At 72.0% G+C, this 57671-nt stretch carries 50 protein-coding genes and 1 pseudogene (2 of these 51 cut by a window edge); 32 read left to right on the forward strand and 19 right to left on the reverse strand.

Annotated features, from left to right (window positions below):
• The 4 genes from MB828_RS43075 to MB828_RS43090 all read right to left on the reverse strand — a co-directional run.
• Positions 1-803, reverse strand: the 5' portion of a protein-coding gene (locus tag MB828_RS43075; RefSeq protein ID WP_301652902.1) for an aldo/keto reductase. The gene continues 190 nt to the left of window position 1, outside the view; only the first 803 of its 993 coding nucleotides appear in the window; its start codon is at positions 801-803; the stop codon falls past the left edge of the window.
• Positions 804-898: 95 nt separating this feature from the next.
• On the reverse strand, positions 899-1672 hold the full coding sequence (locus tag MB828_RS43080) for a TIGR03084 family metal-binding protein (protein ID WP_301652903.1): 774 nt from the start codon (positions 1670-1672) through the stop codon (positions 899-901).
• A gap of 101 nt (positions 1673-1773) precedes the next feature.
• Positions 1774-2361: a Uma2 family endonuclease gene (locus MB828_RS43085; protein ID WP_301652904.1), complete on the reverse strand. Its 588-nt coding sequence runs from the start codon at positions 2359-2361 to the stop codon at positions 1774-1776.
• Positions 2362-2449: 88 nt separating this feature from the next.
• The gene (locus tag MB828_RS43090; RefSeq protein WP_301652905.1) at positions 2450-3133 is read right to left on the reverse strand and encodes a GDSL-type esterase/lipase family protein; all 684 of its coding nucleotides are present in this window, start codon (positions 3131-3133) and stop codon (positions 2450-2452) included.
• Positions 3134-3259: 126 nt separating this feature from the next.
• On the opposite strand from MB828_RS43090, the gene MB828_RS43095 reads away from it, so the two are divergent.
• The 3 genes from MB828_RS43095 to gcvH all read left to right on the forward strand — a co-directional run bounded on the left by MB828_RS43095 (position 3260) and on the right by gcvH (position 6433).
• Entirely contained in the window at positions 3260-4252 is a 993-nt protein-coding gene (locus MB828_RS43095) for a WD40 repeat domain-containing protein (protein ID WP_301652906.1), read from the forward strand.
• A 141-nt stretch (positions 4253-4393) separates the two neighbouring features.
• Positions 4394-5914: a cellulase family glycosylhydrolase gene (locus MB828_RS43100; RefSeq protein WP_301652907.1), complete on the forward strand. Its 1521-nt coding sequence runs from the start codon at positions 4394-4396 to the stop codon at positions 5912-5914.
• Between the two features lie 135 nt (positions 5915-6049).
• Positions 6050-6433: a glycine cleavage system protein GcvH gene (gcvH, locus tag MB828_RS43105; RefSeq protein ID WP_301652908.1), complete on the forward strand. Its 384-nt coding sequence runs from the start codon at positions 6050-6052 to the stop codon at positions 6431-6433.
• An 82-nt stretch (positions 6434-6515) separates the two neighbouring features.
• On the opposite strand, the gene MB828_RS43110 is transcribed toward gcvH, so the two are convergent.
• Both MB828_RS43110 and serC read right to left on the reverse strand, forming a co-directional pair.
• Positions 6516-6998: a hypothetical protein gene (locus MB828_RS43110; RefSeq protein WP_301652909.1), complete on the reverse strand. Its 483-nt coding sequence runs from the start codon at positions 6996-6998 to the stop codon at positions 6516-6518.
• A 171-nt stretch (positions 6999-7169) separates the two neighbouring features.
• The gene (serC, locus tag MB828_RS43115; RefSeq protein WP_301652910.1) at positions 7170-8288 is read right to left on the reverse strand and encodes a phosphoserine transaminase; all 1119 of its coding nucleotides are present in this window, start codon (positions 8286-8288) and stop codon (positions 7170-7172) included.
• Between the two features lie 156 nt (positions 8289-8444).
• On the opposite strand from serC, the gene MB828_RS43120 reads away from it, so the two are divergent.
• From MB828_RS43120 to MB828_RS43140, 5 genes are all read left to right on the forward strand, one after another.
• Positions 8445-11414, forward strand: a complete 2970-nt coding sequence (locus tag MB828_RS43120; protein WP_301652911.1) for an FAD-binding and (Fe-S)-binding domain-containing protein — start codon at positions 8445-8447, stop codon at positions 11412-11414.
• A 135-nt stretch (positions 11415-11549) separates the two neighbouring features.
• Positions 11550-12716, forward strand: coding sequence for a lipid II:glycine glycyltransferase FemX (locus MB828_RS43125; RefSeq protein WP_301652912.1), 1167 nt, complete (start codon positions 11550-11552; stop codon positions 12714-12716).
• 250 nt (positions 12717-12966) lie between these two features.
• A complete protein-coding gene (locus MB828_RS43130) occupies positions 12967-13098 on the forward strand; it encodes a hypothetical protein (protein ID WP_276207590.1) in 132 nt (43 codons plus the stop codon).
• 94 nt (positions 13099-13192) lie between these two features.
• Positions 13193-15430 carry an ABC transporter ATP-binding protein gene (locus MB828_RS43135; protein ID WP_301652913.1) on the forward strand — a complete coding sequence of 746 codons (2238 nt, stop codon included), beginning with the start codon at positions 13193-13195 and terminating at the stop codon, positions 15428-15430.
• Positions 15431-15574: 144 nt separating this feature from the next.
• The gene (locus MB828_RS43140) at positions 15575-16654 is read left to right on the forward strand and encodes an EamA family transporter (protein WP_301652914.1); all 1080 of its coding nucleotides are present in this window, start codon (positions 15575-15577) and stop codon (positions 16652-16654) included.
• Here the strand turns inward: MB828_RS43140 and MB828_RS43145 are convergent.
• Together MB828_RS43145 and MB828_RS43150 are read right to left on the reverse strand one after the other, a co-directional pair.
• Positions 16624-17379, reverse strand: coding sequence for a TIGR03943 family putative permease subunit (locus tag MB828_RS43145; RefSeq protein ID WP_301652915.1), 756 nt, complete (start codon positions 17377-17379; stop codon positions 16624-16626). The two genes, MB828_RS43140 and MB828_RS43145, sit on opposite strands and share 31 nt — an antisense overlap.
• Positions 17376-18485, reverse strand: a complete 1110-nt coding sequence (locus MB828_RS43150; protein ID WP_301652916.1) for a permease — start codon at positions 18483-18485, stop codon at positions 17376-17378. Before MB828_RS43150 ends, MB828_RS43145 begins: the two co-directional genes overlap by 4 nt.
• Before the next feature lie 202 nt (positions 18486-18687).
• Between MB828_RS43150 and MB828_RS43155 the strand changes: the two genes are divergently transcribed.
• Genes MB828_RS43155 through MB828_RS43190 form a run of 8 tightly spaced genes read left to right on the forward strand, consistent with a single transcriptional unit; the run spans position 18688 to position 28926 of the window.
• Positions 18688-19572 (forward strand): TIGR03084 family metal-binding protein, encoded by an 885-nt coding sequence (locus tag MB828_RS43155; RefSeq protein ID WP_301652917.1) that lies wholly within the window; start codon positions 18688-18690, stop codon positions 19570-19572.
• Positions 19573-19622: 50 nt separating this feature from the next.
• Positions 19623-21257 (forward strand): acyclic terpene utilization AtuA family protein, encoded by a 1635-nt coding sequence (locus tag MB828_RS43160; protein ID WP_430381519.1) that lies wholly within the window; start codon positions 19623-19625, stop codon positions 21255-21257.
• Positions 21254-22852, forward strand: coding sequence for an acyl-CoA carboxylase subunit beta (locus MB828_RS43165; RefSeq protein ID WP_133026626.1), 1599 nt, complete (start codon positions 21254-21256; stop codon positions 22850-22852). The genes MB828_RS43160 and MB828_RS43165 overlap by 4 nt, the downstream gene beginning before the upstream one ends.
• An 8-nt stretch (positions 22853-22860) precedes the next feature.
• Positions 22861-24705 carry an acetyl/propionyl/methylcrotonyl-CoA carboxylase subunit alpha gene (locus MB828_RS43170; RefSeq protein WP_301652919.1) on the forward strand — a complete coding sequence of 615 codons (1845 nt, stop codon included), beginning with the start codon at positions 22861-22863 and terminating at the stop codon, positions 24703-24705.
• A gap of 55 nt (positions 24706-24760) precedes the next feature.
• Entirely contained in the window at positions 24761-25927 is a 1167-nt protein-coding gene (locus MB828_RS43175; protein ID WP_301652920.1) for an acyl-CoA dehydrogenase family protein, read from the forward strand.
• A 58-nt stretch (positions 25928-25985) separates the two neighbouring features.
• Positions 25986-27581 (forward strand): 4-coumarate--CoA ligase family protein, encoded by a 1596-nt coding sequence (locus MB828_RS43180; RefSeq protein ID WP_301652921.1) that lies wholly within the window; start codon positions 25986-25988, stop codon positions 27579-27581.
• Positions 27578-28312 (forward strand): enoyl-CoA hydratase family protein, encoded by a 735-nt coding sequence (locus MB828_RS43185; RefSeq protein WP_301652922.1) that lies wholly within the window; start codon positions 27578-27580, stop codon positions 28310-28312. Before MB828_RS43180 ends, MB828_RS43185 begins: the two co-directional genes overlap by 4 nt.
• Positions 28300-28926, forward strand: coding sequence for a TetR/AcrR family transcriptional regulator (locus tag MB828_RS43190; protein WP_301652923.1), 627 nt, complete (start codon positions 28300-28302; stop codon positions 28924-28926). The genes MB828_RS43185 and MB828_RS43190 overlap by 13 nt, the downstream gene beginning before the upstream one ends.
• Before the next feature lie 97 nt (positions 28927-29023).
• Here MB828_RS43190 and MB828_RS43195 read toward each other — a convergent pair whose 3' ends face one another.
• The gene (locus MB828_RS43195; RefSeq protein ID WP_301652924.1) at positions 29024-30124 is read right to left on the reverse strand and encodes a citrate synthase 2; all 1101 of its coding nucleotides are present in this window, start codon (positions 30122-30124) and stop codon (positions 29024-29026) included.
• 128 nt (positions 30125-30252) lie between these two features.
• Between MB828_RS43195 and pdxH the strand changes: the two genes are divergently transcribed.
• Positions 30253-30945: a pyridoxamine 5'-phosphate oxidase gene (gene pdxH / locus MB828_RS43200; protein ID WP_430381514.1), complete on the forward strand. Its 693-nt coding sequence runs from the start codon at positions 30253-30255 to the stop codon at positions 30943-30945.
• Positions 30946-31212: 267 nt separating this feature from the next.
• On the opposite strand, the gene iscB is transcribed toward pdxH, so the two are convergent.
• A complete protein-coding gene (gene iscB, locus MB828_RS43205; RefSeq protein ID WP_301652925.1) occupies positions 31213-32871 on the reverse strand; it encodes an RNA-guided endonuclease IscB in 1659 nt (552 codons plus the stop codon).
• Between the two features lie 276 nt (positions 32872-33147).
• On the opposite strand from iscB, the gene MB828_RS43210 reads away from it, so the two are divergent.
• The gene (locus MB828_RS43210; RefSeq protein ID WP_301652926.1) at positions 33148-33603 is read left to right on the forward strand and encodes a GNAT family N-acetyltransferase; all 456 of its coding nucleotides are present in this window, start codon (positions 33148-33150) and stop codon (positions 33601-33603) included.
• Positions 33604-33732: 129 nt separating this feature from the next.
• Positions 33733-35148 carry a PAS domain-containing protein gene (locus MB828_RS43215; protein ID WP_301652927.1) on the forward strand — a complete coding sequence of 472 codons (1416 nt, stop codon included), beginning with the start codon at positions 33733-33735 and terminating at the stop codon, positions 35146-35148.
• A gap of 58 nt (positions 35149-35206) precedes the next feature.
• Here the strand turns inward: MB828_RS43215 and MB828_RS43220 are convergent, their stop codons facing one another.
• The gene (locus MB828_RS43220) at positions 35207-35962 is read right to left on the reverse strand and encodes an SIS domain-containing protein (protein WP_301652928.1); all 756 of its coding nucleotides are present in this window, start codon (positions 35960-35962) and stop codon (positions 35207-35209) included.
• A 404-nt stretch (positions 35963-36366) separates the two neighbouring features.
• On the opposite strand from MB828_RS43220, the gene MB828_RS43225 reads away from it, so the two are divergent.
• Both MB828_RS43225 and MB828_RS43230 read left to right on the forward strand, forming a co-directional pair.
• Positions 36367-37059 (forward strand): metal-dependent transcriptional regulator, encoded by a 693-nt coding sequence (locus MB828_RS43225; RefSeq protein ID WP_046734036.1) that lies wholly within the window; start codon positions 36367-36369, stop codon positions 37057-37059.
• 503 nt (positions 37060-37562) lie between these two features.
• Positions 37563-38426: an alpha/beta fold hydrolase gene (locus tag MB828_RS43230; protein ID WP_301652929.1), complete on the forward strand. Its 864-nt coding sequence runs from the start codon at positions 37563-37565 to the stop codon at positions 38424-38426.
• A gap of 121 nt (positions 38427-38547) precedes the next feature.
• On the opposite strand, the gene MB828_RS43235 is transcribed toward MB828_RS43230, so the two are convergent.
• The 3 genes from MB828_RS43235 to MB828_RS43245 all read right to left on the reverse strand — a co-directional run bounded on the left by MB828_RS43235 (position 38548) and on the right by MB828_RS43245 (position 41685).
• Positions 38548-40140: a transporter gene (locus MB828_RS43235; RefSeq protein WP_301652930.1), complete on the reverse strand. Its 1593-nt coding sequence runs from the start codon at positions 40138-40140 to the stop codon at positions 38548-38550.
• The gene (locus tag MB828_RS43240) at positions 40137-40907 is read right to left on the reverse strand and encodes an ABC transporter ATP-binding protein (protein ID WP_046734033.1); all 771 of its coding nucleotides are present in this window, start codon (positions 40905-40907) and stop codon (positions 40137-40139) included. Before MB828_RS43240 ends, MB828_RS43235 begins: the two co-directional genes overlap by 4 nt.
• A gap of 115 nt (positions 40908-41022) precedes the next feature.
• The gene (locus tag MB828_RS43245) at positions 41023-41685 is read right to left on the reverse strand and encodes a bifunctional DNA primase/polymerase (protein ID WP_107483307.1); all 663 of its coding nucleotides are present in this window, start codon (positions 41683-41685) and stop codon (positions 41023-41025) included.
• Positions 41686-41960: 275 nt separating this feature from the next.
• Between MB828_RS43245 and MB828_RS43250 the strand changes: the two genes are divergently transcribed.
• A complete protein-coding gene (locus MB828_RS43250; RefSeq protein WP_133026613.1) occupies positions 41961-43346 on the forward strand; it encodes a transcriptional regulator in 1386 nt (461 codons plus the stop codon).
• A gap of 201 nt (positions 43347-43547) precedes the next feature.
• Entirely contained in the window at positions 43548-45164 is a 1617-nt protein-coding gene (locus MB828_RS43255; RefSeq protein WP_301652931.1) for a hypothetical protein, read from the forward strand.
• Positions 45165-45193: 29 nt separating this feature from the next.
• Here the strand turns inward: MB828_RS43255 and MB828_RS43260 are convergent, their stop codons facing one another.
• Positions 45194-46498, reverse strand: coding sequence for an ABC transporter substrate-binding protein (locus MB828_RS43260; protein WP_301652932.1), 1305 nt, complete (start codon positions 46496-46498; stop codon positions 45194-45196).
• Between the two features lie 117 nt (positions 46499-46615).
• Here MB828_RS43260 and MB828_RS43265 point away from each other — a divergent pair, with 117 nt between their 5' ends.
• Together MB828_RS43265 and purU are read left to right on the forward strand one after the other, a co-directional pair.
• The gene (locus tag MB828_RS43265; protein WP_071659522.1) at positions 46616-47116 is read left to right on the forward strand and encodes an SCO4402 family protein; all 501 of its coding nucleotides are present in this window, start codon (positions 46616-46618) and stop codon (positions 47114-47116) included.
• Between the two features lie 71 nt (positions 47117-47187).
• Complete coding sequence (gene purU, locus MB828_RS43270; protein WP_133026609.1) at positions 47188-48072, forward strand: formyltetrahydrofolate deformylase; 885 nt, start codon at positions 47188-47190, stop codon at positions 48070-48072.
• Between the two features lie 213 nt (positions 48073-48285).
• Here purU and MB828_RS43275 read toward each other — a convergent pair whose 3' ends face one another.
• Positions 48286-49506, reverse strand: coding sequence for a maleylpyruvate isomerase N-terminal domain-containing protein (locus MB828_RS43275; RefSeq protein WP_301652933.1), 1221 nt, complete (start codon positions 49504-49506; stop codon positions 48286-48288).
• A gap of 33 nt (positions 49507-49539) precedes the next feature.
• Between MB828_RS43275 and MB828_RS43280 the strand changes: the two genes are divergently transcribed.
• Positions 49540-49923 carry a hypothetical protein gene (locus tag MB828_RS43280; protein WP_301652934.1) on the forward strand — a complete coding sequence of 128 codons (384 nt, stop codon included), beginning with the start codon at positions 49540-49542 and terminating at the stop codon, positions 49921-49923.
• 14 nt (positions 49924-49937) lie between these two features.
• Here MB828_RS43280 and MB828_RS43285 read toward each other — a convergent pair.
• Positions 49938-50407 (reverse strand): annotated as a pseudogene (locus tag MB828_RS43285) (sigma factor).
• Positions 50408-50783: 376 nt separating this feature from the next.
• Here MB828_RS43285 and MB828_RS43290 point away from each other — a divergent pair.
• Positions 50784-51158, forward strand: a complete 375-nt coding sequence (locus MB828_RS43290) for an STAS domain-containing protein (protein ID WP_046734026.1) — start codon at positions 50784-50786, stop codon at positions 51156-51158.
• A 166-nt stretch (positions 51159-51324) separates the two neighbouring features.
• Positions 51325-51837 carry an EF-hand domain-containing protein gene (locus MB828_RS43295; RefSeq protein ID WP_301652935.1) on the forward strand — a complete coding sequence of 171 codons (513 nt, stop codon included), beginning with the start codon at positions 51325-51327 and terminating at the stop codon, positions 51835-51837.
• Here MB828_RS43295 and MB828_RS43300 read toward each other — a convergent pair.
• Positions 51821-53356, reverse strand: coding sequence for a class I adenylate-forming enzyme family protein (locus tag MB828_RS43300; RefSeq protein ID WP_301652936.1), 1536 nt, complete (start codon positions 53354-53356; stop codon positions 51821-51823). The two genes, MB828_RS43295 and MB828_RS43300, sit on opposite strands and share 17 nt — an antisense overlap.
• Before the next feature lie 127 nt (positions 53357-53483).
• Here MB828_RS43300 and MB828_RS43305 point away from each other — a divergent pair, with 127 nt between their 5' ends.
• From MB828_RS43305 to MB828_RS43320, 4 genes are all read left to right on the forward strand, one after another.
• Complete coding sequence (locus tag MB828_RS43305; protein ID WP_301652937.1) at positions 53484-54614, forward strand: acyl-CoA dehydrogenase family protein; 1131 nt, start codon at positions 53484-53486, stop codon at positions 54612-54614.
• Between the two features lie 6 nt (positions 54615-54620).
• The gene (locus MB828_RS43310; protein ID WP_301652938.1) at positions 54621-55490 is read left to right on the forward strand and encodes an acyl-CoA dehydrogenase family protein; all 870 of its coding nucleotides are present in this window, start codon (positions 54621-54623) and stop codon (positions 55488-55490) included.
• Positions 55491-55886: 396 nt separating this feature from the next.
• Positions 55887-56024 carry a hypothetical protein gene (locus MB828_RS43315; protein ID WP_165941616.1) on the forward strand — a complete coding sequence of 46 codons (138 nt, stop codon included), beginning with the start codon at positions 55887-55889 and terminating at the stop codon, positions 56022-56024.
• An 18-nt stretch (positions 56025-56042) separates the two neighbouring features.
• On the forward strand, positions 56043-56519 hold the full coding sequence (locus MB828_RS43320; RefSeq protein WP_301653029.1) for an ATP-binding protein: 477 nt from the start codon (positions 56043-56045) through the stop codon (positions 56517-56519).
• Between the two features lie 306 nt (positions 56520-56825).
• Here MB828_RS43320 and MB828_RS43325 read toward each other — a convergent pair whose 3' ends face one another.
• On the reverse strand, positions 56826-57671 hold the 3' portion of the coding sequence (locus tag MB828_RS43325; RefSeq protein WP_301652939.1) for a cyclase family protein. It continues 90 nt past the right edge of the window; the window shows 846 of its 936 coding nt (coding positions 91-936); the start codon falls outside the window, past its right edge; the stop codon is at positions 56826-56828.

Below are 57671 nucleotides of genomic sequence, written 5' to 3' on the forward strand. Positions count from 1 at the left end.
GGCTCCACCCCGTGCTTGTCGAGCAGGTCCTCGTAGGCCTGCACCTGGGCGCGCAGGGAGGTGTTGGCGAGGGCGTCGGCGGCCCGGCCACCGGCCCGGCGCCCGCCCTCCACCTCCTTCTTGATCACGCCGCCGAGCAGTCCGCCGTGCAGCGGCGACCACGGGATCACCCCGAGCCCGTAGTCCTGCGCGGCCGGGACGACCTCCATCTCGGCGCGCCGTTCGGCGAGGTTGTAGAGGCACTGCTCGCTGACCAGGCCGATGGTCCCGCCGCGCCGGGCGGCGATCTCGTTGGCCTGGGCGATCTTGTACCCGGGGAAGTTGGACGACCCCACGTACAGGATCTTGCCCTGCTGCACCAGCACGTCGACGGCCTGCCAGATCTCCTCGAAGGGGGTCCGGCGGTCGACGTGGTGGAACTGGTAGACGTCGATGTGGTCGGTCTGGAGCCGCTTGAGGCTCGCGTCCACGGCGCGCCGGATGTTCAGCGCGGAGAGCTTGTCGTGGTTGGGCCAGGCGTCGCCGTCGGCGGCCATGTTGCCGTACACCTTGGTGGCGAGGACCACCTTGTCGCGGTGCGCGGGGCTCTTGGCGAACCAGTTGCCGATGATGGACTCGGTACGGCCCTTGTTCTCACCCCAGCCGTACACGTTGGCGGTGTCGAAGAAGTTGATGCCCGCGTCCAGCGCCGCGTCCATGATCGCGTGGCTGTCGGCCTCGTCGGTCTGCGGGCCGAAGTTCATGGTGCCGAGGACGAGTCGGCTGACCTTGAGTCCGGTACGTCCGAGCTGCGTGTACTTCATGGTCACCCAGCCAACGGCGTGGAGTGCGCTCTAGGCAAGGACCTGTGGAAAAGAGGGACCCCGACGCTCAGGGACCGCCGGTGCGCTCAGCGCGCTCAGAGGAAGACGCGGGCGACTTCCAGCCACTTCCGCGCGTCCTCGCCGACCGCCGTCAGGCCGGTCCCGGCCAGCGGCCTGCGCCGGGTGACGAGGAGGCAGAAGTCGAGGGCGTCGCCCCGGACCCGTTGCGCCGCCCGCTCCGGACCCCAGGCCCAGAGCCCGCCGTCGGGACCGGCCAGCTCGACCCGGAAAGGCTCCGCGGGTGGGGTCGACCGGGCGGCCTGGAAGGACAGTTCCCGGCCGATCACGCCCAGGGCGGCCACCTGCCTGAGGTGCTCCGTCGGACGGCGCGACACCCCCAGCGCGTCGAAGACGTCCTGTCCGTGGGCCCACACCTCCATCAGCCGGAGCGGTGCCATGAGGGTCGCGGTCAACTCCGAGCCGTACCAGGGGAATGCGTGGTCCAGGGGCGCCTCCCGGAGCGCTGCCACCACCTCGGTCCGGCCGGCCCGCCACTGTTCCAGCAGCACCGGCCGCGGCCTCGCCGCTCCCTCGGCGGCTTCGAGATCGGCGTACCCGCCGCCCCCGGCCTCGGCGCGCTTCAGCACGGCGTCGAAGGCCTCCGGCGTCCGCAGGGCGGTCATGACGTTCGCGTCGGCCGCGGCGAGATGCGCGATCTGGTGGGCGACCGTCCACCCCGCGGCCGGTGTCGGGACGGTCCAGTCGGCGTGCGCCGAGACCAGCGCGTCGAGCTCGGCCCCCTCGGCCACCAGGCCGGCCAGCGCGAGGTCACGGTCCAGCACAGAGGTGTCGAGCCCGTAGTCCAGCATCCGGTACCACCTTCACACGCGTCGACGGCAGCCCCGGCCGACGGGGCCGGGCCGCCCACGACCCTAACCGAGGGACCCTGCCAACTGCCGTGCGCGAAGGGCTAGTCGGTGGGGAACTCGGCGGTGCTCAGGGTGAGGCCGACAACGGTTCCCGTGAGGTCGACCTCAGTCCCGAACGCGACCCGTGTCTCGGTCGTGTAGTCCTCGCCCTTGGGGTGGGTGTAGACGTGACAGCGGCGTTGGTAGGGGTCGGCGATCAGGTAGACGGGGACCTCGGCCGTGGCGTAGGCGGCCTTCTTGGCGCCGTAGTCGTTCGCCGCCGTGCCCTTGGAGATGACCTCGGCCACGAACTCGACGCCCTGGTGACGCCAGAGCCCGCTGTCCGTCTTGGCGGCGTCCTCGGCCATCAACGTCACGTCCGACGCGAACCCGTTGAGGTGCCCCGGGTAGTCGATACGGACGTCGGACTTGACGCGCTTCCGGGGGTACTTGGTCCGTAGTTGCTCGACGATGTCCAGGATGATCTCCCAGCGGGTGTCCCGCTGTGGCGACATGAAGACGGTCCCCTCGACGATCTCGACCTTGTATCCCTCGAAGGCGGGCATCTTCTCGATCTGCTCGAACAGCTCGTCGAGCGTGATCTCGTCGTCGCTCTTGGCCATCGCGACCCTGTCTTCGAGGACGGTCATCCTGGCGCTCCTCCCCGGCCGCCCTCCGCACGAGTGCGGCCGCGCGGTTCAACGATACGCACGGTGACCGGGCGACGGCGGTTTTCGGTCAGTCCGTTCCCGCCTCGTACGGCTGTCCCACGCCCCACCCCTGCCACATCGCCTCCGCGAACGCCCCCGCGATCCGGTGCTCCCCGCTCGCGTTCGGGTGCGTGCCGTCGTAGGTGTCCGTGTCGATGTCGTACGACTCCGGGGGCGAGGCCAGCAGCAGGGGCGACCGGGGCTGGTCCAGGTCGGCGACCGCCTTGCCGAGCAGCATGTTGAACCGGTCGACCTGGGCGGCGAACGCCTCGTCCGAGGCGGCCCTGATGTTCGGGGTCACCGGCAGTATCACCATGCGGATCCGCGGGTCCGCCGCCCGCGCCGCCGCCACGAAGGACTCCACGTTCGCCGCCGTCTGCTCGGCGTTCGTGTAGAAGCCCAGGTCGATCAGGCCGAGGGAGACCAGCAGGACGTCGGCACGGTGGGCCCGCACCGCGTCCCCGATCAGCGGGACCATGTGCTGCCAGCCCTCGCCCCAGCCGGCCAGGTGGGCCCGGGGGAAGTCGGGATCGGCGTAGGCGTACGAGGTCGGGGCCTCGGCCACCTTGTCGTACAGCGTCTCGCGCGGGCCGACCAGCGTGAACGGACCGCCGTACGTGGCGCACAGGTGCCGCCACAGCCGGTACCGCCAGGTGTGTTCGCCCGCGCTGCCGATGGTCATCGAGTCCCCGACGGGCATGAACCTGAGCATCCGCTCATGATGGACGATCACGGGGAGGGGAGGGGCCGGGGAGAGGTGTGAGGCCCACCACGTGTCCCGGGGGCGTCCCCGCCGTCCCCGGTGATCGAATCCGCCGCGGGATGGCAGGCTTGGGCCATGCGCCGACGACCGCTCGCCCTCCTCGCCGGGCTCCTGCTCACGGGTGCCCTCGCCATCGCGCCCGCCGCCGCCGCGGACGGGGCCGGTGACCAGGGGTTCACGATCAAGGACCCGCGTGTCACCGAGTCCAGCGGTCTCGCCGCGTCCCGGCTCCACCCCGGCGTCTACTGGACGCACAACGACAGCGGTGACGGCCCGTACATCTACGCCGTCGACAGCGCCACCGGGAAGACCGTCGCGAGGATCACGCTCAAGGGGGTCGGCACACCCCGGGACGTCGAGGCCATCTCCATCGGCCCCGACAACCAGATCTACGTGGGCGACATCGGCGACAACCTCGACGGCAGCTGGCCGTACGTCTGGATCTACAAGCTGCCCGAGCCGAAGAAGCTCGTCGACCAGACCGTGCGGGCCACGCAGTACGTCGTCAAGTACGCGAACGGCGCCCGCAACGCCGAGTCGCTCGCCGTCCACCCGAAGACCGGGCGCGTCTACATCATCGACAAGAAGGAGGACGGCGGGCACCTCTACGAGGGTCCGGCCACCCTCTCCGCCTCGGGCACGAACGTCTTCAGGCCCGTCGCCACCGTCGACCTCTGGGCCACCGACGCCGCCTTCTCGCCCGACGGCCGGCAGCTCGCCGTCCGCGGCTACTTCGGCGGGATCTACTACGACTGGAACGGCGGGGCGATCAAGCGGAAGGGGCGGCTGGACGTGCCGCTCCAGAAGCAGGGCGAGTCGGTCACCTACTCACCCGACGGGACCAGGCTGATGTACGGGAGCGAGGGCGCCGACAGCCCGGTACAGGCCGAGGCCGCGCCCGGCGGGTCCGACAAGTCGTCCTCCGGCAACGGGACTTCGGGGAACGGCGACGACAGCGGCAGCCCGGCGTCCGGCGGAGTGAAGCTCGGCGCCCTGGCCGTCGGCGCCGTCGCCCTCGCCTTCTTCGCCCTGCGACGCCTGCGCCGCCCCTCGGGCCCCCGCCCCTGACACCCCCGGTCTGCCGTACGTCTTGACGTGACGGTGGTGTGTCAGTTTCCTGGGAGGTGCGCGGTGTATGGGAGCGCTCCCATGCCGTTCCGGGCCGTGCTCCCGAGCGAGACTCCGTGAGACTCCGAGAGGAACGGGCCCATGTTCCGCTTACGCAGCCTGCGCAGGGCGCTGTGTGCCGCAGCCGCCGCGCTCCTCCTGCCCCTGGCCGGTGCGGTGACCTCCGCGCACGCGGCGACCGCCCCGGGGGCGGGGTACTGGCACACCAGCGGCCGGCAGATCCTGGACGCGGCCGGGCAGCCGGTCCGGATCGCCGGGATCAACTGGTTCGGCTTCGAGACCGCCAACTACGTGGCGCACGGCCTCTGGTCGCGCGACTACAAGAGCATGATCGACCAGATGAGGTCGCTGGGGTACAACACCATCCGGCTGCCCTACAGCGACGACATCTTCAGGAGCTCGACCGTCCCCAACAGCATCGACTTCAGCAACGGCAAGAACGCCGACCTCCAGGGCCTGAACTCGCTCCAGATCATGGACAGGATCGTGGCGTACGCCGGCCAGGACGGCCTCAAGGTCATCCTCGACCGGCACCGCCCGGACGCCGGCGGCCAGTCGGCGCTCTGGTACACGTCGGCGGTCCCCGAGTCGACGTGGATCGCCGACCTGAAGGCACTCGCGGCGCGGTACGCGTCCGACCCGACCGTCATCGGCATCGACCTCCACAACGAGCCGCACGATCCGGCCTGCTGGGGCTGCGGTGACGTCTCCGTCGACTGGCGGCTGGCCGCCCAGCGGGCCGGGAACGCCGTCCTCTCCGTCAACCCGGAGCTGCTGGTCTTCGTCGAGGGCGTGCAGACGTTCAACGGGGTGTCGGGCTGGTGGGGCGGCAACCTGATGGGTGTCGCGCGATATCCGGTGCAGCTCGACGTGGCGAACCGGGTGGTGTACTCGGCCCACGACTACGCCACCAGCGTGGCCCAGCAGAGCTGGTTCAGCGATCCGTCGTTCCCGGCCAACATGCCCGGCGTGTGGGACTCGTACTGGGGCTACATCTTCAAGCAGGACATCGCCCCGGTGTGGGTGGGCGAGTTCGGTACCACGCTCGCCTCCACCGTGGACCAGAAGTGGCTGGCCGCGCTGGTGAGTTACCTGCGTCCGACCTCGACGTACGGGGCCGACTCCTTCCAGTGGACCTTCTGGTCGTGGAACCCGAACTCCGGTGACACGGGCGGGATCCTGAAGGACGACTGGGCGACCGTGGACACCGTGAAGGACGGGTACCTGGCGAGCGTCAAGGCGCCGCTGTTCCCGGGCACCGGCGGCGGGAGCGGCGGGGGAGGTGGCGGCGGGGGCACGTCCGCCTCCTGCGCGGCCTCCTATGCCGTCACCAGCGACTGGGGGAGCGGCTTCAACGCCGCCGTCACGGTCGTCAACACCGGTACCACGGCGATCGGTTCGTGGCGCGTGAGCTGGACGTGGAGCGGGGCGCAGCAGGTGACGAACATGTGGAACGCGTCGTACACGCAGAGCGGCGGGACGGTCACCGCCGTGAACGCCGCGCACAACGGGGCGATCCCGGCCGGCGGCTCGGCGAGCCTCGGCTTCGGGGGCGCGCCGGGTGGCGGTGCCGTGCCGGTCGTGAGCTGCACGGCGACCTGAGGCGGTGTGCCGGGCCCGGACGTGACGGGCCGTCACCTGCTTGGTGGACCGTGGCGCCTGAAATGCGGGGATGTGCGGTTCCCTGGGGTCAGGCTGTTCCCGATCGCACCGCGACCGCCGAAGGAGCCCTGAGCCATGTCCCACGTGCCCGACGAACTCCGCTACACCGAGGACCACGAGTGGGTCCACACCGGTGCCGACGGCATCGCGACCGTCGGCATCACCGACCACGCCCAGAAGAACCTCGGTGACCTCGTCTTCTTCGACCTGCCCGAGGTCGGCAGGAAGGCCGAGGCCGGGCAGCCCTTCGGTGTGGTGGAATCGGTCAAGGTGGCGTCCGACCTGTTCAGCCCGGTCGCCGGCGAGGTCGTCGAGATCAACCAGGACGCCGTCGACAGCCCCGAGGACGTCAACGACGACCCCTACGGGGTGTGGCTCATCAAGATCAGGACCAAGGGCGGCGCCTCCTCCAACGGGCTGCTCGACGCCAAGGCGTACCGGAAGCTCATCGAGGAGTGACGGCACCGGGGGCCCGCGGTGACCGCCAGGGGCGCGGGGGCGCCCGCGGTGATCACCGGGCGCCCCTCGCCGTGCTGGGGCCTCAGCCCTTCACCGGCCTGAGGCTGTGCCTGCGGCGCGGTTTGGGGGCGTCCAGCAGGCTGACGCCGTTGTGGACACGGCCGTGGATGAAGAGCACGGGAGTCACGGCGAACGTGACGAAGACCGCCACGATGCTGATCGGGAACAGGGCCGGCAGCGACTGGCCCTCGGGCAGGGTCCTGCCGCCCTCGTGGACGGCGTAGGCCAGGGCCGCGAAGAAGACGATCACGCAGAGGACGGCCAGGACGCGCAGCACGATCCTGGTCCGGCGGGCGCGGGCCTCGGTGCGGACCTCGGCCAGCAGGGACGCGTCGCAGACGGGGCAGGTGAGCTCCACGGTCTGCTTGCCGGTCCCCGGGCGGCGCACCCGGAAGACGCTGTCCTTCCAGGTGATGCTGCGGGTGCGGACGAGGAAGCCGGTGACCTTGTCGCTGAGGATGTGGCGCACCGCCACCTCGACGGTGCCCGGTATCGGTCTGTTCATGTACGCGTGGATCTCCTTCGTCGCACGGCCCGGCGGGGGCGCATGGGGCACACAGTGTCCGGTGTGCGACGAAGGGGACTCAACGGCACGCGGAAGGCTTTGCCTTGCTGATGCCTTCCGGGTAAACCAGCAGCTTGTTACGGGAGTTGCCGCCGGGGCGGCGCGCTGCCGCTACAGCTTCTCGATGACGTAGTCGATGCACTTCGTCAGCGCCTCGACGTCCGCCGGGTCGATCGCCGGGAACATCGCGACGCGGAGCTGGTTGCGGCCGAGCTTGCGGTAGGGCTCGGTGTCGACGATCCCGTTGGCGCGCAGTGCCTTGGCGACGGCGGCCGCGTCGATCTCGTCGGCGAAGTCGATCGTGCCGATGACCTGGGACCGCTTGGCCGGGTCGGAGACGAACGGGGTGGCGTACTTCGACTCCTCCGCCCAGGTGTAGAGGCGGGTCGAGGAGTCCTTGGTGCGGCCGGTGGAGAAGGCCAGGCCGCCCTGCCCGTTGAGCCACTCCAGCTGCTGGTTCAGCAGGAAGAGGGTGGCCAGGGCCGGGGTGTTGTACGTCTGGTTCTTGCGGGAGTTGTCGATCGCCGTGGGGAGCGAGAAGAACTCCGGGACGTGGCGGCCGGACGCGTGGACACGCTCCGCGCGCTCGATGGCGGCCGGGGAGAAGACGCCGATCCACAGGCCGCCGTCGGAGGCGAAGGACTTCTGCGGGGCGAAGTAGTAGACGTCGGTCTCGGTGACGTCGACCGGGAGACCGCCGGCGCCGCTCGTCGCGTCCACGAGGACCAGCGCGCCCTCGTCGGCACCCGCGACCCGCTTGATCGGCATGGCGACACCGGTCGAGGTCTCGTTGTGCGTGAAGGCGTACACGTCGACACCGGCCTCGGCCCGCGGCTCCGGGTGGGTGCCCGGGTCGGAGGCGATCACGGTGGGCTCGGCCAGCCAGGGGGCGAGCTTGGCCGCCTTGGCGAACTTGGACGAGAACTCGCCGAAGTTCAGGTGCTGCGACTTGCTGTCGATCAGTCCGTGGGTGGCGACGTCCCAGAAGGCGGTGGAGCCGCCGTTGCCGAGGACGACCTCGTAGCCGTCCGGGAGGGAGAAGAGGGCGCTGATGCCCTCGCGGACCTGGCCGACCAGGTTCTTCACCGGGGCCTGGCGGTGGGAGGTACCGAGGAGGGACGTACCGGTGGCGGCCAGCGCGTCCAGCGCCTCCACCCGCACCTTGGAGGGACCCGCGCCGAACCGACCGTCCGCGGGCTTGATGTCAGCAGGAATCTGGATGTCAGCCACGAGTCGGAGGGTAGCCGTTGGGTGAAACGGGATGGAACCGTGTCCGTTCGATGAGACAAGATCGCCAAGCCCTGGACTTGTGAGGTTGTACGACGATATTGGCGTGGTTGTGGAAAAAGATCCGTGACTGTGAGTGATCGGATGCATCCTGGACGCATGACGGATCTGGCGGGACTCGAGACGGAACTGCGGGCTGCCGTCCGGGGTGAGGTCGGCTTCGGCGTCACGGCCCGGGCCCTGGTCACCATGGACGCGTCCAACTACCGGCGGGTCCCCGCCGCGGTGGTGGCCCCCCGGGACGCGGACGACGTGGCGGCCGTACTGGAGGTGTGCCGCGGCCACGGGGTGCCGGTGGTCGCGCGCGGCGGGGGCACGTCCATCGCCGGACAGGCCACCGGCACCGGCGTGGTGCTGGACTTCACCCGGCACATGAACCGCCTGGTCGGCCTGGACCCGGCCACCCGTACGGCCGTCGTCCAGCCGGGGCTGGTCCTGGACCGGCTCCAGGAGGCCGCCGCCCCGCACGGGCTGCGCTTCGGACCCGACCCCTCCACCCACAGCCGCTGCACGCTCGGCGGGATGATCGGCAACAACTCCTGCGGCTCGCACAGCGTGGCCTGGGGCACCACCGCGGACAGCGTGCGCGAACTGGACGTGATCACCGCACGGGGGCTGCGGCTGCGGCTGGGGCGGGACTGGGCCGGTGCCCCGGACGGGCTGCGGGAGCTGGTGGCCGGCGACCTGGCCCGGCTGCGCACCGGCTTCCCGGAACTGCCCCGCCGGATCTCCGGGTACGCGCTGGACGCGCTGCTGCCCGAGAAGGCGGCCGACGTCGCCCGGTCCTTCTGCGGCAGCGAAGGCACCCTGGCCGTCCTCACCGAGGCAACCGTGCGCCTGGTCGAGTCACCCCGCGCGCGTGCCCTGGCCGTCCTCGGGTACGCCGACGAGACCGCGGCCGCGGAGGCCGCGGCCGGGCTGCTCGCCCACGCGCCGCTGACGGTGGAGGGCATGGCCGCCGACCTGGTGCCCGACCCCGCCGGACTCCCACGGGGCGCGGCCTGGCTGTTCGTGGAGACGGGCGGCGAGACGGCGGCGGAGGCACGCGCGGGTGCGGAGACCGTGGTCCGGGCGGCGGACGTCCTCGACGCACGGGTCGTCACCGACCCGGCCGGCCAACGCGCGCTCTGGCGCATCCGCGAGGACGCCTCCGGCACGGCGACCCGGATGCCGGACGGCACCGAGGCGTGGCCCGGCTGGGAGGACTGCGCGGTACCGCCCGCCCGTCTCGGCGCGTACCTGCGGGACTTCAGGAGCCTGCTGTCGGCCCACGGGCTGCGCGGCACTCCCTACGGCCACTTCGGCGACGGCTGCATCCACGTCCGTATCGACTTCGACCTGCTGAGCGAGCCCGGTGTGGTCCGCTTCCGCCGGTTCTCGGAGGAGCTCGCCGACCTGGTGGTGGCACACGGCGGCTCGCTCTCCGGGGAGCACGGGGACGGCCAGGCCCGGGCCGAACTCCTCCCCAGGATGTACGGGGCGGAGACGGTGGCGCTGTTCGAGCGGGCGAAGGCCGTCTGGGACCCGGACGACCTGCTGAACCCCGGCATGCTGGTCCGCCCCGCCGCCCTGGACACGAATCTCCGCTTCGCCGCCCTGCCCCGCGAACCGGTGTCCGTGGCCTTCGGCTACCCGTCCGACGGCGGCGACTTCACGGCGGCGGTCCGCCGCTGCGTGGGCGTGGCCAAGTGCCGTACCACCGCGGTGTCCGGGCCGTCCGTCATGTGCCCGTCGTTCCGGGCGACGGGCGAGGAGGAGCACTCGACGCGCGGCCGGGCCCGGCTGCTGCACGAGATGCTGGCGGGCGAACTGGTCACGGACGGCTGGCGCTCGACGGAGGTCAGGGACGCCCTCGACCTCTGCCTGTCCTGCAAGGGCTGCCGCTCGGACTGCCCGGTCGGGGTGGACATGGCGACCTACAAGGCGGAGTTCCTGCACCACCACTACGAGGGACGGCGCCGGCCCGCGTCCCACTACAGCATGGGCCGGCTGCCGGTGTGGCTGCGCCTGGTGGACCGCACCCGCACGGCGGCGGTCGTCAACGCGCTCACGTCGGTACGACCGCTGGCGGCACTGGCCGGACGCCTGGGCGGCATCGCACCGGAGCGGACGATCCCGCGCCTCGCACGGGAGACGTTCAGCCGGTGGGAGCGGCGCCGGCAGCACCGGCGGACCCAGGACTGGCGTGAGGAGGCACGAGCGGGCCGCCGGCCGGACCTCCCCGCCCGGGCGGCCTTCCTCTGGCCGGACACCTTCACCGAGCACCTGTCCCCGTCCGTGGGCCGGGCGGCCGTACGGGTACTGGAGGCGGCGGGCATCGGACTGCTCCCGTTCCCGACCCGGCGCCGGAAGACACGCCGGCCGGACGACGGCACACCGCGGGCCCACGGCATGTCCGTACGGAACCCCCGCCGCACCCGGGCCTGCTGCGGCCTCACCTACATCTCGACGGGCCAACTGGACCAGGCCCGCACGGTGCTACGCCGAACACTGGACCTACTGGAACCGTTCCTACAGCCGGAACCGGAACTGGCGTCGGAGCCGTCCCCGTCGTCGGAAGCGGGGGGCGAGTTCCCGGCGCCGCCGTTCGTCGTCCTGGAGCCCAGTTGTGCCGCCGCTCTCCGCGGCGACCTGCCGGAGCTGCTTCCCGACGACCCCCGGGCCGCCCGTCTCGCCGCGCGGGTGCTCACCTTCGCGGAGGCACTGGAGCGTCTGGCCCCCGGCTGGACCCCGCCCCGCCTGGACCGCCTGGTCACCGGCCAGACCCACTGCCACCAGCACGCGGTCCTGGGCGACGCCCCCGACCGCCGCCTCCGTGAGGCCGCCGCCCTCACCGGCGACCTCGTGGGCGGCTGCTGCGGCCTGGCCGGCAACTTCGGCTTCGAGAAGGGCCACTTCGAGGTGTCCAGAGCATGCGCGGAGGAACAACTGCTGCCTGCGGTACGGCAGAGGGCCCCGGACACGGTGATCCTGGCGGACGGCTTCTCCTGCCGGACCCAGCTGGAGCAACTGGCGGGGGTACGCGGAAGACACCTGGCGGAGGTACTCGCGGAGGCGCTGGAGGACTAGACGGCAGCGGGGCGGCGATTCGAAGGGGGCGGGCCGCGACACGTTCTCGGTGGGGTGGTGAAAGGGTCCGCGAGCGGCGGGTGTCTGTTGTTCTTGGTCGGGTCATCGGTCCCGCAGTCCCGAGGAGCCCCGCGCATGACAGCAGCAGCCGTCGCCACCAGCCCCGTCGGCCCCCTCCGTCTCCGGCCCGTCTCCCGTGCGGAGCACCTCGCTTTCGTCGGTTCCCGTCGCTCCGTCAGCCATATGCAGCTGCCGTCCTGGGGGGACGTCAAGCCGGACTGGGAGGCGGAGAGCCTCGGGTGGTTCGACGGCGAGGGGCGGATCGTCGGGGCCGGACTCGTGTTGCTGCGGGCGTTGCCGAAGGTGCGGCGGTACCTGGCGTACCTGCCGGAGGGGCCCGTGATCGACTGGGGTGACCCCCGGCTGGAGCGGTGGCTCGATCCACTGCTGGCGTACCTGAAGGGGCGCGGGGCGTTCACGGTCAGGATGGGGCCGCCCGTGGTCGTGCGGCGGTGGAGCGCGGAGGCGGTGAAGGAGGCCATCGCCGATCCCGCTGTCCGGCGGCTGCGGGACGCCGAGCCAACCTCGTACGAACCGGGCGCCGCCGGTCTCGCCGAGCGGCTGCGCCGGACGGGGTGGCGGCAGCCGGAGGAGCACGGGACGGCGGGGTTCGCCGCCGGCCAGCCCCGGTACGTGTTCCAGGTGCCGTTCGCCGGCCGGTCGTTGGACGACATCCGGTGCGGCCTCAACCAGCAGTGGCGGCGCAACGTGAAGAAGGCCGAGAAGGCGGGGGTCAAGGTGGTGCGCGGCGGATACGAGGACCTGCCCGCCTTCCACACCCTCTACACCGAGACCGCCGAACGCGACCGTTTCGTCGCGCGTCCCCTCTCCTACTTCCAGCGCATGTGGACCGCGCTGACCTCGGAGCACCCCGACCGGATGCGTCTGTACCTCGCCCACCACGACGGCGAGATCCTCGCCGCCGCGACCATGCTCACCGTCGGCGAGCACGTCTGGTACTCCTACGGCGCCTCCACCGACCGCAGGCGCGAGGTCCAGCCCAACAACGCCATGCAGTGGCGGATGATGTCCGACGCCCACGAACTGGGCGCCGCCGTCTACGACTTCCGGGGCATCACCGACACCCTCGTGGAGACCGACCACCTGCTGGGGCTGCTCCGCTTCAAGGTGGGCGCGGGCGGGGAGGCCGTCGAGTACCTGGGGGAGTGGGACCGCCCGCTCAACAGACTGCTCCACCAGGCGTTCGCCCTGTACATGGGCCGCCGCGGCGCCGCTTCATAAGCTGGCTCTCAGCTTCATAAGAAAACTCTCAGGTTCGGGGCCGTTATACAGCTGTTACCCAGGTATTCACAGCACCTGTTTGCCGTTGGCGAGCCGACTTTGCCGTTGCTTGGGATCTGGGCCGTGTAAGTTCATCGGTGTCGGGCGGCGGGGATTGCCGAGGATGACGATCCGAAATCCCCGTACGTTGCCCAAGAGAATTCTCGTACCATCCCGCACCACTTGCACTTCGAACTCTCAAGGAGTCGGAATGAGCCTCAAGAAGCTCGCCCCGCTGCCCCCCAAGCCCAAGAAGCAGCTGCCCCCGCCGCCGCCGAAGCCCAAGAAGCGGGCCCCGAAGCCGGCCCCGAAGCCCATCCAGGGCCCGGGTCAGGACAACTGAGGCAGCTGTAGAAAGGACCGACGGTTCGCCGTCGGTCCTTTTTCACTCCCTGAATTCCAGAAATTCCGGCGGCGGAGAGCGGAGGTAGTGTGAAATGCACCTGAAGGAGAGTGACGGCAAGGAATACGACTACGGAGTCGACGACTCGGAATACGCGGGCAATACGGACGACGCGGACGACGAGTACGAGGACGACGACGAGTACACGCCCACCATCCCGTCCCGCACCGCCTTCCGCCGCTTCTGGCCGCTGACCAAGGGCCTGCGCGGCTGGCTGGTGATCGTCTGGGTGTGCACGGTGATCGCCGCGCTCGCCGAGACCGAGGCCATCCTCCTCTTCAGCGACCTCACCGACCACGCCCTCCAGAAGGGCTCGCTGAGCGCCTTCTGGAGCCCGGCGACCAAATGGCTGGGCATCGCGATCGTCGGCGCGATCGTCGCGTACGCCGGCAACTCCCTGGCCGCCTGGACCACCGAACGCTTCGTGATGCGGCTGCGGGAACACGTCTTCGACCACGTCCAGCAACTGCCCCCGCACTTCTTCCAGCGCCACCGTCAGGGCGACCTGCTCTCCCGTCTGACCAGCGATGTCGACGCCATCGAGACCCTGGTCGTGTCCGGCCTGGTCGGTGCCGCGTCCGCCCTGTTCAGCGCCATCTTCTACGCCGCCGCCGCGTTCTGGCTGCGCTGGGACCTGGCAGCCGCCACCTTCGTCCTCGCCCCGCTGTTCTGGCTGGCCGCCCGCCGCTTCTCCGGCTCCATCAAGGACGTGTCCCGCGAGGGCCGGGTCGCCGACGGCGCGATCACGTCCGTCGTCGAGGAGTCCCTCGGCAACATCGTGCTCACCCAGGCCTACGACCGCCGGGACGCCGAACGCCGCCGGCTGAACGAGGAGGCGAGCGCCTGGTTCCGTGCCTCCGTCCGCTCCACCCGCCTCAACGAAGCCTACGAACAACTCGTCCAGGTCATCGAGACCGTCTGCGTCCTCGCGGTGATCGGCATCGGCGCCTGGGAGATCTCCACCGGCCGTATGACCCTCGGCCAGCTCCTCGCCTTCTCCGCCTTCCTCGGCTACCTCTACCCGCCGGTGCGCGGCCTCGCCCAGCTGGGCCTCACCATCACCGCCGCCACCGCGGGCGCCGAACGGCTGATCGAGATCCTCGACGTGCGGCCCTCGGTGACCGACCCGCGCACCGGCACCGACTCCGGCCGGCCCGACGGCGCCATCGAGGTCCGGGACGTCGGCTTCCGCTACCCCGGCGCCGACAGGACCGCCCTGGAGGGTCTCTCCTTCACCGTCAGCCCCGGCGAACTCGTGATCATCACCGGCCCCAGCGGCGCCGGCAAGTCCACCGTCTCCAAGATGCTGCTCCGCTTCTACGACCCGGACAGCGGCGAGGTCCTCCTGGACGGCGTCCCCATCCGTGACTTCCCGCTGGCCCGGCTGCGCGAGTACATCACCCTGCTGCCCCAGGAGACCCTGGTCCTGCACGACACCGTGCGCGCCAACATCGCCTGCGGCCGCCCCGGCGCCAGCGACCAGGCCATCGAGGACGCGGCGAAGGCCGCCGACGCGCACGACTTCATCGTCCGGCTCCCCGACGGCTACGACACCAAGGTCGACCCCAACTCGGCCCGGCTCTCCGGCGGACAGCTCCAGCGCCTGGCGATCGCCCGCGCCATCCTGCGCGACGCCCCCGTCCTGGTCCTCGACGAACCGACCACCGGCCTGGACTCGATGGTCGCGCGCCGCGTCGTCAAACCGCTGCGCCGCCTGATGACCGGCCGTACCACGATCATGATCACGCACGACCTCAACCTCGCCCCCGACGCCGACCGCATCCTCGTCGTCGACCGGGGCCGCATCGTCGAGACCGGCCGCCACGACGAACTCCTCGCCCGCGGCGGCGCCTACTCCCGGCTGCACCGCTCGCAGAACAACGCGATCATGGACACCGGCGAACTGCGCCTGCCCCTGTTCGCCGAACACACCGCCCCACCGGCCCAGCAGCCCGCGCCGCAGGTCTCCTACGCGGGGGCGCAGGCCGACGGCGTCGGCGGCTACGCCTACCAGCAGCCGTACGGGAACATGTACGACTACGACGTGTACGCGGCCGCGGGGCTATGGCCCCAGCCCATGTACGAGGCCCACATGGGTGCGCCCCATGTGGGTGGGCCCCACATGGGTGCTCCCCACCAGGGGGTTCCCCACATGGATGCGGGCTATGTGGAGGCGGTCCCCACAGAGGTCGACCACGGGACGGCCCTGCCCACCACCCTCTCCGACGGCCGCCCCCTGTTCCGCGACGAGGAACCCTGGCCGGGTATCTGAGCCGCCGCCCCGCCGGAGCCGTCGCATCTCAGCATCCAGGACGGTGTCAGGGACAGTTCCATAAAGGGTTCACGCGCCTGTCCGAGTCTATTACCCTGGACTGGACAGTGCATCGCAATGAACGACGAGCCCTCTGGAACGCCCGTGACCACCCCCAGCACCCCGCAGTCGACGTCCACCTCCGTGTCCACGTCCGCCGCCACGGCGAGCCCGGGCCGGCTCGGCTCGCTCGGTCCTGTCGGGCTGGTGCTGGCCGGCGGGATCTCCGTGCAGTTCGGCGCCGCCATCGCGGTGACCCTGATGCCCAGGGCGGGCGCGCTCGGCGTGGTGGCGCTGCGGCTGTTCGCCGCCGCCGTGGTGCTGCTCGTCGTCTGCCGGCCCCGGCTGCGCGGCCACTCCCGTACCGACTGGGGGACGGTCGTCGTCTTCGGCATCACCATGGGCGCCATGAACGGCCTGTTCTACGAGGCCGTCGACCGCATCCCGCTGGGCACCGCCGTCACCCTCGAGGTCCTGGGCCCGCTGGCCCTGTCCGTGCTGGCCTCCCGACGCCTCATCAACGTGCTCTGGGCGGGCCTGGCGCTGAGTGGTGTCTTCCTCCTCGGCGGCGGAGGGTTCGGCGGCCTCGACCCCATAGGCGTCGTCCTCGCCCTGGCGGCCGGCGCCATGTGGGCCACCTACATCATCTTCAGCGCCCGGACGGGCCGCCGCTTCCCGCAGGCCGACGGCCTCGCCCTGGCCATGGCGGTCGCAGCCCTGCTGTTCCTCCCGCTGGGCATCGCCGACGCCGGCACCAGGCTCCTCGATCCGACCACCCTCGCCCTCGGCTCGTCGGTCGCGATCCTCTCCTCCGTGCTGCCCTACACCCTCGAACTCCTCGCGCTGCGGCGGCTGCCCGCCCATACCTTCGCCGTCCTCATGAGCCTGGAACCGGCCATCGCCGCCACGGCCGGCTTCCTCATCCTCGACCAGGCCCTGACGGCCACCGAGGCGGCCGCCATCGCCCTCGTCATCGCGGCGAGCATCGGCGCGGTTCGCAGCCAGGTGGGCCGCGGTGGCAACCGGCCGGCGGGCGGCCCGCACGCGGAGCCCGTGGCGGTGCCCGGCGCCCAGCCGGAGCAGGTCGTCGGCGCCCAACAGGAGCAGGAGCAGGAGCAGGTGGCCGGTGTGCGGCCGGAGGCGGTGGCGAGCTCTCAGCCGGAGGGGAACGGCAGCGCGTCCTGATAACCGTTCGACGGGCGCTGGATCTTCTTCACGGTCTCCGCGTCCAGCGCGACCGGCGCGGACCTCGTGCCCAGCTTCCCGCCGGGATGCCAGTTCCCGGTGACCGACACCCAGGTGTTGGCGGGCGGCACGCCGTTGCTGTAGATCCGTACCTTCACTGACTGCGCGTCGGCGGCGCAGCAGGAGATGATGATCCGCGTCAGATTCCAGCTGCCGCCTCCGGCGACGGGCGTGACCAGGCCGCTCATCCGCACCGTCCGCCCCTTGATGGCGAGCGTGCGGTCCTGCTGCACACGGGTGGTGAAATCCGTGAGCGTGATGGGCAGCGGTGAGGTCTTCGGCAGCGGATCGAAGCTGTCCTGCGCCGCCACCACCTTCGCGGGCTGCCGGGAGGCGGTGTACGCGCCGAGCGCCGGCGGGGCGTAGAAGAGCAGGCTCAACGCGGGCAGCAGAAGCAGCCAGGCGACCCGGGGGACAGCCGAGTGGTCGTGCCCGTGAGCCGAACCGTCACCGTGTGCGTGGCCCCCATGTCTTCCGTGTCCCTTCGTGCCCTCCCGTGCCGCCGCCTCCGCGATGCCCAGCACCAGCAGCACGAACCCGGACGCGATCAGCAGCGGCCGCATGCCCGGCTTGACGTACCGCAGGCACACGTCGGTGAAGAGGGCGGAGTGCAGCAGGCCCAGACCGCTGAGGACCAGCAGGGTCACCTGGAGCGGACGTCTCACAGCAGTACCCCTCCTACCAGCACCGCGCACAGGACCGCGACGACCGTCGTGGCCGCCGAGAAACGGGCCGCGAAGGCCCGCCCGAACGTGCCCGCCTGGAGGGCGATCAACTTCAGGTCGACCATGGGCCCGACCACCATGAAGGCCAGCCGGGCGGTGGGCGAGAAGCCGGTGAGCGACGACGCCACGAACGCGTCCGCCTCCGAGCACACCGCGAGGATGACCGCCAGTGCCGCCAGGAACAGCACCGACAGCCAGGGCGAACCGGAGAAGGTGTCCAGCACCGAGCGCGGTACGGCCACGTTGAAGGTGGCCGCGGCCATGGCGCCGACCACCAGGAAGCCGCCCGCCTGAAGGAAGTCGTGCTGGAAGGCGCGCCGGAACTCCGTCCACCGGCGGTGCCCCGGCTGGTGCCCGGTGTGCCGGACGGCGGGCCGCAGCCACTCCTCCCGGCCCAGCCACAGCCACAGCCAGCCCATCACGGCCGCGGTGACCAGCGAGGCGACCAGCCGGGCCAGCACCATGAGGGGGGTGCCGGGGAACGCGATGGCGGTGGCGGTCAGCACCACCGGGTTGATGGCGGGCGCGGAGAGCAGGAACGCGAACGCGGCGGCCGGGGTGACCCCGCGCCCGATCAGGCTGCCCGCCACCGGCACCGACGCACACTCGCACCCCGGCAGCACCACCCCCGCGATCCCGGCGACGGGCACGGCCAGCGCGGGCCGCTTGGGCAGCAGCCGGGTGAACACCCGCTCCGGTACGAACGCGTTGATCGCCCCCGACAGTGCCGTACCGAGCAGCAGGAACGGCGTCGCCTGCACGATCACCGCGAGACACACCGTCTGCCAGGCCTGCAACGCGGCCTTGCTCACGCCCTGGCCGAGGAGGAAGAGGCCGGTACCGGGCAACACGGCGGCGGCCACCAGGAAAAGGGGCCAGAAGCGCGGGAGTTCACGCGGAACCCTGCCCTCGACCCCCGCATCCGCGGCCCCCGCATCCGCGGCCCCCGTACCCGCGGCCCCCGCGTCCGTCGGGTGACCGCTCGTCGGGGGCGCTACGAAGGCCGTCGCCTGCGCCCCCACGGCCGGTTCATCAGTCCTCCGCACGCCCCGTACGCCTCACACATCACTCCATCGCCGGATGTTCGCATCGAACATAGGGCATAGGGCCGCCGTTGCCACGCCGGGCCGACCCAAGGAATGCCCCAGGGTCACCCCGGATGTCACCAAGGACCACTCGGCTCGGGCCCCTCCGGAATTAATGCAAGCACGCTTGATTGTTTCTGGTTGCGCTGCCATGCTCCTCCCCATGTCCGATCCGACGCCCGTCATCGACGACCTGTGTGCGGAGAGCGAGGAACTCGACCGGCTGGTGGCCGGGTTGGGAACCGAGCAGTGGGCCCTGCCCACCCCCGCGCCGCGCTGGACCGTCGCCCACCAGATCGCCCATCTCGCCTGGACCGACCACTCCTCCCTGCTGGCCGTGACCGACCAGGACGCCTTCGCGCGCGAGGTCGAGCAGGCCCTCGCCCAGCCCGGGGACTTCGTGGACAACGGGGCGGAGGAGGGCGCGGCCAAGCCGTCCGGGCAGTTGCTGAGGGACTGGCGGGCCGGCCGCCGGGCCCTGGCGGAGGCGCTGCGCACCGCTCCCCCACGGGCACGTTTCCCCTGGTACGGCCCGCCCATGGCGGTCGCCTCCATGGCCACCGCCCGGCTCATGGAGACCTGGGCGCACGGCCTGGACATCGCGGACGCGGTGGGGGTCACCCGTACCCCGACCGACCGGCTCCGGCACATCGTCCGCCTCGGCGTCCGCACCCGCGACTTCGCCTTCGGTGTGCACGGACTGCCCGTGCCGTTCGAGGAGTTCCGCGTCGAGCTGACCGCGCCGTCCGGCGAGCTGTGGACGTATGGGCCCGAGGACGCCGACGACCGCGTCACCGGCCCCGCCCTCGACTTCTGTCTCCTGGTCACCCAGCGCGCCCACCGCGCCGACCTCGCGCTGGACACCGTCGGACCGGACGCCGACCGCTGGCTGGACATCGCCCAGGCCTTCGCGGGCCCACCCGGCCCCGGCCGCACGCCGAAGTCCGGCGGCCCGAAGTCCGGCGGCCCGAAGTTCGGCGGCCCGAAGTCCGGCGGCCCGAAGTCCGGCGGCCCGAAGTCCGGCCCTCCGAACGGCGGCCCGGCGTGACCCTCCGCATAGGCAACGCCTCCGGTTTCTACGGCGACCGCTTCGAGGCGATGCGCGAGATGCTGACCGGAGGCGAACTCGACGTCCTCACCGGCGACTACCTCGCCGAGCTGACCATGCTCATCCTCGGCCGCGACCGCCTCAAGGACCCCGGTGCCGGATACGCCCGCACCTTCCTGCGCCAGCTGGAGGACTGCCTGGGTCTCGCCCGGGAGCGGGGCGTGCGGATCGTCACGAACGCGGGCGGTCTCCACCCCGCCGGACTCGCCGACGCCGTACGGAAACTGGCCGACCGGCTCGGCATCCCTGTGCGCGTCGCACATGTGGAGGGCGACGACCTCACCGCCGCCCACCCCGGCAGCCTCGCCGCCCACGCCTACCTCGGCGGCTTCGGGATCACCGAGTGCCTGCGGGCGGGCGCCGACATCGTGGTCACCGGGCGGGTGACCGACGCGGCCCTGGTCACCGGGCCCGCCGCCGCCCATTTCGGCTGGGGTCCTGACGCGTACGACCGGCTCGCGGGTGCCGTGGTCGCCGGGCACGTCCTGGAGTGCGGGACCCAGGCCACCGGCGGCAACTACGCCTTCTTCGCCGCGGCGGGCGACGCGGGCCGGGACCTGCGGCGGCCCGGCTTCCCGCTCGCCGAGGTCCACGAGGACGGCAGCTGCGTCATCACCAAGCACCCCGGCACCGGCGGCCTGGTCGACGTCGGCACGGTGACCGCCCAGCTCCTCTACGAGACCGGCGGTGCCCGCTACCCGGGTCCGGACGTCACCGCCCGCCTCGACACGGTCCGGCTGCGCCAGGACGGCCCCGACCGGGTACGGATCGAGGGCGTCCGGGGCGAGGCGCCGCCCCCCACCCTCAAGGTCGGGCGCAACCGGCTCGGCGGCTTCCGCAACGAGGTCGTCTTCGTGCTCACCGGCCTCGACATCGAGGCGAAGGCCGCACTGGTGCGGGAGCAGATGACCGAAGCGCTCGCCAAGTCGCCGCCGGCCGAGGTCCGGTGGGAGCTGGTCCGCACGGACCGGCCCGACGCGGACACCGAGGAGACGGCCAGCGCCCTGCTCCGGCTCGTCGTGCGGGACCCCGGCCAGGACGCCGTCGGCCGGGCACTGAGCGGCGCCGCCGTGGAACTGGCCCTCGCCAGCTATCCCGGCTTCCATGTGCTCGCGCCACCTGGCAAGGGCGCGCCCTATGGGGTCTTCGAGGACGGGTACGTCCCCCAGGAGGAGGTGCCTCATGTGGCCGTCCTCCACGACGGCCGGCGGACTCCTGTGCCGCCGGCCCAGGACACCCTCGTACTCCAGGACCTGCCGGAACCGCCGCTGCCCGAGCCGTACCCGGCCGGGCCCACCCGGCGGGCGCCGCTCGGACTCGTCGCCGGGGCCCGCAGCGGGGACAAGGGCGGCAGCGCCAACGTCGGCGTCTGGGTGCGCTCCGAGGAGGCCTGGCGCTGGCTCGCGCACACCCTGACCGTCGACGCGTTCCGCCGGCTGCTGCCCGAGACCGGCGGACTGACGGTCACCCGGCACGTCCTTCCCGGCCTCCGCGCCCTCAACTTCACCGTCGCGGGCATCCTCGGCCAGGGGGTCGCCGCCCAGCACCGTTTCGACCCCCAGGCCAAGGCCCTCGGCGAATGGCTCCGCTCCCGCCACCTGGACATCCCGGAGGCCCTGCTGTGACGGTCATCGAGACCACCCTCGACACGAACGCGCCCGACTTCCGGGCCAACCGCGACGCCATGCTCGCCAAGCTCACCGACCTGGAGGCCGAACACGCCAAGGCCCTCGCGGGCGGCGGCGAGAAATATGTGGCACGGCACCGTCAGCGCGGCAAGCTCCTCGCCCGCGAGCGCATCGAACTGCTCCTCGACCCGGACACACCCTTCCTGGAGCTGTCGCCGCTGGCCGCCTGGGGCAGCGACTACGCCGTGGGCGCCTCGCTCGTCACCGGGATCGGGGTGGTCGAGGGCGTGGAGTGCCTGATCACGGCCAACGACCCGACCGTGCGCGGCGGCGCCAGCAACCCCTGGTCGCTGAAGAAGGCCCTGCGCGCCGACGACATCGCCCTCGCCAACCGGCTGCCCTGCATCAGCCTGGTCGAGTCCGGCGGCGCCGACCTGCCGTCGCAGAAGGAGATCTTCATCCCGGGCGGCGCCATCTTCCGGGACCTGACCCGGCTCTCGGCCGCCGGCATCCCCACCGTCGCCGTCGTCTTCGGCAACTCGACCGCGGGCGGCGCCTACATCCCCGGCATGTCCGACCACGTGATCATGGTCAAGGAACGCGCCAAGGTCTTCCTCGGGGGACCGCCCCTGGTGAAGATGGCGACCGGCGAGGAGAGCGACGACGAGTCCCTGGGCGGCGCCGAGATGCACGCGCGCGTGTCGGGCCTCGCCGACTACTTCGCCGTCGACGAACCGGACGCGCTGCGCCAGGCCCGCCGGGTGGTCGCTCGCCTCAACCACCGCAAGGCCCACCCCGACCCCGGACCCGCCGAACCGCCCAAGTACGACCCCGAGGAACTGCTGGGCGTCGTCCCCGGCGACCTCAGGATCCCCTTCGACCCGCGCGAGGTGATCGCCCGGCTCGTCGACGCCTCCGACTTCGACGAGTTCAAGCCGCTGTACGGGACGAGCCTCGCCACCGGCTGGGCGAGCCTGCACGGTTACCCCGTCGGCATCCTCGCCAACGCCCAGGGCGTCCTGTTCTCCGCTGAGTCGCAGAAGGCCGCCCAGTTCATCCAGCTCGCCAACCAGCGCGACATCCCCCTGCTGTTCCTCCACAACACCACCGGCTACATGGTCGGCAAGGAGTACGAGCAGGGCGGGATCATCAAACACGGCGCGATGATGATCAACGCGGTCAGCAACAGCCGCGTCCCGCACATCTCCGTCCTCATGGGCGCCTCCTACGGCGCCGGGCACTACGGCATGTGCGGACGCGCCTACGACCCCCGGTTCCTGTTCGCCTGGCCCAGCGCCAAGTCGGCCGTCATGGGCCCGCAGCAGCTCGCCGGCGTCCTGTCGATCGTCGCCCGCCAGTCGGCCGCCGCCAAGGGCCTGCCGTACGACGAGGAGGGCGACGCGGCCCTGCGCGCCATGGTCGAGCAGCAGATCGAGTCAGAGTCGCTGCCGATGTTCCTGTCCGGGCGGCTCTACGACGACGGCGTCATCGACCCGCGCGACACCCGTACCGTCCTCGGCCTTGCCCTGTCCGCCATCCACACCGCCCCCTACGAAGGCGCGCGGGGCGGCTTCGGCGTCTTCCGGATGTGAGGGATCACGTGATCACGACCCTGCTGGTCGCCAACCGCGGCGAGATCGCCTGCCGGATCTTCCGCACCTGCGCCGATCTCGGCATCGCCACCGTCGCCGTGCACTCCGACGCCGACCGGGACGCACTGCACGCGCGCGTGGCCGACACCGCGGTACGGCTGCCGGGCGCCACGCCCGCCGACACCTACCTCCGCGGCGACCTGGTGGTGAAGGCCGCCGTGGACGCCGGCGCGGACGCCGTGCATCCCGGGTACGGCTTCCTCTCCGAGAACGCCGACTTCGCACGCGCCGTCCTCGACGCCGGCCTGGCCTGGATCGGGCCGCCACCCGAGGCCATCGAGGCCATGGCGTCCAAGACCCGCGCCAAGGAACTGATGGGCATCGCACCGCTCGGCGAGGTCACCGCGTCCGACCTGCCGGTCCTGGTGAAGGCCGCCGCGGGCGGCGGCGGACGCGGTATGCGCGTCGTGCGCCGCCTCGACGAACTGGCCGCCGCCCTGGAGGGCGCCCGCGCCGAGGCCGCGAGCGCCTTCGGCGACGGCGAGGTGTTCGTCGAGCCGTACCTGGAGTCCGGCCGCCATGTGGAGGTACAGATCCTCGCGGACACCCACGGCACCGTGTGGCCGCTGGGCACCCGCGACTGCTCCCTCCAGCGCAGGCACCAGAAGGTCATCGAGGAGGCACCGGCGCCAGGGCTCCCCGACGGGCTCGTGAAAGAGCTGTACGCGCTGGCCGTACGCGCCGCCCGCGCCGTCGCCTACGTCGGCGCGGGCACCGTCGAGTTCCTCGTCGCCGACGGAAAGCCGCACTTCCTGGAGATGAACACCCGCCTCCAGGTGGAACACCCCGTCACCGAGGCCGTGTTCGGCATCGACCTGGTCGCGGAACAGCTGCGCGTCGCCGAGGGCCACGCCCTCCCCCTCGACCCGCCGCCCGCACGCGGCCACGCCGTCGAGGCCCGCCTCTACGCCGAGGACCCCGCCCACGACTGGGCGCCTCAGACCGGCACCCTGCACCGCCTCGCCGTGCCCGCCGGCGTCCGCCTCGACACCGGCTACACCGACGGCGACGAGATCGGCGTCCACTACGACCCGATGCTCGCGAAAGTCGTCGCACACGCCCCCACCCGCGCCGAGGCGCTGCGCAAGCTGGCGCACGCGCTCGACCGCACCACCCTGCACGGCCCCACCACCAACCGCGACCTCCTGGTCCGCTCCCTGCGCCACCAGGAGTTCACGACCGCCCGCATGGACACCGGCTTCTACGACCGCCACCTCCCGGAACTGACCCCGCCCGCCCCCGATCCGCACGCCCCCCTCGCCGCCGCCCTGGCCGACACCCACGGCCGCTCCCGCTTCGGCGCCTGGCGCAACCTGCCCTCGCAGCCGCAGACCAAGCGCTACCTGATGGCCGGCGAGGAACACGAGGTCCACTACCGGCACACCCGCGGGGGCCTCACGGCGGACGGCGTACGGATCGTGCACACGGACGCGCGTCTCGTCGTCCTCGACATCGACGGCGTCCACCGCAGGTTCGAGGTGGCCCGGTACGGCGACGAGATCCACGTCAACAACACCGCCCTCACCGCCCTGCCCCGCTTCCCCGACGCCAAGGCCCAGCTGGCACCGGGCTCCCTGCTGGCACCGATGCCGGGAACGGTCGTACGGGTGGCGGAGGGCCTTGAGGTCGGGTCGACGGTGGAGGCCGGCCGGCCCCTCCTCTGGCTGGAGGCGATGAAGATGCAGCACCAGATCACCGCACCGGCGACAGGGACACTGAGCGAACTGAGGGTGACCGTAGGCCAACAGGTGCAGCCGGGCTCTCTGTTGGCGGTAGTACAAGCGCCCCTTTAGGGGCGCGGGGAACTGCGCGACCAGCCACACACAACCCGCCCCCCAAGGAGCCACAGTGACCCCCCAGATCGAAACCGACGAACACCGGGCACTCCGCACCGCGGTGGCCACCCTCGGCGCAAAATACGGCCGCACCTACATCACCCGCACGATCGCCGAAGGCCGCCCCCCGACCGAACTCTGGCAGGAGGCCGGAAAACTCGGCTACCTGGGCGTCAACCTCCCGGAGGAACACGGCGGCGGAGGCGGCGGCATCACCGAACTCTCCATCGTCCTCGAAGAACTCGGCGCGGCCGGTTCCCCCCTCCTCATGCTCGTCGTCTCACCCGCGATCTGCGGCACGGTCATCTCCCGCTTCGGCACCGAGGACCAGAAACGCGCCTGGCTCCCCGGTCTCTCCGACGGCACCCGCCTCATGGCCTTCGGCATCACCGAACCCGACGCCGGCTCCAACTCCCACCGCATCACCACCACCGCCCGCCGCGACCCGGCGAGCGGCGACTGGCTGCTCACCGGCCGCAAGGTCTTCATCTCCGGCGTCGACCTGGCCGACGCCGTCCTGATCGTCGGCCGCACCGAGGACGCCCGCACCGGCCGCCTCAAGCCCTGCCTGTTCATCGTCCCGACCGACGCCGAGGGCTTCCAGAAGCGCCCCATCGACATGGAACTCAACGCGGCCGAAAAACAGTTCGAACTCACCCTCGACGACGTACGGCTGCCCGCGGACGCGCTCGTCGGCGACGAGGACGCCGGACTCCTCCAGCTCTTCGCCGGCCTCAACCCGGAACGCATCATGACGGCCGCGTTCGCGATCGGCATGGGCCGCTACGCGCTGTCCAAGGCGATCGAGTACGCGCGCGACCGCACCGTCTGGAAGGCCCCCATCGGCGCGCACCAGGCCATCGCCCACCCCCTCGCCCAGGCGCACATCGACCTCGAACTCGCCCGCCTGATGATGCAGAAAGCCGCCCACCTCTACGACGCCGGGGACGACGTCGGCGCAGGTGAGGCCGCCAACATGGCGAAGTACGCGGCTGGAGAGGCCTGCGTGCGGGCCGTCGACCAGGCCGTGCACACCCTCGGCGGCAACGGACTGACCCGGGAATTCGGGCTCGCCTCGTTGATAACGGCCGCGCGCGTGGCTCGTATTGCTCCGGTGAGCAGGGAGATGATTCTCAACTACGTCTCCCACCAGACCCTCGGCCTGCCCAAGTCGTACTGAGGTCGCACCCAGGCCGCACCGACGTCGCCCTGAGGCCCAAGGCCGCCTTGGAGGAACCGTGTTCCGCAGCGAGTACGCAGACGTTCCGCCCGTAGAACTCCCCATCCACGAGGCCGTGCTGGGCCGGGCCGCCGAGTTCGGCGCCGCGCCCGCCCTGATCGACGGCACCGACGGCACCACCCTCACCTACGAGCAACTGGACCGGTTCCACCGGCGGATCGCCGCCGCGTTCGCCGACGCGGGCGTCCGCAAGGGCGATGTGCTCGCCCTGCACAGCCCGAACACGGTGGCCTTCCCGACGGCGTTCTACGCGGCCACGCGCGCGGGTGCCGCCGTCACCACCGTGCACCCGCTCGCCACGCCCGAAGAGTTCGCGAAACAGCTCACGGACTGCGCGGCCCGCTGGATCGTCACCATCTCACCGCTGCTGGAGACCGCCCGCCGGGCAGCCGAACTCGCGGGCGGCGTCGAGGAGATATTCGTCTGCGACAGCGCCACCGGGCATCGCTCACTGATCGACATGCTCGCCAGTGCGGCCCCCGAGCCACAGGTCGACATCGACCCCGTCGAGGACGTCGCCGCACTGCCGTACTCCTCCGGCACCACCGGCGTCCCCAAGGGCGTGATGCTCACCCACCGGCAGATCGCCACCAACCTCGCCCAGCTCGACGTCGCCGTCCCGGCCGGCCCCGGCGACCGCATCCTCGCCGTCCTGCCGCTCTTCCACATCTACGGCCTCACCGCGCTCATGAACGCGCCCCTGCGCAACGGCGCCACGGTCGTCGTCCTGCCCCGCTTCGACCTGGAGACCTTCCTCGCGGCCATCCAGAACCACCGCATCACCGGCCTGTACGTCGCCCCGCCGATCGTCCTCGCCCTCGCCAAGCACCCCCTGGTCGAGCGGTACGACCTGTCGTCCCTGAAGTACGTCATGAGCGCCGCCGCGCCCCTGGACGCCCAGCTCGCCGCGGCCTGCGCGAAGCGGCTCCGACTGCCGCCGGTCGGGCAGGCGTACGGCATGACCGAGCTGTCACCCGGCACCCACGTCGTCCCCCTCGACGCCATGCACCAGGCACCCCCCGGCACGGTCGGCAAGCTCATCGCCGGCACCGAGATGCGGATCGTGTCCCTGGACGACCCCCACAAGGACGTCGCCACCGGCGAACCCGGCGAGATCCTCATCCGCGGCCCCCAGGTCATGAAGGGCTACCTCGGCCGCCCCGACGACACCGCCGCGATGATCGACACCGACGGCTGGCTGCACACCGGGGACGTCGGGCACGCCGACGCCGACGGCTGGCTGTTCGTCGTCGACCGGGTCAAGGAACTCATCAAGTACAAGGGCTTCCAGGTGGCCCCCGCCGAACTGGAGGCACTCCTGCTCACCCACCCCGGCATCGCCGACGCCGCCGTCATCGGCGCCTACAACGAGGACGGCAACGAGATCCCGCACGCCTTCGTCGTCCGCCAGCCCACCGCCGGCGGCCTCACCGAGAACGAGACCATGCTGTACGTCGCCGAACGCGTCGCGCCCTACAAACGCGTCCGCAAGGTCACCTTCATCACCGCCGTGCCCCGCGCGGCCTCCGGGAAGATCCTCCGCCGCGAACTGCGCGACCTCGCCAGGACCCGGGAACCCGAGGAGCGCCCATGACGTTGATCGGACAGACCCGCACGCGCGCCGTCGCCACCCTCAGCCTCGACTCCACCACCACCCGCAACGCCCTGTCCGCCGCCCTCGTCGCCGAACTCGCCGAAGCCCTCACCGACTGCGCGAAGGACCCCGACGTCCGCGCGGTCGTCCTCACCCACACCGGTACGACGTTCAGCGCCGGCGCCGACCTGCGCGACCCACCCCACCCCGACGCCCTGGTCGGCCTCCTCCGCCGGCTCGTCGAACTGCCCAAGCCGGTCGTCGCCCGCGTCACCGGCCACGTCCGCGCGGGCGGCCTCGGCCTGCTCGCCGCCTGCGACATCGCGGCCGCCTCCACCGAGTCCACCTTCGCCTTCACGGAGGTGCGGATCGGAGTCGCCCCCGCCGTCATCTCCCTGCCCCTGCTGCCCCGCACCGACCCCAGGACCCTCGCCCGCTACTACCTCACCGGCGAACGCTTCACCCCCGCCGAAGCCGTCCGCCTCGGCCTGCTCACCACCACGGCCGACGACGTCGACACCGCCCTCGAACCCGTCCTCGACGGCATCCGCCGCTCCGCACCCCAGGCCCTGGCCGAGACGAAACAGCTGCTCACAGCTAGGGTGCTGGAGACATTCGACCGGGACGCGGCCCACCTGACCGCCCTCTCGGCCCGGCTGTTCGCCTCCGACGACGCGCGCGAGGGGATGACGGCCTTCCTCGAACGACGGGATGCGGCGTGGGTGGTGTGAGCACGACGGAACGCGCACGCGGGCCCCAACCGGACCGCGCCCCCAAACAGGACCGCAGCCGGGCCACCCGGCAACGCCTCCTGGAAGCCGCCGTGGCCTGCCTCGCCGAACACGGCTGGGCGGGCTCCACGGTCGCCGTCGTCGCCGAACGCGCCGGCGTCTCCCGGGGCGCCGCCCAGCACCACTTCCCGACCCGCGAGGACCTTTTCACGGCGGCCGTCGAATACGTCGCCGAGGAACGCTCCACGGCCCTGCGCGCCCTGTTCCCGCAGGGCACGGCCGGCGACCGCGGAGCCGTCGTCTCGGCCCTCGTCGACCTCTACACCGGCCCCCTCTTCCGCGCCGCCCTCCACCTGTGGGTCGCCGCCTCCAACGAGGACCAGCTGCGCCCCCGGGTCACCGAACTGGAAGCCCGGGTCGGCCGCGAGACCCACCGCATCGCCGTGGACCTCCTGGGCGCCGACGAGACCCGCCCGGGCGCCCGCGAGACGGTCCAGGGCCTCCTGGACATGGCAAGAGGCCTGGGCCTGGCGAACCTGCTCACGGACGACAAGGCGAGACGGGAGCGGGTGGTGACACAGTGGGCGGCACTGCTGGACGAGGTGCTGGGATGAAAAGCAGGGCCCGAAGGGCCCGCTTTTCAGGGGCGCGGGGAACTGCGCGACCAGCCCCCACCCACCCGCACCCGCCCACACACCCGCACAGATCAACTCAGTGGGCGATGTCCGCGTACCCCTCGATGTCCTGAGGCTTCCGCACCCCCGGCCCCACATACCGCGCGGACGGCCGCACCAACCGCCCCGTCCGCTTCTGCTCAAGAATGTGCGCCGACCACCCAGCGGTACGCGCACACGTGAACATCGACGTGAACATGTGCGCCGGCACCTCAGCGAAGTCCAGCATGATCGCCGCCCAGAACTCCACGTTCGTGGCCAGCACACGATCCGGCCGACGGTTGTGCAGCTCCTCAAGCGCCGCCTTCTCCAGCGCCTCCGCGATCTCGAACCTCGGCGCCCCCAGCTCCCGCGCCGTCCGCCGCAGCACCCGCGCCCGCGGGTCCTCCGCCCGGTACACCCGGTGCCCGAACCCCATCAGCCGCTCACCACGGTCCAGGGCCTGCTTGACGTAGGCCTCTGCGTCCCCGGTCCGCTCGATCTCCTCGATCATCCCGAGCACCCGGGACGGCGCACCACCGTGCAGCGGCCCCGACATGGCGCCCACCGCACCGGACAGCGCCGCGGCGACATCCGCACCGGTCGAGGCGATCACCCGGGCCGTGAACGTCGAGGCGTTCATGCCGTGCTCGGCGGCCGAGGTCCAGTACGCGTCGACGGCCGCCACATGCTTCGGGTCCGGCTCCCCCCGCCACCGGATCATGAACCGCTCGACCACCGAGTGCGCCTTGTCGATCTCGCTCTGCGGCACCATCGGCAGCCCCTGCCCGCGCGCCGACTGCGCGACGTACGACAGGGCCATGACCGCGGCCCGCGCCAGGTCCTCCCGGGCCTGCGCCGCGTCGATGTCGAGGAGCGGTTTCAGACCCCACACGGGGGCGAGCATGGCGAGCGCCGACTGCACGTCCACGCGGATGTCACCCGAATGGACCGGGATCGGGAAGGGCTCGGCGGGCGGCAGCCCCGGATTGAAGGCCCCGTCGACCAGCAGCCCCCACACGTTCCCGAACGAGACGTGCCCCACCAGATCCTCGATGTCGACGCCCCGGTACCGCAGGGCGCCCCCCTCCTTGTCCGGTTCGGCGATCTCCGTCTCGAACGCGACGACTCCTTCGAGCCCAGGTACGAAGTCGGACATGGGGCGGCTCCTCTTGGGGTGTAGGCGGAGGCAACTGCACCATAACCCCGAGTGCCAGAATTGGGGAGGCCAACGGCACTCAGTGCCACCCGCTGCTGGCGCCCGGGGCGGTACGGCAAGATGACCGCGTGACCGATCGTGACGCCGCCGCCTCCGACGACTCCATCCACGACCCCGCCGCCATGCGCCGGCACTACCGGGCCGAGGGCTTCGACGAGAACGACCTGGCCGCACACCCGATGGACCAGTTCACCCACTGGTTCCGGCAGGCCGTCCGCGCGGCCGACGACGGCATGATCTACGAACCCAACGCGATGGTCGTCTCCACCGCGGACGCCCAGGGCCACCCCAGCTCACGCACGGTCCTGATGAAGCAGTACGACACCCAGGGCTTCGTCTTCTACACCAACTACGACTCCCGCAAGGCCCGCGACCTCGCCGAGAACCCGCACGTCTCACTGCTCTTCCCGTGGCACCCCATCGGCCGCCAGGTCGTCGTCACCGGCATCGCCCGCCGCACCGGCCGCGACGAGACCGCCGCGTACTTCCGCACCCGCCCGCACGGCTCCCAGCTCGGCGCCTGGGCCAGCACCCAGTCCGCGGTCATCAGCTCCCGCGCCGAACTCGACACCGCGTACGCCGAACTCGGCGCCCGCTACCCCGAGGGCGAACAGGTCCCCGTGCCCCCGCACTGGGGCGGCTTCCGCGTCGCCCCCCGGACGGTCGAGTTCTGGCAGGGCCGCTACAACCGCCTCCACGACCGCCTGCGCTACACCGCCACTCCCGACGCCACCTGGCACGTGGAACGCCTCAGCCCCTGAGCGGGCCCCGCGAACGCAGACGACCCGCGAGCTCGGGTCCCTCCGCCGGAACGGAGGAGCCGGCCGGACGTACCGGCGAGCTCGCGGGTCGGGTGACTGCTTGGGATTGGGCCGGCTGCGCACGTCTCGCGCACGCTGGTCCGGCACCGCACATCGTGTGGTGGCGAGCCGCTAGCCCGCAGCCACCTCGCGCGTCCGGGTTTCACTCATTTACCCGATCACCTCCTCTCTCACGTACGGCCACCCTAAGAAGCTCCTGCGAGGGACTCAACTGTTTTTTGGAGATGCTTGCGGACCCGCTTCTCGCCGGGTGCTGTAGCCGTACCCGTCGCCGCGCTGGAGAAGCCGAAGATTCCGGTGGGAGACGTTCAGGGGGCCTTGCGGCGTGGTGAGGCTGTGCTGCCCCCTGGCCCGGACGGAAATCCGTCCCGTCCAGGTGCCTGCCCACTTGCCCGAAGGGACGATGGCACGGACGAGGTCCCCGGTGACGTAGCCGAAGTGCTGCTTGGTCCGGCAGCGCCGTAGGCGCGGGAATCCGTACCGGTCGGGTGTGGTGCGCGCGTACGAGCCGCAGCCGGTGGCCTTCGCGACCAGGACTCGTTCGGGGAACCGTACGATCGCGTCTCCGCCCTCGTGGTCGAGGTAACCGATGGACAGTGCGTCGAGGGTGTGCGTCTTGCTGAGGCCGGTGGCCGCACGGTTGACCATGGTGAGCTGGCCGGGCCAGGCATGCACGGGTCGGCCCAGCGTCTCCAACGCCTCGGCGAGTCGCGCCTGCGTCGAGTTCATCGCGGCGGCGTCCCGCAAGGTGGACCTGAGCTGGCCGAGGATCTTGGCGAGGCGGTCGGGGCGATGGGCGAGGAAGGACTCGGCGGAGTGGTTGTCCTTGGCTCTGTTGCATGGAACGCAGGCGAGGACGAGGTTGGTGATGCGGTTCGAGCCGCCTTGGCTACGGGGTCGTACGTGGTCGATGTTCAGAGGGACACCGATGGCGTCGCAATAGGCGCAGGCGCTGTTCCACTTGGCGTGGAGGTATGAGCGTGTGGTGTTTCCGGCGAGTGGGCCCTGGGCGTGTTCCACGCCCTGGAGACGGCGCCCCGCGCTCATGGAGTGGGTGTCGAAGGCTGTGCGTTCGAGGTGGATCTCGGTGACGGGTGCGTAGCGGCAGAGTCGGTGGGCCAGGGAGAACGTGGTGTCGACGCGGTGGCGGAGGGACGGCGGGAGCCAGCCCTGGGCCGCCCTCCGGTTGTTCGGTCGCGGAGCTCGGTGGCGGCAGTTTGCCGATCGCCGTCGGTGTCGGTATCCGGAGCGTTGCTCCATGGAGAGGTGGATCTGATCACCTCGGTGCTGGAGTTCCATGGAGAAGAGCCCGCGCCGGACTGTGACGACTCGGCTGTCTCCGCTGAATTCCTTCTTCTCGTCGGTGAGGGCGAGTCCTGTTCCTTTGGAGCCAGGGTCGATGCGTAGTTGCAGGCCGTCCACGGCGGATTCGGCGCGTCTGCGGTCCTTGAGCCGGATGGCGAAGGGTGTCTGCCGTGCGACGACGGCTCGTCCTTTCCTGAGGAGTTCGCGTGCGCGGGCCGGGTGGCAGGGCATGAGTGGGCATCCGTCCTTGGAGAGGACGAAAACCCTTCCGGCCCCGCTCCCACCCGCGTATTCGGGTGCATGTGTGAGAGCGTCACCGCTCTCGTTCTCTGCCGCCTGCGCCGCCGTGGCAGCGCCCTTGGCGTGACGTCGACGGGCCGGGGTGCCGGTCCCGTCGGTCTCCCCTCGCCCATGTTCCCTGCCGGTGCCCCGCGCGGCGGCGGGGTGTCCGTGAGCCGTTTCGTCCCTGCTCCCGGGGGTGTCTGCTCTCACGGATTCCAGAGCGGGCTGCTGAGGAAGCACAGCCTGGTGGGTCTGCTCGCCTGCGGGAAACGTAGTCATCGGGGGCACCTCCCTGATTCTGAGATCGCGATGACTGGGGCTGGTCACTCCACGGCCTCGTGGCGGGGGAGCGAGTGACCTCCTTTCCTCGGTGTGCAGGTGAAACTTCTGATCCGGGCCGTAACTGTTGGCTTGATCGAGCCGAAGTCGCTCATTTATGCGGATCTGACCGATTTCCCGAACGCGTACGTGATTCACCTGCTAGGTGGCCGTGATCGCTCAGCTTGGCGCAGGCGGCTCTTGATCCACTTTTGTGGCGCCTCTAGCGTGCCCGGTATGACGAACGGTGGCTGGGGCGTGGGTGGGCTGAGGGTGGTTCTTGTCGACGGGGGCGAGGCGTTGGAGGAGTGGCGGTATGTGCACAACGTGGTTGTGCCGCCTGCCGCGATGTCGGCGGCCGAGGCGCGGGAGCGGCTGGGGCGGGGGTACCGGCTGGAGAACGCGTACGTCGGGGACGTGCTCGTGGGGTGCTCGACCGTGCGGCCCGCCGTCGACGGGGTGGTGACCGTGATCGTGCGGGTGCTGCCGCGGTGGCGGGGGCGGGGGTTCGGTGCGGCCTTGTACGAGCAGGTGGTCGCGGGGGTGCGGGGGGCCGAGGCTCTTGAGACGTGTGTGCTGGCCGTCAACGAGGGCGGGCTGCGGTTCGCCGCGCGGTACGGGTTCGCCGAGGTCGAGCGGTACGTGCTGGACGGGGAGAGCGACGAGTGGGTGGATCTGCGGCTCGTGCTGTGACCGGGGGCTTACAACGATTTTCTCAATCTTCGGGAACACAGTGTGGGCTGCGTCACGTTCGAGTTGAATGAAGGTAGTGAGTGAGAACCGACGCGCCGTGCGTGCGGACGCAGCCTGATGGGGGTCCAGGTGAGTGCTTCCCGGCGTAGTGGGACCACGGACGAGCTGGGGCCCGACGAGCCCGAGCCGGAGCCGGAGCGGGACGCTCCGGAGGACTCGGGTGGCTCCGACCTGCTCGCCGCGCTCCTCGACGGCATGGACGCGGCGCTGTGCGCCTTCGACGCGGACGGCTTCGTCACCCACTGGAACCGTGAGGCGGAGCGCATCCTGGGCTGGACGGCGGCCGAGGCGGTGGGCCGGCGCGGGTTCGCCGGCTGGGCGGTGCGCGAGGCGGACGCCGAGGAGATCGAGGGGCGGCTGATGGCCGCCATGCACGCCTCCGGGCGCCAGGTGCACGAGTTCGCGCTGCTCACGAAGGACGGCGGGCGGGTCCTCGTCCGGACGCAGTCGGCGGCCGTGCGCGGACCGGACGGCAAGCCGGCGGGTGTGTACTGCGCGTTCAGCGAGGTGCACGCGCAGATCGACCTGGAGCGGTCGATCGCGCTGAGCGAGGCCCTGTTCGAGGACGCGGCCTGGGGGGTCGTACTGGTCGACGCGGATCTGCGGCCCGCCGTGGTCAACGCGCACGCCGCGCGGGCGCTCGGGATCGGGCGTTCGTCGGCGCTGGGGCGGCCGCTCGGTGAGCTGCTCGCGCAGGGCGTGGAGGACCTGGAGAGCGCGCTCACGCACGTGCTGGCGGAGGGTGCGCCGCCCGCGCCGGCCGAGATGTGGGTGAGCGTGCGGACGCCGGAGGGCGAGCAGCGGCGGTGCTGGCGGTCCGGGTTCCTGCGGTTGGCGTCGCCGCTCGCGGAGGAGCCGGTTCCGCTCGGGGTGGGCTGGCTGTTCCAGGACGTCACGGAGGCCAGGCTCACCGAGCAGGAGGCTGCTGTGCTGCGCTTCCGGGCCAACCAGCTGCACCGCGCGGGCCGCGCGGCGGCCGAGTGCGAGGAGCCGTTGGAGGCGGCCACCGTCCATCTCGACTTCGCGCTGGCCGGGTTCGCGGACCACGCGGTGATCGACCGGGTGGTGGGCGGTGCGCGCGCGGACGGGGACGTCGGGCCGGTGCGGTTGGTGCGGATCGCCGCCACGCCGACCGGGGCGCCGGGGCCGAGCCTGCTGACGGGCGCGGCCGGGCTGCCGGTGCGGTACGAGGAGGGGCATCCGGCGCTCCAGTGCGTGCAGCGGGCCGGGAGCGTGCGGGCGGACGCCGGTTCGGTGCCGCCGGACCGGGCGCGGGCGTGGGCGCTGGACCGGCAGTGGCCCGGCGACGCGGTGCACGCGATGTGCGCGGTGCTGCGCAGCCGGGGGCGGACGCTGGGCGTGCTGACGTTCCTGCGTGGGCCGGGCCGTAACCGTTTCGAACGCCTGGACGCGGTGTACGCGGAGGACGTGGCCGTGCGTATCGCCACGGCCCTGGACCTGGCGGGCCTGACGCGACAGCGTTAGCCCCCGCGAGCGTCGGTACCCGCGTCGGCGTCGGTCCCGATGGCGGGCCGGCGTCGCGTCAGTGCTGGTAGAAGATGCGGTCGGCGTATTCGGCGAAGACGCGGGCGTTCCATTCGTGGCCGCCGTCGACGTTGCCCGAGCGCAGGAGCGGGGGTTCCACCCCGCGGTCGGCGAGGGTGGCCGCGGTGGTGGCGAGGACGGCCTGGAGCAGGGCGCTGGTGACGACCGTGGAGGCGGGCGCGAAGGGCGCCGGGATGGTGTCCAGGGTGAGCTCGGCGTCCCCGACGGAGATCTTCGAGTCGAGGACGACGTCGCAGTGGTCCTTGAGGTACGTGCCGGAGGAGTGCCGTGACGAGGTCTGCCCGGCGTACGCCACGGAGGTCACGCCGATGACCTTGGCGCCGCGCCGGCGGGCCTCGACGGCCATCTCGACGGGGAGGGCGTTGCGGCCGGAGAGGGAGATGATCACCAGGGCGTCGCCGGGGCGGAGGGGTGACGTGTCGAGGACGGCGGTCGCGAGGCCGTCCACGCGTTCCAGCCGGGAGCCGAGGGTGGCGGGCATCACGTCGACGCCGACGAGGCCGGGCGCGGGGAGCAGGTTCATGAGGGCGAGGCCGCCGGCGCGGTAGACGACGTCCTGGGCGGGCAGCGAGGAGTGCCCGGCGCCGAAGGCGAACAGCCGGCCGCCGGCGACGACGGTGTCGGCGAGGAGGGTGCCCGCGGTGGCGATGGCCTCGGCCTCCTCCTCGCGGACCCGTTGCAGGAGGCCGATGGCGGCGTCGAGGAACAGGTCGGCGGGTGTGCCGTCGCTCATGCGGTGCCCCTTTGCACGGTCGGCGTCAGCGCGGGTTCCGGCACCCGGTGCCAGCGCCGGTGTCAGCGTCTGTGTCGCGGATCACCCTCCGGTCTGGACCATCTCGGTGTCAATACGGCCGGTGGGTCGGTGCGGGCGCGGCCGGCCCCGGTGTGGGCGGGGCCGCCGCCCGTTCCTGCGGGGGCTGTGCGCCTGTTCCTGCGAGGGCTGCGTGCCCGTTCCTGCGGGGGCTGTGCGCCCGTTCCCGCGACGAGGTTCTGCGCCTGTTCCTGCGACGGGGCTGTGCGCCCGTTTTTCCGGTGCGGCCCGGTTGTCGGTGGGATCCGGCAGAATTGGTTGCAGGGCCAGCGCACGCGGCCGGGCCGCCGGCAGAGGTATTCGGCAGAGGTAATCGAGGGGCACGTATGTCCGGACTGATCGACACCACGGAGATGTATCTCCGCACCATCCTCGAGCTTGAAGAGGAAGGCGTGGTCCCCATGCGCGCCCGCATCGCGGAGCGGCTCGACCAGAGCGGACCGACGGTGAGCCAGACGGTGGCGCGGATGGAGCGGGACGGACTGGTGTCCGTCGCCACCGACCGCCATCTGGAGCTGACCGACGAGGGCCGCCGGCTGGCGACGCGCGTGATGCGCAAGCACCGGCTCGCGGAGTGCCTGCTGGTCGACGTGATCGGCCTGGAGTGGGAGCAGGTGCACGCCGAGGCGTGTCGCTGGGAGCACGTGATGAGCGAGGCCGTGGAGCGGCGGGTGCTCGAGCTGCTGCGGCACCCCACCGAGTCGCCGTACGGCAACCCGATCCCGGGCCTGGAGGAGCTGGGCGAGAAGGACGGCGCGGATCCCTTCCTCGACGCGGGCATGGTGTCGCTGGCCGACCTGGACCCGGGCAGCGACGGCAAGACCGTGGTCGTACGCCGGATCGGTGAGCCCATCCAGACCGATGCGCAGCTGATGTACACGCTGCGGCGGGCGGGTGTGCAGCCGGGCTCGGTGGTGAGCGTGACGGAGTCGGCCGGCGGGGTGCTGGTGGGCAGCGGCGGTGAGGCGGCCGAGCTGGAGGCGGACGTCGCCTCCCATGTGTTCGTCGCCAAGCGCTGAACGTCCAACTTCCGCCGCTGGTCACGGAGTTGGCGCCCGCTTCGATGTCCGTCGCGGGCTTGTCGGGGGCGTCGGATCGCGATTCACTGCGTCGAATCGCAGCGCTCGGACGCTTCGCGTGCAAGGCTGTCGCGGAAGGCGTGTGACCTGAGGGGGCGGGGCTGGTGTGCCGAGGGCGGAGGGTGTGCCGAGGACGCCGACGCGGTCATGGGATTGGCCCCGGCGCCTTCCGGCGCCGGGGCCTGTCCTCCCCGGTGCTGACCCGGAGCCCCGAGCTCCCAGGGTCATCCCCTCGGACCGTTTTCCCCGAGCGGTCCGCCCCCCGCAGAAGAAATCCCCCCGACGGCGCCGATCATGCCTGGGGAGGGGTCACTCGAATGAGGGGTGTTGCCCGCAGCAAGCCGATTTTCGAATAGGTATTCGATAGTCTGGAGCGGTACCGAAGCATCACGAACCGATACGAGGCGACACTAGGCACGCGGAGCTAGGGGGGTGCCAGGCCCATGGCACGGCGCATCGACGTGACAGGAGCCGGCGGCGTACACCTCGCCGCCTGGGAGTTCGCGGACCCGCCCAAGTCGGACGACCCGGACCGGCCGTCGCCCGGCGTGCTGTTACTGCACGGCCTGATGGGCCGCGCCTCGCACTGGGCGTCCACCGCCCGCTGGCTCTCCGAGCGGCACCGGGCCGTCGCCCTCGACCAGCGCGGTCACGGCCAGAGCGACAAGCCCCCGCAGGCCGCGTACACCCGTGAGGCGTACGTCGAGGACGCCGCGGCCGCCGTCGAGCAGCTGGGACTCGCCCCGGCCGTGCTCGTCGGCCACGCCATGGGCGCGCTGACCGCCTGGCAGCTCGCCGCGAAGCGCCCCGAACTGGTGCGGGGCGTGGTCATCTGCGACATGCGGGCGTCCGCGCTGGGCGCGGCCTCGCAGCGGGAGTGGGCCGAGTGGTTCCGGTCCTGGCCCGTCCCCTTCGCCACGCTCGCCGACGTACGCAAGTGGTTCGGTGAGGACGACCCCTGGGTGGAGCGGCCGAACCCCGCGCGGGGGGAGTTCTACGCCGAGGTGATGCACGAGTGCGGCGACGGCTGGCGGCCGGTGTTCGATCCCGACCGGATGCTGAGGTCCCGGGAGACCTGGGTGTACGACGCGCACTGGGAGGAGCTGGCCCAGGTGCCGTGCCCCGCGCTGGTCGTACGCGGGGTCGACGGGGAGCTGGGGCGGGCCGAGGCGCAGGAGATGGTCCGGGTGCTGCCGCAAGGGGAGTACGCGGAGGTGGCCGACGCCGGGCACCTGTTGCCGTACGACCGGCCGGAGGCCTGGCGGGCGGCTGTGGAGCCGTTTCTCGACCGGGTGGGGGAGCGTTAGCGCCCACGGGGGAAGGGGGCCCGGTGCGCCGGCGGCTGCGGGTGCGTCGTGGTTGCTCGCGCAGTTCCTCCCCCAGCCTTCGGCCGGGGGTACCCCCAGCGCCCCTTAAGGGGCGCCGCAGTCACCCCCTGCTGACGGCTGTCAGGATTTCCGGCAGATGGGCGGCCGTGCGGGGGGCCGCCGCGTGTAGGCCCGCCCAGGTGATCGCCGCTCCGTAACCCGCGCCCACCGGGAGTAGGAGCCATGTCCAGGCGTCGCCCCCGGCGGTCACGTTCAGGGCGATCGTCAGGGTGATGACGGGGGCGCACAGCAGGGCCGCCGCGACCATGCCGCCGAAGATCGCGATCCAGGCCAGGCCGGTCTGTCCGGCGGCCACGTTGCGGTGGCCCTCCTGGGGGATGGAGTACGGGAAGCGGGCCGAGGTCCAGGCGCCGGTCGCCAGCATCGCGCCGAGCAGGGCGAAGGAGAGGCCCAGCACCTCGGGCAGCCGGTGCCAGTCGCCGAGCAGCGCCGTGGTCAGGACGGTCACCAGTGTCGCGTACGGCAGGGTGATCACCAGCAGGGCGAGGGCCCGGCCGCGCAGTTCGACGTAGGCGTCCCGCGCGGACGAGACGGTCATGGCCACCATCCAGAAAGCGGAGGTGTCCTGCCCGAACTGGTTGTACATCTGGATGCCGAGCATCCCGGCCGCGAAGCACGCGAAGTAGACCGACCCGGTGCCCTGCACGGCGTTGAAGACGGGCACGATCAGACCGATGGCCAGCGAGGTCACCCAGGCGGCCTTGGTCTTGGGATCACGCCAGACATAGCGCAGGCTGCGCGCCATGACCGTGCCGGTGCGTCCGGCGGGGAGCAGACCGCCGAGGCCGCCGCCCCCGGACGTACGGCGCCGGCCGGCCTGGTCGGGGGCCTGGAGCGTGGAACCGTCGGGTGCGGTCATCAGCCGGGTCAGGGTCCGCGCCCACGCGCCCACGAGCAGCGCCAGCGCGGCGCCGGACAGGGCGAGTTGCAGGACCGCAGTGCCGTACGACCCGTCGCTCGCCGAGCGCACCGCGCCGATCGCCGACGCGGGCGGCAGCCACCGCAGCACGTCGGCCACCGGTGCCAGCTCCCCGAGCCCGGCCGAACCCAGGCTGCGGGCGGCGAAGTTGACCAGCTGCGCCCCGACCGCGACGACCAGGCCGCTCAGCACGGCCAGGTCCCGTCCCTTACGGCTGCTGAGCAGTCGTACGTTCGCGGCGGCGACCGCCCGCGCGAGCGCCACGCAGACCAGCAGCGCGAGGACGACGCCGACGACCGCGACGCCGTACCCGGCCGCCCCGTGCGCCACGGCCACCGCACAGCCCACCAGCAGCAACAGCGAGAACAGCGGTCCGATGCCGACCAGGGAGGCGGCGAGCAGGGCCCGTACCAGCGGCCGTGGCCGCAGCGGGAGCATCACCAGCCGGGTGGGGTCCAGGGTCTCGTCGCCACTTGGGAAGAACAGCGGCATGAACGCCCAGCCCAGCGCCAGCACGGCCGCCGCCGGTACGGCCACCGCGTCCGCGTGCGGGTGCCCGCGCAGCAGCACCAGGCCCAGCAGTTGCAGTACCGCGAAGAGCAGCGCGAGGACCGCCGACGCGATGAACGCGGCCCGTCGGCCGCCGGACTGCCGCAGTCCGTTCCGCAGCAGCGACAGCTTCAGCCGTACGACGGTGGAGGTCACGTCCGTCATCGGGCCCCGCCGCCCAGCCAGTCCAGGTCCGAGGCCGCGTCCCGGCCGCTCGCGCCGACGAGTTCCAGGAACGCGGCCTGGAGGGTGGGGTGGTCGCCGCGGACCTCCGCCAGGGTGCCCGTCGCGCGGATCCGGCCCGCCGCCAGCACCGCGACCCAGTCGCACAGCGACTCGACGAGTTCCATGACGTGGGAGGAGAAGACGACGGTCGCCCCGGAGGCGGTGTAGCGCTCGAGTACGCCCCGGATGGTCTGCGCGGACACCGGGTCCACGCCCTCGAACGGTTCGTCCAGGAAGAGCACCTCCGGGTTGTGCAGCAGCGCGGCCGCGAGGCCGATCTTCTTGCGCATCCCGGTCGAGTAGTCGACGACGAGCTTGTGCTGGGCACCGGCGAGATCGAGCACGTCGAGGAGCTGGGTGGCCCGCTTGTCGACCTCGGCGCCGGGCAGGCCGCGCAGCCGTCCCGAGTAGCCGAGCAGTTCGCGTCCGGAAAGCCGTTCGAAGAGCCGGAGCCCTTCGGGCAGTACGCCGATGCGGGCCTTCACCGCCACCGGGTCCCGCCAGACGTCGTGCCCGACGACCTCGACGCTTCCCTGGTCCGGCCGGAGCAGCCCGGTCACCATGGAGAGGGTGGTGGTCTTCCCGGCGCCGTTGGGCCCGACCAGCCCGACGAACTTCCCGGCGGGCAGCGACAGATCGATACCACCGACGGCGACCTGCTGCCCGAACCGCTTCCAGAGCCCACGAACACGCACGGCATCGGTCATGCCTGAACCCTACGGGGGGCACCACAGCGCCCCGTCAGGGGCGCGGGGAACTGCGCGATCGGCCACGACGCACCCGCGGTCGCCGACAACGCGAACCCGGCAACCCAGTAGGCGCCTACCGGTCCCTCCCGCACGCATACGCCAACGCCGAGATCAGCTCCTCCGCATCCGGCAGCCACCGGTTCGCAGCGGTCGGCCGGCAGGCCCACTGCACGGCCCCCCGCGACCCGTACCGCGTCGGCGGCGCCGGTACGTACGCCCCCTCGCCCAGCGCCGTCAGATCCAGGGACGCGGGCGACCAGCCCAGCCGCCGCACCAGGTCCGGCAGCTTCACCGCCGCCCCGGGAAGAACGAAGAACTGCATCCGCCGGTCCGGGGTCAGCGTCACCGGCCCCAGCGTCAGCTCCATCCGCTCCATACGGGCCAGCGCCAGGAACCCCGCCGTCTCCGGGACGGTCAGCGCGTCGAAGGTCCGGCCCGTCGGCAGCAGGATCGACGCCGTCGGCTGCTTCTGCCACATCCGGCGCGCCACCGTCGCACTACCGGTCGCCTGCGACGCCCAGTCCGGACGCGCCGCGTGCGCGCCGGGCGCCGCGCACGCGACCTCCCCGCAGGAGCAGCGCTGCACCCCCTCGGCCGCTTCCAGCCAGGTCCCCGGGAAGACGTCCCAGTGGCGCTCCTCGGCGTAGCGTACGGCGGTCTCCAGCAGCGATTCCCCGCGCTGCTTCGGAATCTGAGCGGCTTCGGCGCCGACGATCGTCTCTTCCACGCCCAACACAACTCCCGCACCCACCTGGAGTTACGGGCGTTACGCGCGCGGGGGAGGAGCATCTTCTCCGCAATCGGGGCGCATGGATGCATGTGCGGGGGCGCGCAGGAGGAACCCGGGGCGTGAGCGGGTAGTCAGAAGTGGGGGGTTGGCGGCGGCCGTGCCCGCAGTTCCGCCGCGTTTACCCGGCAATCCTCGCATGTCCCGCATTTTCGGTATGTCCGCTGGGCAGTGATCGCAAAGGCCGGATCTTTTCCCAACAGGGAGTTCGCAGGGGGTACGCCATGGCCGCAAGGCCGCTTGTCGCGCGGCAGCCGAACGAACGGTTGCAGGCGCTCATCCAGGAGGCGGGGTGCTCGAACGCCGGGCTCGCCCGCCGGGTCAACATGTGCGGCGCCGAGCACGGTCTCGACCTCCGGTACGACAAGACGTCGGTGGCGCGCTGGCTGCGCGGCCAGCAGCCGCGGGGCCGGGCGCCCGCGATCATCGCCGAGGCGCTCGGGCGGAAGCTGGGCCGTACGGTCACCATCGACGAGATCGGCATGGCCAACGGCAAGAACCTCGCGTCGGGCGTCGGTCTCCAGTTCTCGCCGACCGTCCTCGGGGCCATCGAGCAGGTCTGCGAGCTGTGGCGCAGTGACGTGGGGCGCCGGGACTTCCTGTCCGGTTCCTCGGTCGCCGCGTCCGCGCTGGTGGAGCCGAGCCGGGACTGGCTGATCTCGGCGCCGGACGCCCAGGTGGCGCGCCAGGCGGGGCCACGGGTCGGGCAGGCGGACGTCGCGGCCGTGAAGGCGATGACACAGGCGCTGACCGACCTGGACCACCAGTTCGGCAGCGGGCATGTGCGCCCGGTCGTCGTGCACTACCTCAACAGCGTCGTGTCCGGGCTGCTGGCCGGCTCCTACCGGGAGTCGGTCGGCAGGGAGTTGTTCGCCGCGGTGGCCCGACTCACCGAACTGGCGGGCTACATGGCCGTCGACACCGGTCAACCCGGGCTCGCGCAGCGGTACTACATCCAGTCGCTGCGGCTCGCGCAGGCCGCCGGCGACCGCGGTTACGGCGGCTACGTGCTCGCCGCCTCCATGAGCCACCTCGCCGCACAGCTCGGGAACCCGCGGGAGATCGCCCAGCTGGCCCGGGCGGCGCAGGAGGGGGCGCGTGGTCGCGTGACCCCGCGCGCGGAGGCGATGTTCTTCGCCGCCGAGGCCCGCGGACACGCGCTGCTCGGTGACGTACGGGCCACGCAGCTGGCGTCCGGGCGGGCGGTGTCGGCGATGGAGGCGGCCGACCCCTCCTCCGGGGACGACCCGGCGTGGATCGCGCACTTCGACGAGGCCTATCTGGCCGACGAGTTGGCGCACTGCCACCGTGACCTGGGACAGGCCGAGGCGGCGGCCAGGTGCGCCCGGCAGTCGCTGGACGGGCACCCGGAGTCCCGCGCCCGGCGCCGCGCCATCGGCTATGTGCTCCTCGCCACAGCGCAGGTGCAGCAGCGCGAGATCGAACAGGCCTGTGCCACCGGGACGAAGGCGGTCGAGCTGCTGGAGACCGTCCGCTCCAACCGGGGCGCCGAGTACCTGGAGGACTTCCAGCAGCGACTGGAGCCGTTCCGGGACGAACCGGTGGTAAGGGAGTTCGGGGCGCGCCTGGACCTCCAGGCGGCCGCGTGAATTCATGCCCCGCGGATGTGTGAACGTGTGGCAAACCACACCTTGCCGCACAGAACACGGCATATACAGCGCACCGCGGGGCGGTTTCGTCACCACCGTCACCGGGAACAAGATCGCGCCCCTGGCTGCGTGGCACCCGGTGGAGGGGACCCGGTAGCGTGAGCCGACGATTCACAAGGTCCCCCATTAGTAGGAGTCCCGGTGACGCAGAGTGGACAGGGCGAGCCCGCGCGCGAAGGCATCGTGCTGCCCTCCGACGGTGGCGAGCCCTTGCTGCCCGGCATGACCGGCGGCTCCGCCCGCCCGGTCCAGCCGCCCGCCACGGCCCCGGCGCCGGCCACCGCGCCCACCGAGGGGCAGTCCTGGGGACAGCCCTGGGGGCCCGGCCACCAGAACGGCCACCAGAACGGCCACCAGAACGGCCACCAGAACGGCCATCAGAGCGGCCACCAGCAGGGTGCCGCCCAGCCCCAGCAGAGCTGGCCGCAGGCGGCCGGCCAGGAGTGGAGCACCCCGGACCAGTCGTCCGCCTGGAACGGCCAGTCCCACGCCGCGCACACCCCGGGAGCCGGTCCGCTCCCGCCCGAGGGGGCGTCGGCGGCCCCGTACGGCGGCGGCTACGAGCAGTCGTACGGGAGCGGCTACGGCACCCCGCCCCAGCAGCAGTCGTACGGCGCCTCGATGCCCCCGGCCGCCGGCCAGGACCCCTACGGCGCCCCCGGCGCGCTGCCGTCCGCCGACGAGGGCGCGACCCGGTACATACCGCCGGTGCCCGCCGCACCGGTCGACGAGGGCGCCACCCAGTTCATACCGCCGGTGGCGGCCGCCCCCGAGGGCGCCACCCAGCTGATCCCGCCGGTCGGCCCGGGAGCGCTGCCGCCGGAGAACTCGCACGAGCAGACCACCTTCCTCGGCCGTCAGCCCGCCCCCGCGGCGCACTCGGACGCCGACGCCACGCAGTACATCGCGCCCTACCCGGCCGGTGGCCCGCAGGGCGCACCGGGCGCCGACCGGCAGCCGCCCGCCGAGTTCGACAACCTCTTCCGCAGCGGGCCGGGCGGCGAGCCCCCCGCCGCGTCCACGGCCCAGCTGCCCCGCTTCCAGCAGCAGCCCCAGCCCGCCTACACCCCGCCCCCGCCCCCGCCGTCGTACGACCGCTACGACGACGCCGGCAACGGCGGTGGCCGGGGTGGCCGTACCCGGTCGAAGGTGCCCCTGATCGCGGCCGTCGGGATCGGGATCGCCGTCCTCGGGATCGGCGCCGGTGCCCTGCTCGGCGGGGGCGGCGACAAGTCGGACGACAACAAGACGGTCGCCGCGTCCGCGTCGGCCTCCGCGGACTCCTCGGCGGCCGCGGCCGACCCCGCGAAGGCGCAGGCCGTGGCCCTGGACAAGCTGCTCGCCGACAGCGGCAGCAGCCGGGCCACCGTGATCAGCGCGGTCGCCAGCGTGAAGCAGTGCGACAACCTGGGCGGCTCCGCCTCCGACCTGCGCAACGCGGCCAAGCAGCGCACCGAGCTGGTCACCCGGCTGTCGAAGCTGTCCGTCGACAAGCTGCCGAACAACGCCGAGCTGACCGCCTCGCTCACCAAGGCCTGGCAGGCCTCCGCGAACGCCGACAACCACTACGCGGCCTGGGCCGACCAGGCCGGCGGCAAGCACGGCTGCAAGAAGGGCCAGGCCCGCGTCACCGGCCAGACCGCGGCCGGCAACCGCGAGAGCGGCACCGCCAGCTCCCAGAAGGTGAAGGCGGCGGCGCTGTGGAACACGATCGCGAACAAGTACGGGCTGACCCAGCGGCAGCCCACCCAGCTGTGAGGACCCCCGCGCCCGCGGCCGGCTGAGGCTCAGCTGAGGTCGGCGTTCGCCAGGATCTCCGTCATGTCGAGGGCGTTCTTGTTGGCCGACTGGAGCAGGCCGCCCTTGACGGTCTGGACGTTGACGTCGGCGTTGACCAGCCGGGAGAACCCGGCCGCGGCCAGCTTGCCCTGGTAGGGCCAGGTCAGGGTGGGGGTGAGGCCGCCGGTGGACACCTTCAGGCCGTCGTTGAGGGTGCGGCGCACACTGTCGGAGGTCACCTCGCCGTCGCCGATCTTCTCCAGGACGGCGGTGAGGACCTTGTAGGCGATCCAGGTGGTCTGCACTCCGGCGTCGGCCGGGTCGATCCGGTTGTCGCCGAACGCCTCCTTGCTGATGACCTTCTTCATCTCGTCCCAGTGCGGGTCCGAGGCGACCGGGTACCAGCCGGTGATGTACGACCCCTCGTACGGGCCGGACGCCCCGCCGGTGGAGTTGATGACCGTCTGGTCGACACTGCCGACCTCGGCGGCCGTCTTCACCGTCGGGTAGTCCTGCCGGGCGCGCTGGAAGCTGTCCATGAAGGTGGCCGTGCGGCCCCCCAGCTCGGGCACCACGCAGCCCGTCTTCGCCGAGTCCGAGGACGCGCTCCCCAGCGCCTTCTTCGACTGCTCGTCGTACGCGGTGAGGTCCTCGGCGGCGAGCTGGTCGATCGCCTTCGCGTGGCCGCCCGCCCGCAGGCCCGAGTCGAGCAGCTGGGGCAGCTGGTCGCCGGCGATGCTGTCCGGGCGGACCAGGGTGACCGGACCGCAGGACTCGGCCAGGGCCTCCCCGAGCCCGGCCAGCAGCGTGAGCTGGCCGCCGTTGACGGGATAGGAGACGGGACTGGTGAACTCCACGTTCGAGGCCCCGTAGCCGCCTATGTACGGGATGGCGGCACCCTCCAGCGGGGCGAAGTACGAGTCGCCGAACTGGCTGTAGGAGCCGACCACCGCGACCACGTTCTCGTCGGCGGCGCGCTGGGCGCAGTTCGCCGCGCCCACGCTGGTGTTGTGGTCGTTGCAGGTGATCAGCTTGAGCTTGCGTCCGCCGATGCCGCCCCGGGAGTTGAGCCAGCGGACGACGGCCGACGCCATGGCGGGCATGCCCGGCTTGTTGGTGGCGCCGGTCTTCTGCGGCGCCCAGGTCATCACCTTGATCTCGTCGTCGGCCGCGCCGGCGAACCCTGGGACGGTCCCGCAGCCGGCGGCGAGGGACACACAGGCCGCCATGGCCACCGCGGACAGGGCGGTGGTTCTGCGGGGCCGGTGGGGCAAGAGGGGGAATGTGCTGCGCTTGTGCCGACTGCCGGTCATGGACACGCACGATTCCGTCACATCAAAAACCCGGGAGTGACCCTCGGTCAACGAAAGGTGACGCGCAGGTGAATTACGGGGGCGGGTGAAGGGCGTGTGTCGAGGAACGTACGATCGATGACCGTGCAAGGTTCGGAGAACTCTTCCCGTCGCGGCCGTCGCTCCTCCACCATGGGCGACATGCCACTCAATGACATGCCATGGTGGCGCTGGCGCAGCAATGTGCGCTCCGCGCTGCACATGCTCTCCGACCCGGACTTCCAGCGGAACGTCTGGCTGGCCGGCCAGGACGGGTACGGCGACGTGACCGACGCGGTCTACCGGCTGGTCGAGGACACCTGGCTGGACAACTGGTCCGCCGAGAAGTACGTCGGGACGATATTCCGCGACTCGCAGGAGGCGGCGCTCGTCGACACCGCCGTGCTGCGGGTGCTGCGGATCATGCACCAGGTGGGGCCGGACGCGCAGGTCTCCGCCTACCTCGACCACCAGGGGTGGCCGGACGCGGTCCGGGCCGCCCGGGACGCGCACATACGCCTGGCGACGAGCGACGGTGACGACCCGGAGATCCCGCCGCGCAGTCTGGAAGTGCTGCGGATCATGACGCGGGCGGCCTGAAACCGGCTCCGGGCGGTCCGGGATGCGGGCATCCCGTGTCCGGGGCGGCGGGACATGAGATTCTGTGGTGCATGACCGATCAGCCCACCCGAGCCCAGGCCGCGCTGGCCGACCAGTACGTCCTCACCCTCGCCTGCCCCGACAAGCAGGGCATCGTGCACGCCGTGTCGAGCTACCTCTTCATGACCGGCTGCAACATCGAGGACAGCCAGCAGTTCGGGGACCACGACACGGGTCTGTTCTTCATGCGGGTGCACTTCTCGGCCGAGGCGCCGGTGACGGTCGACAAGCTGCGGGCCAGCTTCGCGGCGATCGGCGACTCCTTCCACATGGACTGGCAGATCAACCGGGCCGACGAGCGGATGCGCATCGTCCTCATGGTCAGCAAGTTCGGGCACTGCCTGAACGACCTGCTGTTCCGCGCCCGGATCGGGGCGCTGCCGGTGGACATCGCCGCGGTGGTGTCCAACCACACCGACTTCCAGGAGCTGGTGGAGTCGTACCACGTGCCCTTCCACCACATCCCGGTGACGAGGGAGACCAAGGCCGACGCCGAGGCCCAGCTGCTCGAACTGGTCCGTGAGCAGGGTGTCGAGCTGGTCGTCCTGGCCCGTTACATGCAGGTCCTCTCGGACGACCTGTGCAAGCAGCTGAGCGGCCGGATCATCAACATCCACCACTCGTTCCTGCCGAGCTTCAAGGGCGCGAAGCCGTACCACCAGGCGCATGCGCGGGGCGTGAAGCTGATCGGTGCGACCGCGCACTATGTGACGGCCGACCTCGACGAGGGGCCGATCATCGAGCAGGAGGTCGAGCGGGTGGGGCACGACGTCACCCCGGACCAGCTGGTCGCGATCGGCCGCGACGTGGAGTGCCAGGCGCTGGCGCGCGCGGTGAAGTGGCACGCGGAACGCCGGATCCTGCTGAACGGCCGCCGGACGGTCGTCTTCGCCTAGAGGGCAGGGCGGTCCCTGTCGCAGGGCGGCTGCGGGTTCGTCGTGGTCGCCCGCGCAGTTCCTCCCCCAGCCTTCGGCCGGGGGTACCCCCAGCGCCCCTTCAGGGCGCGCTGCACCAACGCCCCTGAAGGGGCGCGGGGAACTGCGCGACCAGCCGCGAACCACCCGCACTCGCCGTCCCACAGAGCCTCCCCGCCCCATAGGCGTACGCCCCTACATCCGGCTCAGGCTCGCCGCCGCGAACAGGACGTCTCTGATGGCCGTGCGGTCGCCCCGTTGGCCCGCGGCCGCCTCCTCCGGAGGCACGTGACCCGCGGCCAGCTGGCAGAACTCGACGTCGTCCAGCGCCACATGCGCCACCTCGTGCTCCGCCGACCCCACCGCCCCGGGCGAGTCCAGCGGGATCAGCCACTCGCCGCCGCCGCTGCCCTCGATCTCCAGCCGCAGGCTCCGGCCGGGCTGTCCCGCGGGGACCAGGTGGGGCGTCGGACCGGGCGCCGCCAGCCCCGCCTGCCGACGGGCGGCCAGTGCGACGGGCAGCATGCGGGCCGCGAGGTCGATCATCTTGTGCAGGTGCCGAGGGGCCGGCGGCCCGTAGGGGTAGTCCACGGCCTCCGCGATGTCCTCGGCGTGCACCCAGCACTCGAACGCCCGGTCCAGCATCGCGTCGTGCAAGGGCAGTTCGAAGTCGCCGTACGACACCCCGAGGCGCCCGGCGCCGCCGCCGGTGAAGGAGACGGTCTGCACCAGCCGGTGGCTCTGCTCCCGCCAGGGCACCCGCACCGCACGGGTCGGCGGGAAGTACGACGCCTCCCAGAAGGCCTCGGTCCGGGCGGCGGGCCCGGTCACCGGGGCCTTGCCCAGGGGGTCGTCCAGGCCCAGCGCGGCCGCCACCAGCCCGTCCACGGACAGCAGGTGCGCGATGACCCCGGCGACGGTCGTACGGCGGCTCGCCGGCGTCTGGCCGTCGAACCAGCGCAGCCGCACCGGTGCGTGCCACTCCGCGTCGCCGATGTCCTGGAGCAGGGCGTCCAGGCGGGCGGTCTCGGCGTCGTAGGGCGCCGCCCAGGCGGGGATCGGGATCCGGGCCGGCCGGCGGTCCAGGCAGGCCTCCAGGACCCGGGTGCGCAGCCCGGGGTCGAGGTCCAGGCTCTCCGGCTGGTGCAGCAGGCCGACCGCGTCCCGCAGCCGCAGCGCCTCGTCCGCGCAGGCCCCGCAGTCCCCGAGGTGGGCCTCGACGGCGAGGGCCTCCGGTGCCGAACAGGCGGCGAGCGCCCACGCCCCGAGCAGCGACTTCAGGACGTCGTGCGACAACTCCAGCGGTACGGAGGGCAGGTCGGCCGGCTCGGGCAGCGACTGCCCGCCGTCCTCCACGGAGGCCCTGGGCACCGGTATGCGCGGCGGCCGCCCGCTCCCGCCACCACCCCGGGGCACGTCACCGTCCCCGGAACCAGAACCGTGCCGACCGTGTCCCCCACGCCCACCGTGCGAGCCGACCCCGCCGTCCCCACCGAATCCCCCGTGCCGCTCGCCCCCGCCAGGACCCTCGCGCCCGTCGGGTCCGCCGTTCTCACCGGATCCACCGTGCCGCTGGCCCCCGCCAGGACCCTCGTGCCCACCGGGTCCGCCGTGCCCACGGGCTCCGCCGCGTCCGCCGTCCCCACCGGCTCCCCCGTGCCGCTCGCCCCCGCCAGGACCCTCGTGCCCACCGGGTCCGCCGTTCCCACGGGCTCCGCCGCGTCCGCCGTCCCCACCGGCTCCACCGTGCCGCTCGCCCCCGACAGGGCCCTCGTGCCCGCCCGGTCCGTCGTGGCGGGCGTCCCCGTCAGGGCCCTCGTGCCTGTCGGGTGACTCGTAGGTGTCGCTCATGCGCCGCCTCCGTGTCCCGGCGGGTTTCCGGCGTCGTGTGCGGTGGAGAGCAGTTGCAGGCCCAGGCGCAGCCGGCGGCGGGCCTCGTCCTCGGTGACGCCGAGGCCCGCCGCACCCTGCGCTCCAGTTCCTCCGCGGCCTCGGCCGAGCCGCCGGCGCCGGCCGGGAGCGCGGCGGTCTCGGTGGCCCGCAGGCGCTGCACGGCGAGCCGGTGGGTCAGCGCGGCGACCCAGGAGCGCAGCGGCCCCTGCCGGGGGTCGTAGGCGTCGGGGTGTTCCCAGACATGGGTGAAGACCTCGCGGGTTATCGCGTCCGCGGCGCTCTCGTCGCCGAGGACGCGGTGGGCGAGGCCGTGCACCAGCGAGGCGAAGCGGTCGTAGAGCTCACCGAGGGCGGCCGCCTCGCCGCGCGCGAGCCGCTGCTGCATCTTGCGGTCCCAGCGGGGCGGAACGTCCTTCTTCGCCATGCGGCCCCCTCCCCGTGCCCGTGTCCAGCGTGTCTGCACCGTCTCCTCGAATGTAGTCGGCACGTCCGGCGACGCACGCCCCTTTGTGGCAATGCGCGCCCCCTGACGGACATGGAGTGGTAAAGACCCGCCCGGACCGCGCCGTGCCGTTCCGTCGGCGCAGCCGTGTCCGAGCGAACCTCCTGTTTCTGCCCGAACAGGATCGACCATGACTGACCGGGATCGACAGTGACTGAAACAAGACCTTTCCTGATCGTCGCTCGTTTGCCATCCGGGGTTTCGGGGAACGGCCGCTGGGCAGCCGCGCGAAAAGAAGCGTAGGAACTGGCTCCGTTTCCGGGCGGTTCCGGAGATCCGGCGAGCGGAGGGCTGAGCCGTGGCTTTCAAGGTGACCGGCGTGGAACAGGGCGAGTGGGCCGTGATCGGGGTGTCGGGCGAACTGGACCTGGTGACCTCGCCGGTGCTGCGCCAGCGGGTGCACGACGCGGTGGCCGAAGGTCATCACTGCCTGGTCCTCGACCTGTCCGACGTCTTCTTCTGCGACTCCAGCGGGGTCGGGGTGCTGATCGCCGCCCGCCGGCTGATCCGCTCCTGCCGGGGCCGGCTGCGGCTGATCCTGCCCGCCCAGGGGGCGAGTGACGGTTCTCACGTCAACCGGGTGCTCGGCGCCCTCGGCGTGCGGCGGCTGTTCGACGTGTACGCGGACATCGACAGCGCGGTCTCCGACGAGGCGGACCCCCTCTCCGCCTGACACCCCACGGGTGCACATAGCCGACGAACCCGCCAGTGCCACATTGTTGTCGCGGAATTCCCCCGGTCTTGGCACAACCGACGTTTTCCCGCTCCCCGGCCGCCGCCCACGTCGTACGCTCGCTGCGAAAGGAACCCCCACGTCACGTAAGGCGGCCCGAACACACATGGTCAGCACCGAGTACGAGCGACGGATCGCCGCCCGCTTCGCAACCTTCGACCAGGACGGCAACGGCTGGATCGACCGCGAGGACTTCAGCTCGGCGGCCAAGGCGCTGCTCGCCGAGTTCGGCACCCCCGCCCGCTCCGACCGCGGCCAGGCCCTGTACGCCGGCGCCGAGGCCTTCTGGCAGGGCATGGCCGGCATGGCGGACCGCGACGGCGACCAGCGCATCACCCGCGAGGAGTTCGTCAGCGGCGCGGTCAAGCGGCTGCACGACAACCCCGACCGCTTCGCCGAGATCGCCCGCCCCTTCCTGCACGCGGCCCTCGCCCTCGCGGACACCGCGGGCGACGGCACGGCGACGGTCCCCGACACCGTGCGGGTGCTGCGCGTCCTCGGCGTACCCCCGGAGACCGCGCGGGCGGTCGCGGCGGGCCTCGACACCGACGGCGACAACAGGGTCGAGGAGGCGGAGATCGTCCCCGCGTTCGCCCGCTACTTCACGATCCCGGAGTAGCACCGCCCGAGAAGCGCTCGCGCAGCCGGTACTTGAGCACCTTGCGCAGGGTCTCGTTGCGCGGCAGGGCGTCCACCACCTCCAGCCGCTCCGGCAGTTTGTGCACCGACAGCCCTTCCGCGCGCAGGTACGCCACCACCTCGGGCAGCGTCAGCGCGGCGGTGCCCGGCGGCTGTTCGACCACCGCGCACACCAACTCCCCGCGCTCCGCGTCCGGCAGCCCCACCACCGCCGCGTCGCCGACCGCCGGATGCGCGGCGAGCAGGTCCTCGATCTCCTTGGCCGAGATGTTCTCGCCCTTGCGGATGATCACGTCCTTGAGCCGTCCGGTGAGGACCAGGTGACCGGTTCCGGTCACCCGGCCGAGGTCGCCGGTGCGCAGGAACCCGTCCTCGTCGAAGGCTTCCGCGGTCTGTGCCGGGTCCAGGTACCCCTGGCACACCGCCTCCCCCCGCAGCCGTACCTCGCCGCCCTCGGCGATCCGGATCTCCATCCCGGCCGGCGGCCGCCCCTCGGTCGTCGCCAGGTTCTCCGCGGTGTCGTCCGGCGCCCCCATCGTGATCATCGGCACCTCGGTCATGCCGTACCCGTGCGTCAGCTGCACCCCCATCTCCCGCACCACCGCGTGGTACACCTCCGGCGGCTTGGGCGCCCCGCCGCCCGCGAGCAGCCGCAGCGACGGAATCACCCTGGTCCCCGGCTGCCTGCGCTGCTCGGCCAGGAACATCGAGTAGAACGCCGTCGACCCGCCCGCGACCGTCACCCCGTGCCTGCGGTACTCCGGCAGCGCGTCCGGCAGCGCGAACTGCTCGAACAGCACCGCGGGGAAGCCGTACAGCAGCAGCATCACCGTGTAGTCGGGGCCCGCGATGTGCGCGTACGGGAACGCCATCGAGCCCACGTCCGCCGCCGTGAGCCGCAGCGCGTGCGCGAGACACGAACCGCCCGCGATCAGCGAACGGTCCGTGTGCAGAACGCCCTTGGGGTCGGAGGTGGTTCCCGAGGTCCAGTAGATCCACCGGACCGAGGTGCCCTCGGCGGGCGGGGCGGGCAGGACGGCCGGGTCGCCGTCCGGCAGCCCGTCGGCGTCGTACACCTCGAAGACGCCCTTCGCGCCCAGCCGCCGGGCCATCTCCGTGTGGTCGAAGCCGCGCCACACACCCGGTACCGCGAAGAACTCGGCCCTGGACTCGCGCAGCGCGAAGCCGACCTCGCGGTCGCGGTAGAAGGGGATGACGGGCGACTGCACGGCACCCAGCCTGGCCAGCGCGAAGGACAGCACGGCCGTCTCGATCCGGGTGGGCAGCTGCCAGGCGACGACCGTGCCGGGCCGCACCCCCATGCCGTACAGGCCCGCCGCCACGCGTTCGGCACGCGCGCGCAGTCCGCCGAAGGACAGCGCCCGGTCGCCCTGGAGGAACACCGGGCGCCCGGGGGTCAGTTCGGCGCGACGGGCGGCCAGGTCCCAGAGGGTGCGGGAGGCGCTCAGCTCGTGTGCGGTGGCGTTCGTGTCGTCCATGGCCGGCCCTGCTCCCTCTCCAGCTGACGAGTCGTCAGATCGTAGGTCCTGGCGCCTTGTCGGTCCAGAGGCGCGCGGCTAGCCTGCGAGAACTGACGCGCCATCAGTTCCGTGGGGGTGCCTGCCGGTGGATCTGTCGTACACGCCCGAGGAGGAGGACTTCCGGGCACGTCTTCGGGAGTGGCTCGCCAAGGTGCTGCCCGGCCTCCCGCCGAAGCCGCGCCCCGAGGACTGGCCGGGCCGCCGCGCCTACGATCTCGGCTGGCAGCGCACGCTCCACGACGCCGGGTACGCGGACGTCCACTGGGACGCATCCCCGACCGTCCGGCTGATCTTCCTGGAGGAGACCGAGCGGGCGGGCGCACCCTACGTGGGCGCCAACTTCGTGGGTCTGCTGCACGCGGGTCCGACCATCGCCGCCGAGGGCACCGAGGAGCAGCGGGCCCGCTGGCTGGCACCGATCCTGCGCGGCGACGAGGTGTGGTGCCAGGGGTTCAGCGAACCGGACGCCGGCTCCGACCTGGCCGCGCTGCGCACACGCGCGTGGCGCGACGGCGACGACTACGTGGTCAGCGGCGCCAAGATCTGGACCTCGCACGCGGAGGTCGCCGACTGGTGCGAGCTGCTGGTGCGCACCGACCCCGCGGCGCCCCGGCACCAGGGCATCACCTGGCTCGCGATGCCGATGGACGCGCCGGGCATCACCGTACGGCCGCTGCGCACGCTCGCCGGGTCCGCCGAGTTCGCCGAGGTCTTCCTGGACGAGGTACGGGTCCCGGTGGCCAACCGGGTGGGCGCCGAGAACGACGGCTGGCGGGTCACCATGGTGACCCTCTCCTTCGAGCGCGGCACCGCCTTCGTCGGCGAGGTCGTCGCCTGCCGCCGGGTGCTCGGCGAACTCGCCCGCGCGGCCCGTGCGAACGGCGGCTGGGACGACCCGGTGCTGCGCCGCCGCCTCGGCCGGCTGAACGCCGAGTTCCGGGCGCTGTGGCGGCTCACCCAGTGGAACGTCAGCGAGGCGGAGGGCCGGGGCGTGCCCGGTACCGGCGGTTCGGTCTTCAAACTGCGCTACTCGCACGCGCGCCAGGAGCTCTACGACGCGGCCGCCGCCGTGCTCGGCCCCGACGCGCTCGACCTCGACCGGCCCTGGGTCCTCGACCGGCTCTCCTCCCTCTCGTACACCATCGCCGCCGGGACCTCGCAGATCCAGCGGAACATCGTGGCCGAGCGGATCCTCGGCCTGCCGAAGGGGCCGTGAGCGAACGTGCGTTTCCAACCGACCGACGAACAGAAGGCGTTGCGGGACGGCATGCGGGCGCTGCTCGCACGGAGATTCGACGCCGGTGCGCTCCGGGCCGCCGTGGCCGCGCCGGGACTGGACCGTGAGCTGTGGCGGGAGCTGGGGGCGGCCGGGTTCTTCGCGCTGCGGCTGCCGGAGGCCGAGGGCGGGGTCGGACTGGGCCTGCCGGAGGCCGTGTTGGTGTTCGAGGAGGCCGGACGGGCGCTGCTGACCGGCCCGTTGACGGCCACCCACCTGGCGGCGGCCGACGTGCCAGGCGCGGCCGACGGGCGGACCGTGGTGGCCCGCGCGGACGGCGGCCTGGTGGAGTGGCTGGCCGAGGCGGACGTGGTGACGGGGGACGCGTCGGGGGCCGTGCCGCTGCGCTCCGTGGACCCGTTGACGCCCCTGCACCGGGTCCCGGAGGCGGTCTCCGGGCCCCCCGACCCGGTGGCCGTGCTGCTCACCGCCGCCGAGCAGCTCGGCACGGCCACACGCGTGTGCGAGCTGGCCGTGCAACACGCGCGCACGCGCGTCCAGTTCGGCCGGCCGATCGGGGCGTTCCAGGCGGTCAAGCATCTCTGCGCCGAGATGCTGGTGCGCGCCGAGACCGCGCGTGCGGCCGTCTACGCGGCCGCCGTCACCGCCGACCCCCTGGACATCGCCGCGGCCCGGCTGCTGGCCGACGAGGCCGCCGTGGCCGGTTCCCGGGACTGCCTCCAGGTGCACGGCGGGATGGGCTTCACCTGGGAGGCAGAGGTCCACCTGCACCTCAAGCGGGCCTGGGTGCGATCCCAGCGTGTCGGAGGTGTCACACAGAGTGAGGAAGTGCTCGCCGCCGAGCTGCTCGGGTGAGCGTTCGAAACGGCCCTGGTCTGCGGATTCGACGTTCCGAAGGCCAGGATGTCGCGGATTGTGGCATATCGTGATCACGGAGCGTTGATACCGGGTTGTGTCCAACGCGTGACTCGTCACGGCCTGGAGTCGGGTGTCCCCTCCGGTACCTTCTGTGGGATGCGAGTGGTTCCGAGGACGAGCCATGCCGGCGGCGCCGTCGAGACGGCCCCGCGGTTCATGGCGCGTGCCGCTGCTCGCAGGGCGGTAAGGGTCCCCGGTCCCGCGTGTTCGACTCCCCGCCAGGAGCGTCGCACAGTATGGCCTACGCGTACTCCTTCGCGCTGGAATATGCCCGAAGCGCTTGTTGGGGTGACTGTACGTCAACCATGCTGTCTCGTAAGGGAGTCACGTTCCGTGACCCTCGCTCTGGCCGTTGTTCTGGCCATGCAGAAAATGGCTACGATCGTGGCCCTCGTCGCCGTTGTCGTCGCGATCCTCCTCGCGGCGCCCGCGCGGCGCGGGTTCATGTGTCCGCCGGTTCGGATGGTGTGAGCGGTGCAGGTGCTTCAAGTGCAGCTGGAGATCCGGCCCGACCCCGCGGAGGTGGGGCGGGCCAGAAGGTGGGCGCGCTCGCGCCTCGCCGGGTCCGGTATAGCGGTGGACGAGTCGCTGGCCGAGACCTTGATCCTGCTGGTCTCCGAGCTGGTCACCAACGCCGTGGTGCACACCGGCCGGCCGGCCGTGCTGCGCCTCTCGCTGCCGGGCGCCGACCGCGAGGGCGCCGACGAGGCGGCCACCGTGCGGCTGGAGGTCGCCGACACCAGCGCCCGCGCGCCCGTGCCGAGGTGTGTGGACGGTGACGCGACCGGCGGCCGCGGTCTCGCCCTGGTCGACGGGCTCGCCGACCGCTGGGGCTGGAGCCCCGAGGGCGCGGGCAAGCGCATCTGGTGCGAACTCGACCGGTGTTCGGAACCCAGGCAGGGCGTGGCGGTGGCGTACGGGGGCGGTCTGGCCTCGTTCGAGGGGCTGGCTTTCGAGGCGGTGTGATCCCGGTGCGCGGTGATGCGCCGGGGGGTTGCATCCGTGCGCGCCCACGATGAACCGGGGCACAGGCCGTAAAACCCCGAACGGGTGTTGACGCCCCGTGACCATTTGAACACGCTTGAGTCTGCGATTCGCCGCGAGGGGACGGCGAGGGGTTTGGTGACGGACGCCCTCGTCGAGCGTGGGTCGACACGGACGGTGGTGCCCGGGGCCGGGTTCGGGGCGGGCCCGCGCGCGTGACCGTCCGGTTTCCGGGGGGATGGGGGAGGGTCGGTGTCACGCCGGGTCGGCGTGACACCGACTCCGGCTTCACAGGACGGCCACGGGGGCGACCGGAGTGCCGGTGGCCCCGGTGATCGGCTCGGGCATCGCCGACAGCAGGAACGCGTACCGGCCGGTTTCTCCACAGGCTGTGGACAACTCTTCGAGATTCCAGTTCTGGCCCTGGAGCATGCCCATCTCCACCAGGTCCAGGGCGTGCACGGGCAGCCAGAGGTCCTCGATCTCCGGCGGGAAGATCTCGAAGGTCAGGGTGTCGTTGGCGACGGCGGCCACGTCCCGCGCGTGGAACCACTCCGGGGTCCGCACCGACAGCCCCGGCGACGGATAGCCGTACCCGTGCTTGTCCCCGGCCAGGTACACCTGCACCTGCCCGGTCCGTACGAGGACGATGTCGCCGCCGCGGACGGTGGTCCCGGCGAGCTCCTCGGCCGCGTCCAGGTCCTCCGGGGTGACCGCGTGGCCCCCCGCCAGCCGTTCGACACCCCGCGCGCGTGCCACGTCCAGCAGCACCCCGCGCGAGACGACGTGCCGCGCCTTGTCGATCCCGCCGAACTCCGCACCGCCGTGCGCGGTCACGGTGTCCGCCGGCCGGCCGTTGTACAGCCGCCCCGAGTGCGAGACATGGGTGAGCGCGTCCCAGTGGGTGCCGGCCTGGAGCCCCATGGTCACCGCGTCGTCGCTGCACGCGACCGTCCCCGGGCCGAACAGCTCCTGGTTGATCTGCACCATCGTGTGCAGCGGGTTCACCCGCCCCGGGATCATTCCGGTCTGCACCCCGTCCTGCCGGAGCGGCAGTGCCAGCGGGACGCGCCGGCCGGTGCGGACCGTCGCCGCCGCCTCCCGGACCACCTCGTCCGTGATCAGGTTCAGGGT

Origin of the sequence: Streptomyces arenae, from assembly GCF_022343545.1 — a bacterium.
Classification (GTDB): domain Bacteria; phylum Actinomycetota; class Actinomycetes; order Streptomycetales; family Streptomycetaceae; genus Streptomyces; species Streptomyces humi.

Excerpts from the sequence above, each read along its gene's own strand:
- MB828_RS43130 (WP_276207590.1), top strand. The coding sequence starts at position 12,967 with ATGAGCCTCAAGAAGCTCGCCCCGCTGCCCCCCAAGCCCAAGAAGCAG.
- iscB (WP_301652925.1), bottom strand. The coding sequence starts at position 32,871 with ATGACTACGTTTCCCGCAGGCGAGCAGACCCACCAGGCTGTGCTTCCT.
- MB828_RS43085 (WP_301652904.1), bottom strand. The coding sequence starts at position 2,361 with ATGACCGTCCTCGAAGACAGGGTCGCGATGGCCAAGAGCGACGACGAG.
- MB828_RS43240 (WP_046734033.1), bottom strand. The coding sequence starts at position 40,907 with ATGACCGATGCCGTGCGTGTTCGTGGGCTCTGGAAGCGGTTCGGGCAG.
- MB828_RS43295 (WP_301652935.1), top strand. The coding sequence starts at position 51,325 with ATGGTCAGCACCGAGTACGAGCGACGGATCGCCGCCCGCTTCGCAACC.
- MB828_RS43080 (WP_301652903.1), bottom strand. The coding sequence starts at position 1,672 with ATGCTGGACTACGGGCTCGACACCTCTGTGCTGGACCGTGACCTCGCG.
- MB828_RS43135 (WP_301652913.1), top strand. The coding sequence starts at position 13,193 with ATGCACCTGAAGGAGAGTGACGGCAAGGAATACGACTACGGAGTCGAC.
- MB828_RS43125 (WP_301652912.1), top strand. The coding sequence starts at position 11,550 with ATGACAGCAGCAGCCGTCGCCACCAGCCCCGTCGGCCCCCTCCGTCTC.
- MB828_RS43195 (WP_301652924.1), bottom strand. The coding sequence starts at position 30,124 with ATGTCCGACTTCGTACCTGGGCTCGAAGGAGTCGTCGCGTTCGAGACG.
- MB828_RS43250 (WP_133026613.1), top strand. The coding sequence starts at position 41,961 with ATGGCCGCAAGGCCGCTTGTCGCGCGGCAGCCGAACGAACGGTTGCAG.
- MB828_RS43095 (WP_301652906.1), top strand. The coding sequence starts at position 3,260 with ATGCGCCGACGACCGCTCGCCCTCCTCGCCGGGCTCCTGCTCACGGGT.
- gcvH (WP_301652908.1), top strand. The coding sequence starts at position 6,050 with ATGTCCCACGTGCCCGACGAACTCCGCTACACCGAGGACCACGAGTGG.
- purU (WP_133026609.1), top strand. The coding sequence starts at position 47,188 with ATGACCGATCAGCCCACCCGAGCCCAGGCCGCGCTGGCCGACCAGTAC.
- MB828_RS43100 (WP_301652907.1), top strand. The coding sequence starts at position 4,394 with ATGTTCCGCTTACGCAGCCTGCGCAGGGCGCTGTGTGCCGCAGCCGCC.
- MB828_RS43230 (WP_301652929.1), top strand. The coding sequence starts at position 37,563 with ATGGCACGGCGCATCGACGTGACAGGAGCCGGCGGCGTACACCTCGCC.
- MB828_RS43265 (WP_071659522.1), top strand. The coding sequence starts at position 46,616 with ATGACCGTGCAAGGTTCGGAGAACTCTTCCCGTCGCGGCCGTCGCTCC.
- MB828_RS43235 (WP_301652930.1), bottom strand. The coding sequence starts at position 40,140 with ATGACGGACGTGACCTCCACCGTCGTACGGCTGAAGCTGTCGCTGCTG.
- MB828_RS43210 (WP_301652926.1), top strand. The coding sequence starts at position 33,148 with ATGACGAACGGTGGCTGGGGCGTGGGTGGGCTGAGGGTGGTTCTTGTC.
- MB828_RS43300 (WP_301652936.1), bottom strand. The coding sequence starts at position 53,356 with ATGGACGACACGAACGCCACCGCACACGAGCTGAGCGCCTCCCGCACC.
- MB828_RS43110 (WP_301652909.1), bottom strand. The coding sequence starts at position 6,998 with ATGAACAGACCGATACCGGGCACCGTCGAGGTGGCGGTGCGCCACATC.
- MB828_RS43160 (WP_430381519.1), top strand. The coding sequence starts at position 19,623 with ATGCGCGAGATGCTGACCGGAGGCGAACTCGACGTCCTCACCGGCGAC.
- MB828_RS43120 (WP_301652911.1), top strand. The coding sequence starts at position 8,445 with ATGACGGATCTGGCGGGACTCGAGACGGAACTGCGGGCTGCCGTCCGG.
- MB828_RS43220 (WP_301652928.1), bottom strand. The coding sequence starts at position 35,962 with ATGAGCGACGGCACACCCGCCGACCTGTTCCTCGACGCCGCCATCGGC.
- MB828_RS43225 (WP_046734036.1), top strand. The coding sequence starts at position 36,367 with ATGTCCGGACTGATCGACACCACGGAGATGTATCTCCGCACCATCCTC.
- MB828_RS43185 (WP_301652922.1), top strand. The coding sequence starts at position 27,578 with ATGACGTTGATCGGACAGACCCGCACGCGCGCCGTCGCCACCCTCAGC.
- MB828_RS43090 (WP_301652905.1), bottom strand. The coding sequence starts at position 3,133 with ATGCTCAGGTTCATGCCCGTCGGGGACTCGATGACCATCGGCAGCGCG.
- MB828_RS43155 (WP_301652917.1), top strand. The coding sequence starts at position 18,688 with ATGTCCGATCCGACGCCCGTCATCGACGACCTGTGTGCGGAGAGCGAG.
- MB828_RS43260 (WP_301652932.1), bottom strand. The coding sequence starts at position 46,498 with ATGACCGGCAGTCGGCACAAGCGCAGCACATTCCCCCTCTTGCCCCAC.